This is a genomic window from Gaetbulibacter saemankumensis DSM 17032 (assembly GCF_000425645.1).
GTDB lineage: Bacteria > Bacteroidota > Bacteroidia > Flavobacteriales > Flavobacteriaceae > Gaetbulibacter > Gaetbulibacter saemankumensis.
In genome coordinates this window covers 980,414-1,038,084 of the sequence record NZ_KE384430.1, presented here as the reverse complement: position 1 = coordinate 1,038,084, position 57,671 = coordinate 980,414, and the positions used below count along the sequence as shown (strand labels likewise).

At 34.8% G+C, this 57,671-nt stretch carries 43 protein-coding genes (2 of these 43 running past the window's edge); 24 read left to right on the top strand and 19 right to left on the bottom strand.

Features of this window, described 5'->3' with window-relative positions:
* Positions 1-2,264, bottom strand: partial view of a T9SS type B sorting domain-containing protein gene (locus H611_RS14555; RefSeq protein WP_051238793.1) — the 5' portion only. It extends 487 nt beyond the left edge of the window; only the first 2,264 of its 2,751 coding nucleotides appear in the window; it begins with the start codon at positions 2,262-2,264; the stop codon falls past the left edge of the window.
* A 344-nt stretch (positions 2,265-2,608) separates the two neighbouring features.
* On the opposite strand from H611_RS14555, the gene H611_RS0111310 reads away from it, so the two are divergent.
* From H611_RS0111310 to rlmB, 9 genes are all read left to right on the top strand, one after another.
* Positions 2,609-5,851 (top strand): SusC/RagA family TonB-linked outer membrane protein, encoded by a 3,243-nt coding sequence (locus H611_RS0111310; RefSeq protein WP_027138483.1) that lies wholly within the window; start codon positions 2,609-2,611, stop codon positions 5,849-5,851.
* Between the two features lie 16 nt (positions 5,852-5,867).
* Positions 5,868-7,328, top strand: coding sequence for a SusD/RagB family nutrient-binding outer membrane lipoprotein (locus H611_RS0111305; RefSeq protein ID WP_027138482.1), 1,461 nt, complete (start codon positions 5,868-5,870; stop codon positions 7,326-7,328).
* An 11-nt stretch (positions 7,329-7,339) separates the two neighbouring features.
* Positions 7,340-8,083 carry a BT_2262 family domain-containing protein gene (locus H611_RS0111300; protein ID WP_027138481.1) on the top strand — a complete coding sequence of 248 codons (744 nt, stop codon included), beginning with the start codon at positions 7,340-7,342 and terminating at the stop codon, positions 8,081-8,083.
* A 16-nt stretch (positions 8,084-8,099) separates the two neighbouring features.
* Positions 8,100-8,621 (top strand): lipid-binding protein, encoded by a 522-nt coding sequence (locus H611_RS14550; RefSeq protein ID WP_051238792.1) that lies wholly within the window; start codon positions 8,100-8,102, stop codon positions 8,619-8,621.
* A gap of 413 nt (positions 8,622-9,034) precedes the next feature.
* Entirely contained in the window at positions 9,035-12,160 is a 3,126-nt protein-coding gene (locus H611_RS0111290; RefSeq protein ID WP_027138480.1) for a SusC/RagA family TonB-linked outer membrane protein, read from the top strand.
* Between the two features lie 18 nt (positions 12,161-12,178).
* Positions 12,179-13,642: a RagB/SusD family nutrient uptake outer membrane protein gene (locus H611_RS0111285; protein WP_027138479.1), complete on the top strand. Its 1,464-nt coding sequence runs from the start codon at positions 12,179-12,181 to the stop codon at positions 13,640-13,642.
* Between the two features lie 77 nt (positions 13,643-13,719).
* Positions 13,720-15,660, top strand: a complete 1,941-nt coding sequence (locus tag H611_RS14250; RefSeq protein ID WP_084158179.1) for a S8 family serine peptidase — start codon at positions 13,720-13,722, stop codon at positions 15,658-15,660.
* Positions 15,661-15,677: 17 nt separating this feature from the next.
* The gene (locus H611_RS0111275) at positions 15,678-16,412 is read left to right on the top strand and encodes a hypothetical protein (RefSeq protein WP_027138478.1); all 735 of its coding nucleotides are present in this window, start codon (positions 15,678-15,680) and stop codon (positions 16,410-16,412) included.
* An 87-nt stretch (positions 16,413-16,499) separates the two neighbouring features.
* Entirely contained in the window at positions 16,500-17,234 is a 735-nt protein-coding gene (gene rlmB / locus H611_RS0111270; protein ID WP_027138477.1) for a 23S rRNA (guanosine(2251)-2'-O)-methyltransferase RlmB, read from the top strand.
* Here rlmB and H611_RS0111265 read toward each other — a convergent pair.
* Positions 17,231-17,965, bottom strand: coding sequence for a rhomboid family intramembrane serine protease (locus H611_RS0111265; RefSeq protein WP_027138476.1), 735 nt, complete (start codon positions 17,963-17,965; stop codon positions 17,231-17,233). The genes rlmB and H611_RS0111265 overlap by 4 nt on opposite strands.
* Positions 17,966-18,118: 153 nt before the next feature.
* On the opposite strand from H611_RS0111265, the gene H611_RS0111260 reads away from it, so the two are divergent.
* Positions 18,119-19,396 carry a replication-associated recombination protein A gene (locus H611_RS0111260; protein WP_027138475.1) on the top strand — a complete coding sequence of 426 codons (1,278 nt, stop codon included), beginning with the start codon at positions 18,119-18,121 and terminating at the stop codon, positions 19,394-19,396.
* Positions 19,397-19,403: 7 nt separating this feature from the next.
* Here the strand turns inward: H611_RS0111260 and H611_RS0111255 are convergent, their stop codons facing one another.
* The 4 genes from H611_RS0111255 to radC form a co-directional block, all read right to left on the bottom strand.
* Positions 19,404-20,273 (bottom strand): hypothetical protein, encoded by an 870-nt coding sequence (locus H611_RS0111255; RefSeq protein WP_027138474.1) that lies wholly within the window; start codon positions 20,271-20,273, stop codon positions 19,404-19,406.
* An 85-nt stretch (positions 20,274-20,358) separates the two neighbouring features.
* The gene (locus tag H611_RS0111250) at positions 20,359-21,048 is read right to left on the bottom strand and encodes a YjjG family noncanonical pyrimidine nucleotidase (RefSeq protein WP_027138473.1); all 690 of its coding nucleotides are present in this window, start codon (positions 21,046-21,048) and stop codon (positions 20,359-20,361) included.
* Entirely contained in the window at positions 21,038-22,339 is a 1,302-nt protein-coding gene (locus H611_RS0111245; RefSeq protein WP_027138472.1) for a polysaccharide deacetylase family protein, read from the bottom strand. Before H611_RS0111245 ends, H611_RS0111250 begins: the two co-directional genes overlap by 11 nt.
* Positions 22,340-22,350: 11 nt before the next feature.
* On the bottom strand, positions 22,351-23,049 hold the full coding sequence (gene radC, locus H611_RS0111240; RefSeq protein ID WP_027138471.1) for a RadC family protein: 699 nt from the start codon (positions 23,047-23,049) through the stop codon (positions 22,351-22,353).
* Positions 23,050-23,101: 52 nt separating this feature from the next.
* Here radC and H611_RS0111235 point away from each other — a divergent pair, with 52 nt between their 5' ends.
* Complete coding sequence (locus H611_RS0111235; protein WP_027138470.1) at positions 23,102-23,695, top strand: FMN-binding negative transcriptional regulator; 594 nt, start codon at positions 23,102-23,104, stop codon at positions 23,693-23,695.
* 11 nt (positions 23,696-23,706) lie between these two features.
* Positions 23,707-24,579 (top strand): dienelactone hydrolase family protein, encoded by an 873-nt coding sequence (locus tag H611_RS0111230; protein ID WP_027138469.1) that lies wholly within the window; start codon positions 23,707-23,709, stop codon positions 24,577-24,579.
* Positions 24,580-24,596: 17 nt separating this feature from the next.
* On the opposite strand, the gene H611_RS0111225 is transcribed toward H611_RS0111230, so the two are convergent.
* Positions 24,597-25,952, bottom strand: a complete 1,356-nt coding sequence (locus tag H611_RS0111225; protein WP_027138468.1) for a UDP-N-acetylmuramate--L-alanine ligase — start codon at positions 25,950-25,952, stop codon at positions 24,597-24,599.
* Between the two features lie 125 nt (positions 25,953-26,077).
* Positions 26,078-27,031, bottom strand: coding sequence for a tetratricopeptide repeat protein (locus H611_RS0111220; RefSeq protein ID WP_027138467.1), 954 nt, complete (start codon positions 27,029-27,031; stop codon positions 26,078-26,080).
* 158 nt (positions 27,032-27,189) lie between these two features.
* Here H611_RS0111220 and H611_RS0111215 point away from each other — a divergent pair, with 158 nt between their 5' ends.
* Positions 27,190-33,222, top strand: a complete 6,033-nt coding sequence (locus H611_RS0111215) for an alpha-2-macroglobulin family protein (RefSeq protein ID WP_035483965.1) — start codon at positions 27,190-27,192, stop codon at positions 33,220-33,222.
* A gap of 23 nt (positions 33,223-33,245) precedes the next feature.
* Here H611_RS0111215 and H611_RS0111210 read toward each other — a convergent pair whose 3' ends face one another.
* The 4 genes from H611_RS0111210 to H611_RS14675 form a co-directional block, all read right to left on the bottom strand.
* Entirely contained in the window at positions 33,246-33,971 is a 726-nt protein-coding gene (locus tag H611_RS0111210; protein ID WP_027138465.1) for an SDR family oxidoreductase, read from the bottom strand.
* 84 nt (positions 33,972-34,055) lie between these two features.
* Entirely contained in the window at positions 34,056-34,577 is a 522-nt protein-coding gene (locus tag H611_RS0111205; protein ID WP_027138464.1) for a DUF4136 domain-containing protein, read from the bottom strand.
* Positions 34,578-34,654: 77 nt separating this feature from the next.
* Positions 34,655-35,653: a GTPase ObgE gene (gene obgE, locus H611_RS0111200; RefSeq protein ID WP_027138463.1), complete on the bottom strand. Its 999-nt coding sequence runs from the start codon at positions 35,651-35,653 to the stop codon at positions 34,655-34,657.
* 118 nt (positions 35,654-35,771) lie between these two features.
* Positions 35,772-36,881, bottom strand: a complete 1,110-nt coding sequence (locus tag H611_RS14675; protein WP_084158178.1) for an adenylate kinase — start codon at positions 36,879-36,881, stop codon at positions 35,772-35,774.
* Between the two features lie 149 nt (positions 36,882-37,030).
* Between H611_RS14675 and H611_RS0111190 the strand changes: the two genes are divergently transcribed.
* From H611_RS0111190 to H611_RS0111170, 5 genes are all read left to right on the top strand, one after another.
* A complete protein-coding gene (locus tag H611_RS0111190) occupies positions 37,031-38,185 on the top strand; it encodes a 5-(carboxyamino)imidazole ribonucleotide synthase (protein WP_027138461.1) in 1,155 nt (384 codons plus the stop codon).
* Positions 38,186-38,187: 2 nt separating this feature from the next.
* Positions 38,188-38,670 (top strand): 5-(carboxyamino)imidazole ribonucleotide mutase, encoded by a 483-nt coding sequence (gene purE / locus H611_RS0111185; RefSeq protein ID WP_027138460.1) that lies wholly within the window; start codon positions 38,188-38,190, stop codon positions 38,668-38,670.
* A 144-nt stretch (positions 38,671-38,814) separates the two neighbouring features.
* On the top strand, positions 38,815-40,851 hold the full coding sequence (locus H611_RS0111180; RefSeq protein ID WP_027138459.1) for a M3 family metallopeptidase: 2,037 nt from the start codon (positions 38,815-38,817) through the stop codon (positions 40,849-40,851).
* Positions 40,852-40,907: 56 nt separating this feature from the next.
* Complete coding sequence (locus tag H611_RS0111175; RefSeq protein ID WP_027138458.1) at positions 40,908-41,462, top strand: sigma-70 family RNA polymerase sigma factor; 555 nt, start codon at positions 40,908-40,910, stop codon at positions 41,460-41,462.
* Positions 41,463-41,464: 2 nt separating this feature from the next.
* Complete coding sequence (locus H611_RS0111170) at positions 41,465-41,728, top strand: hypothetical protein (protein WP_027138457.1); 264 nt, start codon at positions 41,465-41,467, stop codon at positions 41,726-41,728.
* On the opposite strand, the gene H611_RS0111165 is transcribed toward H611_RS0111170, so the two are convergent.
* Positions 41,725-42,558 (bottom strand): UbiA prenyltransferase family protein, encoded by an 834-nt coding sequence (locus tag H611_RS0111165; RefSeq protein WP_027138456.1) that lies wholly within the window; start codon positions 42,556-42,558, stop codon positions 41,725-41,727. The two genes, H611_RS0111170 and H611_RS0111165, sit on opposite strands and share 4 nt — an antisense overlap.
* 117 nt (positions 42,559-42,675) lie before the next feature.
* Here H611_RS0111165 and gcvP point away from each other — a divergent pair, with 117 nt between their 5' ends.
* The 4 genes from gcvP to H611_RS0111145 all read left to right on the top strand — a co-directional run bounded on the left by gcvP (position 42,676) and on the right by H611_RS0111145 (position 48,108).
* Positions 42,676-45,525 (top strand): aminomethyl-transferring glycine dehydrogenase, encoded by a 2,850-nt coding sequence (gene gcvP / locus H611_RS0111160; RefSeq protein ID WP_027138455.1) that lies wholly within the window; start codon positions 42,676-42,678, stop codon positions 45,523-45,525.
* A gap of 103 nt (positions 45,526-45,628) precedes the next feature.
* Positions 45,629-46,687 carry a 3-oxoacyl-ACP synthase III family protein gene (locus H611_RS0111155; RefSeq protein WP_027138454.1) on the top strand — a complete coding sequence of 353 codons (1,059 nt, stop codon included), beginning with the start codon at positions 45,629-45,631 and terminating at the stop codon, positions 46,685-46,687.
* 26 nt (positions 46,688-46,713) lie between these two features.
* Positions 46,714-47,238, top strand: coding sequence for a methyltransferase (locus H611_RS0111150; protein ID WP_027138453.1), 525 nt, complete (start codon positions 46,714-46,716; stop codon positions 47,236-47,238).
* Positions 47,239-47,253: 15 nt separating this feature from the next.
* Positions 47,254-48,108, top strand: coding sequence for a glycosyltransferase (locus H611_RS0111145; protein WP_027138452.1), 855 nt, complete (start codon positions 47,254-47,256; stop codon positions 48,106-48,108).
* A 43-nt stretch (positions 48,109-48,151) separates the two neighbouring features.
* Here H611_RS0111145 and H611_RS14545 read toward each other — a convergent pair whose 3' ends face one another.
* The 3 genes from H611_RS14545 to pafA all read right to left on the bottom strand — a co-directional run bounded on the left by H611_RS14545 (position 48,152) and on the right by pafA (position 52,829).
* On the bottom strand, positions 48,152-50,239 hold the full coding sequence (locus tag H611_RS14545; RefSeq protein ID WP_051238790.1) for a T9SS type A sorting domain-containing protein: 2,088 nt from the start codon (positions 50,237-50,239) through the stop codon (positions 48,152-48,154).
* Positions 50,240-50,332: 93 nt separating this feature from the next.
* Positions 50,333-51,142 carry a DNA/RNA non-specific endonuclease gene (locus tag H611_RS0111135; protein ID WP_027138451.1) on the bottom strand — a complete coding sequence of 270 codons (810 nt, stop codon included), beginning with the start codon at positions 51,140-51,142 and terminating at the stop codon, positions 50,333-50,335.
* A 1-nt stretch (position 51,143) separates the two neighbouring features.
* A complete protein-coding gene (pafA, locus tag H611_RS0111130; RefSeq protein ID WP_035483773.1) occupies positions 51,144-52,829 on the bottom strand; it encodes an alkaline phosphatase PafA in 1,686 nt (561 codons plus the stop codon).
* 106 nt (positions 52,830-52,935) lie between these two features.
* Between pafA and H611_RS0111125 the strand changes: the two genes are divergently transcribed.
* Both H611_RS0111125 and H611_RS0111120 read left to right on the top strand, forming a co-directional pair.
* Positions 52,936-53,673: an MlaE family ABC transporter permease gene (locus tag H611_RS0111125; protein WP_027138449.1), complete on the top strand. Its 738-nt coding sequence runs from the start codon at positions 52,936-52,938 to the stop codon at positions 53,671-53,673.
* Positions 53,673-54,440: an ABC transporter ATP-binding protein gene (locus tag H611_RS0111120; RefSeq protein WP_027138448.1), complete on the top strand. Its 768-nt coding sequence runs from the start codon at positions 53,673-53,675 to the stop codon at positions 54,438-54,440. Before H611_RS0111125 ends, H611_RS0111120 begins: the two co-directional genes overlap by 1 nt.
* Positions 54,441-54,442: 2 nt before the next feature.
* On the opposite strand, the gene H611_RS0111115 is transcribed toward H611_RS0111120, so the two are convergent.
* The 3 genes from H611_RS0111115 to H611_RS0111105 all read right to left on the bottom strand — a co-directional run.
* Positions 54,443-55,912: a DUF389 domain-containing protein gene (locus H611_RS0111115; RefSeq protein WP_027138447.1), complete on the bottom strand. Its 1,470-nt coding sequence runs from the start codon at positions 55,910-55,912 to the stop codon at positions 54,443-54,445.
* 110 nt (positions 55,913-56,022) lie between these two features.
* The gene (locus tag H611_RS0111110) at positions 56,023-57,102 is read right to left on the bottom strand and encodes a mannose-1-phosphate guanylyltransferase (protein ID WP_027138446.1); all 1,080 of its coding nucleotides are present in this window, start codon (positions 57,100-57,102) and stop codon (positions 56,023-56,025) included.
* Positions 57,095-57,671, bottom strand: partial view of a SprT-like domain-containing protein gene (locus H611_RS0111105; protein WP_027138445.1) — the 3' portion only. It continues 32 nt past the right edge of the window; only the last 577 of its 609 coding nucleotides appear in the window; the start codon falls outside the window, past its right edge — the gene reads right to left on this strand; its stop codon occupies positions 57,095-57,097. The genes H611_RS0111110 and H611_RS0111105 overlap by 8 nt, the downstream gene beginning before the upstream one ends.

Sequence of the window (57,671 nt, the reverse complement as noted above, 5' to 3'; positions counted from 1 at the left end):
TTTTGCTTTACAGAAACCGTGTAGGTATTTGTACAGCCATACATTAAACTTTTTATTGAAACGGTATATTCTCCAGGTTGATTAACCTGAATATTGTTTGTCGTATCATTGGTACTCCATAAATACTCAAATTCCGCAGAATCTTCCATGCTAATTCCAGATTCTAATTCTATTGGAAAATCATGCGAACACACCTTTAAATTTTGATCCTTTATATCTGGAAAAGGTTTCAAAAACAATTCCATAGTCCCAAATCCATAACATGCATTATCACTTTCTGCACGCACATAAATCACCCTTTCTTTAGACGTATACACATCAGGCAATTCATTCACACCATAATTAGCATCTTCTAAATTTTCAAAAAACCTAATACCAACATTGGTCGTCAGATTTAAATCTGAAATAATCTCATTTCTTTTCAAATCTAAATCAAAATTCCCAATATCGACTCCGAACGAAACACAAGCATTTAATTGATATGTACTCAAGGTTACAGGTTGTGTTGTCATTAATATTAAAGATGCTACATTAAAACAATCGGTATTTGCCTTATAGACTTTAGCATAAAGCACTTCATTAATAACGGTATTTGTATATAAATTAGGGAGTGCACCAATATTAGCTTCATCATTAACCGCATCATAAAATGATTTATAATAATATACCCGTATAGGTTCATCTACAAACAAGGCTAACGGCGAATTGGCATCTTGCAGATTAAATTGCGTGATTCCATCATTGGGATTACCGTCGAACGAGTCACATTGAATAAATTCAAATACATCCGTCATAACCTCTACAGGCTCTGTAATAACCACTTCCTTTACATAGGGTTCCAAGTCAATGCCATTAATGGTTAAGGTTAATGTAACCTTATATTTCCCTGGTTGAGCATAAGTATGCATGGGTGCATCTAAACTTGAAAAACTTCCATCTCCAAAATCCCAATGTACCACTTGATAAGGTTCCTCGGAAGTAATGACAAATTGAGTTGCGTCCCCTAAACAAGTATATCGATAATCGAAGGAAGCTAAAAATATGGATTGAACAAATACTGGAAATCCTATTTGAGCATCTGGTCCTGCCAGGTTAACGGAATTATGGTTATAGTCGCAAAGATTCCCTCTGTTATTTGGTTTATTTATAACTGAAATATCATACCCCTTTTTAAATACCTCGTAGCCGGCCCGATAAATTTTTGCATCCATCGCCAATTGTAGTGCTCCAGCCACATTTCTCGAATCGCTAATAACCATTTTCGAGTCGGCAACATTAGACGCCAATAAATCATATTGATATAATTTACTTTTTAGAAATATATCATCAGAATTAAATTCATTAACGGTTACATATAATAACTTAGAATTTGGAGAAAACTCAACCCCATAAGGGTAATCGTTATTTAATATTAGTTTTTCATTAGACACAATACCTGTTGTATTATCAAAATCGTACAACAATACTTTCCCAGATTGTTTTCTTCCACTTCTTGGACTCCCTAAAGAAGTAGAACTATGTGCTATCGCAATTTTATGACCATTAGGAGAAACCTTTAAATAACCAATCGCGCTGATATTAACATCCTGATCGTTTAACAAAACCCCTACATCTTCAGGTGTTTTGGAAATTACGGGATTTGGGTTAACCCCATTTACATCTACTTTAAATGCGTAAAATTTATTCATAAACTGAGTAATAACCCATACGGAACTAGCATTATTATGAGAAACAGCCGTTATTTTCTCACTTGATTTAAATTCACTTTCCTCCGAATTGTTAACATCATAAGTTATTAAGTGCACATTTTTTATCCCATTTACAACATCACCATAGCCGTTATTTAACGACATGTCAATTTCAGAATAATTTATTCCTTCAATTGGATCTTCAGGTAATGGATTATAACTTGGCCTATCTACCGTAAAGACATAATATCGCAATCTATCTCCAGGCTTAGGAACAATAAGAGCAGATTCTGTACTAGACACATGCCCTTTTAAACCATAACCATTAGGCATAATTTTATGTCTTCTATCCCAAATTTTTAAACCATCAGTATAAAACAATAAATTCCCATTAACATCTGAAATAGTTGCACTACCCTCCTTCGTTACGAGCTGTCCATCCAATAAAGGTGTAGGTGTTCCTGAGTTAAAATTTAAACCTGCAAAATTCCCAAAATACCAATTGGCAGATTCCTTCTGCGCCGCAATAACTCCGGAGATGAGTAAAACATTTAATATTATTAAATATTTTTTCAAACAATTTCTATTTATTAAAAATTTATACTAAAGTTATTAAAGACATAACTTTAAAAATAACATCAACTCGTAATCATTTATTTAAACAAAATACACTCAAAAGGCATAAAAACCTATTTTTTATCTCAAATTTTGTTAAAACAACCTACTTCTTCGAAAAAATATTAAATTATACCTAACCACACCCATTCCTAAGTAAAAAACTAGAGTACAAATAGTTAAAAACAACTTAAGTCAACTCACAACTATTTTCACATTTACCATTCATCTATTATAATTAATTAAGGTTGTTTTTTTAAGATTTTATTAAGATTTTAGTGCCGACTAATTCAAATAAATTTAAAATGAAAACAAAGTTCAGTGGAATGCTAACGCTATTTCTAGCGTTTGTTGTGCAAATAACTTTTGCACAAGAAAAGACAATTTCAGGTGTGGTTTCGGATGATTCCGGACTACCATTACCAGGAGCAACTGTCTTAGTAAAAGGTACGAATACTGGTACCTCAACCGATTTTGATGGTAAATATTTCATTAAAGCTAATCAAGGAGCCACTCTGGTTTTTAGCTTTGTTGGATACTCCTCAAAAGAAGTCCTTGTTGGATCGTCCAACACAATTGATGTTACCCTTGCAGAAGATGCTGCAACTCTTGAAGAAGTTGTTGTAACCGCGTTCGGTAATAGTGACAGAAATGCCAGAGAAGTGGTTTATGCCAACCAGACGGTCAAATCAGAAGACTTACTCTCAACTCCAAACAAAAATGCTTTAGAAGCTTTAAGAGGAAAAACGGCAGGTGTTCGCTTATCAACTGGTTCTGGTTCAGTAGGCGCATCAACTAGAATCGTATTAAGAGGAGAAGGTTCATTAACTGGAAACAACAACGCCTTAATAGTTGTCGATGGTATAGCTATTGATAATAGCGCTACTTCTGGTGGTTCTGGTACATCAAGTGACTCAACCGATGGATATTCTGATTTCGGAAATAGATTCAATGACCTCAATCCAGATGACATCGAATCAGTTACCATATTAAAGGGGCCATCTGCAACTTCCTTATACGGGTCGCGTGGTGCATCCGGTGTTGTTCTTATCACAACGAAAAGAGGTAAAGGAAAAAAAATGCAAATTAATTACAATGGTTCAACCTCTTGGGAAAATGCCATTATTAATCTTCAACGCCAAAGCAAATATGGTCAAGGATATGACAAACTTCATTTAGATTCAGGAGAAAACTGGTCTTGGGGACCAGCTTTAGACGGTGTTGTAAGACCCTGGACGAGTCCTATAGATTCTGACGGTGATGGTTCATTAGAAGCTTTATTAAGGCCTTACAGTGCAGTAAAAGATCAATTAAAAGACTTTTTTAACACTGGGCATACAATTACTAATAATTTTAATATTAGTGGAGCTAATGAAGGATTCTCTTATTATGTTTCTTATGGTAATACAGATCAAAAAGGTACTCTAGATAATACCTATTACAAAAGAAATAACATAACATTTAACGCTTCTGCCAAGTTAAGCGATAAGTTACAATCAGATTTCAAAGTAAGTTACGCTAACGTAAAGCAAAATACCGCCCAAGAAGGTTCACGAGCTTTTGAAGGAAATAATGCATACGCCATGGCTGTACAAACACCTATTAATATACCATTTAACGAATTAAGAGATTACAAAAGTCCATTTCATGATATTGATGGCTATTGGGGTTCTTATTCATCTGTTAACCCTTACTACATTTTAAATGAATATGGTAATGAAGGTAATATTGACAACTTTTTAGGGAATGCCTCATTAACATACAATTTCTTAGATAATTTATCAATAACAGGACGCTTTGGAGGAAACGTAGTTAACACACAAACTGATGTTTGGACTCCTACCTTTACACCGGCAGAACAATTGGTATGGACGGACGATTTACAATTAGCAACCCGTAACACCAAACATAATTCCTTAGGCCAATATACCAACTTTAACAATAAAGTTGAAAACCTTGATGCCACTGTAATGGCTAATTACAACACAGCATTTAATGAAGACTTCAAATTAACCGCTGCTGCAGGTTATAACTTCTTTCAAAGAACCACAAACTCTTTAACAGGTAGTTCTGTAGGAGGACTCGTGGTTCCAGGTGTATACAATTTATCTAACAGTGCTCAAGCCCCTACCTCAAGCATGTTTAGAAGTAGATATAGAATTTATGGTGTTTTAGGAAACGCAACTATTGGATATAAAAATGCTGCATTTTTAGAACTTTCAGCAAGAAATGACTGGTCCTCTACTCTTCCATCGGAAAACAACTCCTTCCTATATGGTGCTGTTGGTGCTTCTGTAATTTTAACAGATCTTTTAAATATCAAAAATGATGTTTTAGATTATGCTAAAGTTAGAGGTAGTTATGGTACATCTGGTAAAGATGCCGGTATATATTTACTAAACTCTTATTTTGAAGGAAATCCTGAAATAGTTAATTTAGGTGATTATTCATTATTTTTCCCGAAAAATGGTGTTCCCGGATTTACAATTGGTAATACGATTGGAAATCCATCACTTAAACCAGAACTAACAACTACCTATGAAGTTGGTACAGATTTAGGTTTATTTGGAAATAGAGTTAATCTTGCTTATACATACTATCATTCCATTCATGACGACCAAATTGTTACCATAAGTCTTCCGCGATCTACAGGATATCTTCAAACAGTAAGTAATATTGGTAGAATGGAAAATAAAGGTCATGAACTTACCTTGACATTAAAACCTCTTGAGGGAATTGTTGACGGTTTGGATTTTGAACTATTTGGAACCTATGCTAAAAACGACAATAAAGTTATTAACATCACAGATGACATAGACGAATTAACTGTAGGTGGACCATTTGGATTTGGAGGTAGTGTTTCTGTTTCGGTCGTTGCAAAAGAAGGATTACCTTTTGGTACTTTTAAAGGTCTTGCGCCAAAAACAAATGATGCCGGACAAACAATAGTTGATCCTAATACTGGTTTCCCACTTTATAGTGATGAAGAGGCTTATCTCGGATCTTATCAACCTGATTATTTAATGAGTTTTGGTGCTAATGCAAGGTATAAAGGATTTGGATTTAGAATTTTATTCGACATGAAACAAGGTGGACAATTTGCTTCTCAAACGAAATTTGGATCTGAATTTAATGGTACGGCTGTTAATACAACAATACATGACAGAGAACCATTTATCTATCCTAATTCTGTAATTGATAATGGTGATGGAACCTTTTCTGAAAATACAGTACAAATTACAGAACAAGATTATTTCACCAATTATGATGCACCAGATTCATCATATTTAATCGATGCAAGTTATTTAAAATTGAGAGAGGTAGAACTTAGTTATACCCTACCTAAAAAGTTTTTAGAAAATGTTTTCTTAACAAATGCTAAATTGGCATTATATGGTCAAAACCTTTGGTTTTGGTTGCCTGAAGAAAACAAATTTGCCGACCCAGAAGTTAATGGTCCTGCTTTAACAGGTAATGCTCAAGGTATCGAGACAACTCAAACACCTTCGTCAAGAAGCTTAGGTATTAACTTACAATTGTCATTTTAATTAAAAAAATAATACGATGAAGAACAAAATAAATATATTTCTTATTCTATTATTAGCCCTAAACTTCTCATGTAATGATGGTTTAGAAGAAGTTAATATAGATCCTAATACGTTCCCTTCTGCCGGTGATGCGCAAGTTTTAAGTTCCGCCATTGGTTTTATGGGATACATAGTTGAACAAGATTTAAATGGTAATGAATCCTTTCTTTGGAGTCAATATTACACATGGGGTATTGGAGTTTCTATTGGTAACGAAGAACGTTTCGTGTCATCTCCTGGTGATTTTAATGGTTACTGGCAGCGTGCATACGCTAACTCCCTTGCCGATTTAAATTATATAACAAAGAATAGTACTTCTCCAGCATACCGAGGTATTGCTAATGTTTTAAAAGGTTATTTATTTCAAGGGTTAGTCGATCACTTTGGAGATATTCCTTTTACAGAGGCTATTTCCGGTGCGATTGAAGATGGCTCGATTTTAACACCTAATTTTGATTCCGCCGAATCAGTTATTTATCCTGGCTTAGTAACAATTCTAGATGAAGCCTTAACAGATTTAGCTTTAGCAGAGCAAGATGAAGTTGGCGAAGATGATTTTATTTTTGAAGGTGATATTACTAAATGGACTAAATTTGCCAATTCATTAAAATTAAGAATTTTAATGAGAACATCTGAAGTAAGCTCTCAAGGTACAGCCATTCAAACACTTATAAATAGTGGTACTTTCATTGAGTCCATTAGTGATATGCCTTTTATTCCTTATTCTGGCAATTCAGGTGACGAAAACCCTATGTTTGCACGGGCTGAAAATGGTGTTGGAATGTTCTACTTTGCAAGTAATGCCACTTTAAATGTATTAGAATCATTAAATGACCCTCGAGCTGAAGTATTATACACAAAAGCTACCACAGGAACTTTTGCTGGAGCTTTACGAGGTATTGACCAAGGAACCATAGATGATGAGCCATTTACAGCTCCAGATTCTGATTACAGTATGGCTTCTGAATATTCATATTCATCTACTAATCCAGTTATTTTGATGAGTCCTTGGGAAGTTTGGTTCCTTAGAGCTGAGGCCGATGCAAGGTATAGCACAAGTGATGATGCCGAGATGGCTTTCTCAAAAGCAATCGAATTAAACTTTGATTACATGGAACTCTCAGGCGCATCATCCTATATTAGTTCACTTGATTTTGCAGGTGCAGCTAATTTAGAAGAACAAATAGACTTGATTGCAGTTCAAAAATGGATTTCTTTAAATGGAACTCAAGAAGACGAAGGATGGATTGAATCACGAAGATTTGATCGACCTGCTAGCAGATTATTTACTAATGGCATTTTTCAAACACCACCGCTTTCAGTTTTACCTAACGGAACATTTCCATCTGCTTGGTTATATCCTGAATCCGAAAGAAGTTTAAATCCAAATGCCTTACCACAAAGAAGTATTACTGATGCAATATTTTGGGATAATTAAAAAAAAAGAATATGAAAAATTATAAATTATTGTTATTTGCACTTTCGATTACCGGATTAGTTTTTACCAGCTGTGATCCAAGTGTAGAAGCGCCTGGCGCCGAAGATACATCTAAAATCACTTACCTACCTAAAATCACATTAAATGGAGAAAGTGAGATAGAATTAGATTGCGACACCTCATCATTTACAGATCCTGGAGCTATAGCTGAGGCTGGAGGTACTGAAATAGAACTTATAACAAAAACGACTGGACTCTATTTCGGGAGCGAAAATATAGATAGCCCTGACTCGTATACCATTACTTACAGCGCTTTCAATGATGATGAAATTCCAGCTGCTGCATTTAGATCTGTACTATGGGCTCCGTGCACCGGAGATTTTGTAACAAGTATCTCTGGAGTTTATACTTCTGCTATAAAAAGAACACCTGGTTATACTACACCTGAAGATGTAGGCCCTATTTATATAAAGGATATGGGAAATGGAGTCTTTGCAATCTCAGATGCCATTGGGGGTTGGTATGAGCATGAATACGGTTACGGGCCAGATTATGCTGCCACCGGAATGACCGTTACTGCTAATAGCATACCTCTTAATGACTGGACCCATGATGACATTATCGGTGTCGGTGCTTTTGGAGGCGCTCTTGAAATGACTGATTTTTCTGTAAATCCAGCTACTAAAACAATTGAATTTACAACAGAGTGGAGTTTCGGTTATGTATTTGAAGTAACATTAACTCAAGTTAACTAACTAAAAATTTGAACAAATGAAATATACTATATTAAATAAAATAATAAAGTCATTGTTTACACTTGTCTTATTATTAACAATAGCTTCTTGTGAGCAGCAAGAATCTGTTCCAGATGACAGTGGCATTATCGTATCCGAAATTGTAGGAGGCTGGTGGGTCATAGCCCTTGAACCGGATGGGACCACTCCTGCTTATGGCGGTGACTATGTAAAGTTCAACACTTACAACTCTTCAATGAATGATTTAACCTTTTGGTTAGACGATAATGGCGAGTGGATGGAACTTAAAGCAAAGGCTACAGTTGATTTGTCATCATTAACTTTTTCGAGTGATGAAGATACCACTGAATACTACACCGATGAAACTGTTACTATAACGAATGGTAAGTTTACCAAAAACAGTTACACTACAACTAGCAATACAGTGGTAGATGAAATAATGTTTGAAGCGGAATTCAGTTGGGATCCAGGTATTGTGTACATATTTAAAGGTCACAAAAACACTGGAATTATAGCTGATCAAAATCCACATTATTAATTATAACTAGTACTCTTTAACAAAAAGCCGTTATTAAAAAATAACGGCTTTTTTTTATACCTCTGTCCTAGTAATAGTAAAATTGAAATTCGTACTATTCTATGGACTTTAAACACTGGCGAAACATAGATGAGTTTATTTGTAAGAAAGGTCTAGAACGCCAATTAGAATAGCTATAAGGTCCCTCTGTGGTAATAACAAATTAAGTTACGTCCCCTGTAAAAGTATATTCAATCAAAAAAGCATATAGTAAGAAAATAACACAAAACAAACTAACATCCAGAGACTTTTACTACCATCTTCTTAAAGTTTTTACCCCTAATCAAAATAATTAACAGATTTTAACTGTTTGATGTTGTATAATTTAGATTTTATTATGATTTTTGGGTTTGACTAATTCAAATAATTATAGTATGAAAACAAAATTCAGTGGAATGCTAACGCTATTCCTAGCGTTTGTCGTGCAACTCTCACTTGCACAGGAAAAAACAATTTCAGGTACCGTTTCTGATGAGAGCGGACTCCCTTTACCTGGAACTACAGTTTTAATCAAGGGAACTACAACAGGTATTTCTACCGATTTTGATGGAAAATACTCTTTAGACGTTAAACCAGGGGCTACTTTGGTTTTCAGTTTTGTAGGTTATATTACTAAAGAAGCTGTTGTTGGTGCTTCTAATACCATTAACGTGGTTATGCAGGAGGATGCAACCTCATTAGAAGAAATTGTTGTTGTTGCTTACGGTACACAAACCAAACAATCTATTGTTGGATCGGTGGGTATAGTTTCTGAGGCTGTAATTGAAACGCAACAAGTAACATCTCCTTTAAGAGCATTACAAGGTGTTGTACCTGGTGTAAGTATTATTACTGCTGGCGGTCAGCCAGGATCAAATCCAGAAATCAGAATTCGTGGATTTGCCAGTGTTAACTTATCACAAGACCCATTAATTGTTGTTGATGGTGCTCCTTTTAATGGTAACTTAAACACCATAAGTCAGGACCAAATTGAATCTGTATCTGTCTTAAAGGATGCTGCGTCATCGGCCTTATATGGTTCTAGAGCTGCAGGAGGTGTGATTTTAATAACCACTAAAAAAGGAACGAAAAACTCAGCGCCTAAAGTAACCATTCGCTCTCAAATTGGTATTTCAAACCCTACTGTTGGTATTCACAATTTAGCAACGCCTGAAGAATTCATGAAACTAACCTGGCAAGCTTTAAGAAATACAAACCAATATATTAATAGTCAAACTCCAGATGTAGCAGCTCAAAATGCTACGGCTGGTCTAATTGATCATTTGGGATACAACCCTTACAGTGTCGCAAATCCAATAGATATCAATGGAAATCTAGTTGCAGGGGCTAACTTATTATGGCAATCGGACTGGGAAAGTAAAGTACTTAGAGAGGATTACTTAAGAACCAATCACAACATTAGTTTATCGGGTGGTAGTGACAAAACCACCTACTTTATGTCTACTGACTATTTAGATGAAGCAGGACCTGTTGTACCTTCAGATTTTGAACGTATCTCAACTAGATTAAACTTAACCACCCAAGTTAATGATTGGTTTAAGGTTGGTTTAAACACTAGTTTCTCAAGATCAACTTCCAATAATCCTGATCAGACATCAGGAAGTACTACACAGGCCATTTCTTGGATTTATGGATTATCAAGTATCTATCCAATTTACGCACGTGATGAAAATGGCGCTTTACACTTAGATGCAGGAGGAAATAAAATTTTCGACACAGGTAACGGGCAGTTTTCTCCACAGCCAATAAACAGCACAAGACCTGTATATGGTGGAGAAAACCTTTTAGCTAGTTTAACTTTAGGGAAAGAAAGACGTGTAAGAACTAATTACTTAGCCAATGCATTCGCCGAAATTAAACTTTTTGAAGGATTAAAATTTAAAACTCAACTGAGTTATGAAAACTATATGTTCGACTCCTTCAGTTTTGATGATGATAAAATTGGTGCAGCCTCAAATGTTAAAGGACGTGTAAGCCAAGAAAGAAATCTAACCACAACATTAAATGCTATTCAGTCATTAAATTATACGAATGACTTTGGAAGACATGGTATCTCTATTGACGCTATTGCAGAAGCCTATACACAGACTCAAGATGACGTACTTTCTCAAGGGACAGGTTTCCTGCCCGGAGTAACCAATTTAGATGGTAGTACCACTCCCGAAGCTGTAGGAGGCAACATTATAAGCGAGCGTATTAATAGTTACTTAGGTCGTGCCAGTTATAATTACGATCAAAAGTACTACGGCGAGTTTTCTGTAAGAACTGACGGGTCTACAAGATTCTCGGAAGACACACGATGGGGTACTTTCTTAGCGGGTGGTGTAAGCTGGATTATTAGCAATGAAAATTTCTTAAGCAGCAGCGAAACCGTTAATTACTTAAAATTAAGAGGCTCCTATGGTGAAGTAGGTAATAACCGTACAGCTAATTTATTCCCGTATCAATCGGTTTTCCAAACTGGTTTTGTTAACGAAGGAAATTCAGGTATTCTTCTAGAAGGGGTTTCAGATCCTAATTTAAGATGGGAAAAAGTGCAGTCTTTAGATGTAGGTGTCGATTTTGAAATGTTTAATGGTTTCTTAACCGGTACCATAGATTACTACAATAAAGAATCTGTAGATTTAATATTAGAAAAACCATTACCACGTTCTGTTGGTACACCAAGAATTGTTACAAACGTAGGTTCTATTAGAAACTATGGTTGGGAATTTGCTTTCAACACAAACAACTTTAATACGGAAGACTTCACATGGACAACCGGTGTAAACTTTTCTTTAGATAACAATAAATTCACAAAATTACCTCAGGAAGAAATTATAAATGGATCTAAATTATGGAAAGTTGGCAATTCAATTTTCGACTATTTTATAAGAGATTGGGCTGGTGTAGACCCAGCAGATGGAAGAGGTATGTGGTTTCAGGATGTGTTGGATGATGACGGTAATGTTATTGATAAAGTAACAACCAAAGAATATGCGGACGCAACTAGATATGAAATAGGAAAAAGCTCACTACCCGACATACAGGGTGGATTTACATCTTTCCTAAGGTATAAACAGTTTGACCTGAACTTATTATTCAACTTTAGTGTTGGTTCTTATTTGTTAGACACTGATTATTCTAGATTGCTGAATCCATTTGAAAGTCCAGGTGAAAATGCCCACCCTGACAACTTTAAAGCTTGGCAAAAACCGGGAGATATAACAAATACCCCATTACTATTAGCTAGTAATAATGACCATTCTTCTAGATCTACAAGATTCTTGTATAAAAATGATTACTTACGCTTAAAAAGTTTAACGTTTGGATACAACTTACCGAATAGAACGATTGATCGTTTCGGAATTTCTAAATTTAGGTTATTCTTGCAAGCAGACAACTTTCTTACATGGCAGTCTCATAAAGGCATCGATCCTGAGCAGTCCTTTAATGGTTTAACAGCCTATAGATCACCATTGTCTAAAACAATCACTACTGGACTTATCTTAGAGTTTTAATAAAAAAAGAAAAGAAAAATGAAACTATATAAAAATATTAATCGAGGCTTTCTAACACTAATTATAGTGGCTTCTGTATCATTCAGCTGCTCGAAAGACTTCTTAAATGAACCAAAAAACACGGCAGGACTTCCTGAAGACGTGGTGTTTTCGGATAAAGAAATTGTTCAATCTTTCGTGTCAGGTGTCTACGACCGTTATAAAGGTCAATGGGATGACAACCTAACTGATGGTGTAAATGCCTCAAACGTAGATACTGGAGGTTTATATGCAATGTATTTTGCTAGAACCGTTAAAGGAAATGATTTAATTCAAGGGCCTTCATGGTTTTTGTTTGACTATGCTCATGAAAACCGTGAACCTGGATTTAGAAGAACCAGCTTTACATGGACTTTCAATTATGAAATCATTAATTACGCCAATGTTTTAATCAGAGGTCTTGAAAATAGTGATTTAGACGAGGCAACTAAAAAGGAATTTACAGCTGTAGGTAAGGCTTTAAGAGCTTTTCACTACTTTCAATTAGCTTTAGAATTTGCTCCTAATTACAACAATGATAGAAATTTAGCTCGAATTCCTATTTATACAGAACCAGCTACAGGAGCTTCTACTGGGAATCCAGCGAGTCCACTTAGTGATGTTTACGATTTGATAATATCCGATTTAAAAGATGCCGTACAAGATTTACCTAATGAAAGATTAGGTAAGAGTTATATCAATAAAGCTGTTGCTCAAGGTATGCTTGCGAGAGTGCTTCTTGTTACTCAAGACGATTGGGCCTTAGCTTCTCAATTAGCAAAAGCAGCCTATGGAGGTAATGCTACTAATGCTGTAGTCTCAAGTAATTGGGGTGCTGGTTTTGATGACCTAACAGATCAAGATTGGTTATGGGGACATTTTCAAAACGGAACTAGTGAAACTAATTATTTCTGGATGTCTCCACATGTAATGATGGATCATTTAACTTTATCATATCAGGCAACCTATGTTAATACTAACTTCAGAGATTTATTTGCAGATAGTGATAAAAGAAAATTATTTGTCGATTATTATGAGGTATCAACGCCTTACCGCGAGTTCATCACAACGAAATTTGAATATACTTTTGCCTGTGATGTTCCTTTAATGAGAAAATCTGAAATGGTATTAGTCGATGCTGAAGCTCAATATCATTTAGGAAATGAACCGGAAGCCAGAAATTTGTTATTTGCTCTACAACAAGATAGAGATCCGAATGCTACAATGACTACTGCTTCTGGACAGGCCTTATTAGATGAAATCCTAATCGAGAGACGTAAAGAATTATATGGAGAACTTGGGGTTGAATGGTTCGATGCTAAGCGTTATAGTTTACCTATCAACCGCGATCCTGAACACCGTGTAGTTGTGAATATTCCTGCGGATAGTGAATTACTATACTTAAAAATTCCGCAATCTGAAATTGATGCCAATCCTAATATTGATGATAGCATCAACAATTAATGCAATATTTTAAGAGTAATTTACCAGCTGAGACAACGAATAAAATTGTCTCAGCTGATAACTAAATATCAGTATTCATGAAAATCTATTTTACATATATATTTTCCTTACTTATGGGGTTAAGCGCCATAAGTCAAACTGATATGGAACGTCAAAAAATCATTGCAACATATAACAAAGAACGTAACGCAGAACTTAAGGCATCATTAAAGCAGAGTTATCTTTTAAAGGAACAAAAAATAGCCGCTTATTTAAAGGAACACAGCAACCTAAAAAGAAATTCAATCATTAATGGTAAAAGGTACTTCATTCATAGTATAGTTAATGGAGAACCAATTTATATTACAACACATAATTTAAACAGTGCAAAGGCTACCAAAACCAATAAACTTTGGACTAATGGTAGTTTAGGCTTAAATTTAAATGGTGAAAATATGATTATTGGCGTTTGGGATGAAGACAATGTAAAATCTACTCATATAGAATTTACTGACGACCAGGTAACACCTGAATCCAGAGTATTCTATCCCGAGTATTTTGCACCTAGTGCGCCTGATGTATTTAGTGACCATGCCACTCATGTGGGAGGCACGTTAATTGCTAAAGGTATTAACCCAGATGCTAAAGGAATGGCTCCTAAGGCCACCCTAAGATCATATGATTGGATTCAAGATGAATTGGAAGCCGAAAATGAAGCCTCTAACGGTTTATTGGTTTCTAATCATTCCTATGGTACACCCATATACAATGATGAAGGCACACAGATAACAAATGCAAATTATATTGGCTCTTATTCGAACGATGCTAAAACGTGGGATAACATTGCCTATAATGCGCCATACTATTTAATGGTTACTTCCGCAGGAAATGAAGGCGACAAAAACTACACAGGTGGATTAGCCAATGGTTATGATAAATTAACGGGAGAAAAAAATTCGAAGAATAATTTAGTTGTAGCTTGGGCAAAACCCTCTACAACTCCTTCTGGAACTCTTATTAATTTTCCGATTAGTGCTAAAAGTAGTCAAGGCCCAACCGATGATTTTAGAATCAAACCTGACATCTCGGCTGATGGTGAAAATGTTTCATCTACAATTATAAGCGCTGATAATGCCTACGGATCATTGTCTGGCACATCTATGGCCTCACCAAATGTTTCTGGCTCCTTATTGTTGTTACAACAATATTACAACCAATTACATGGTAATTACATGAAAGCTGCTACGGTTAAAGCTTTGGTATGCCACACGGCCATCGATGATCCAATTAAACCAGGTCCCGACGCAATATTTGGCTGGGGCCTATTAAATATGGAAGATGCAGCCATAGCTATTACTAACGACATTGCAGGTACTGCTGTAATAAAAGAACTTACTTTAAATGAAAGTGATTCATACACCTATGAATTTACAGCGGGTTCTTCTGGTAAAATTAGTGCCACCATTTGTTGGACTGACCCTTCAGGTCAAGCAGTCTCGGGTCAATTAAACAATTCTACTCCAAGATTGGTTAACGACTTAGATTTACGTATTGAAAATTCAGCTTCAACCGTTTTTACTCCTTGGATGTTAAATAGCAATGACGTTACTTCAAATGCTCTTAAAGGCGATAATATTAGAGATAACATTGAACGAGTAGACATCCCCACTCCGGTTGGTGGTAATTATACTCTTACTGTTAATCATAAAAACAGTCTTACCAATGGATCTCAAGATTTTGCTCTAATCATTACTGGTGCCGATCTTACTTTAAGTTCAAAACAAGCATTAAAAAATGAAATATTGATTTGGCCAAATCCAGTAAGTGAAAACTTAAATATTAATTTCAATTCTATTGAAAATAATTTTCAAGTTTACTTATATGATATACATGGAAGAACAGTTTATAAAGATTTACATGCTTCCAATAATTATAATAATACATACTCTTTAAATGTTAAGAAATTTGTTCCAGGTTTATACTTCCTAAGCATAAAAAATGGAAATAAACAACTTGACAAAAAAATAATTATTCAATAACAAAAAACATTTCTATTATGAAAAAAGCAAATATAATAGTAGCCTTATTCCTTTCTCTATTTGTTTTAAATAGCTGTGAAAAGAACGAAGATTCAGCAGTCATTACTAAACTTAATTATGTCGGGTTTGAATCCGGCTTTATAATTGGGGCAGATCCAACGGGAACCGCTTCTCAGGAAATTCATGTAGCGACATCTAACACGACGTCCAGTGATAGAACCTTTAATATTTCTGTAGACGAATCTTTAACCACTGCCGACCCTAGTGCTTATAATGTACCTAATTCTGTAACAGTACCCGCTAATACAAATATTGGCACTTTTACTGTTGAAGTTATTGGTGAAAATGTTGGTACAGCGGGAGAAGATATTCTTGCATTAGGTTTTGCTTCAGAAGAAGGTCTATTAACTAGTGAGCCTATTAGTTTAAACTTAAAACAAGTTTGTCCTAACCCAGAACTTTATTTAGACATTACCTTTGATGCTTACCCTGAAGAAATTTACTGGGTAATTACAGATTCTGATGATAATACCATTTATGAAAGTGCTCCTGGAGCCTACGGAGCTTATGATGGCTTTGAAGGTTCATTATCTAGACCACTTTGTTTAGCCAGTGGAGATTATACATTCACGGTATATGATCAATACGGAGACGGTGCAGGCCCTCTGTCTTTAACATTTGATGGTACTGTATTATTTTCTACGGATGGTGCTTATGGAGCTGGTACTGCAGCAGAATTTACAATTCCTTAAAAACCTCATATTAACATAACTTATCAATTATATAGAAAAACTTCATTTTGAACAAAATGAAGTTTTTCTTTTCATTAACTTTGCCTCATGCAAGAGCAAACACAAATTTTTGGTATTCGTGCTGTTATAGAAGCTATAAACGCAGGCGAAACAATAGATAAAGTTTTTTTACAAAAAGGCCTGAAAGGGGATTTATTTACCGAACTAGAGTCGGTATTGCGCAAACACTCTATAAACTCTTCGTATGTACCAGTTGAAAAGCTTAATAGACTAACCAAGAATAATCACCAAGGTGTAGTTGCTCAAATCTCACCAGTCGAATTCTACGATTTAGAAACGTTGGTGATGAATGTTACCGAATCAGGCAAAACGCCCCTATTCTTATTATTAGATCAGTTAAGTGATGTTCGCAATTTTGGAGCGATTATCAGGACTGCCGAATGTACGGGAGTAGACGGCATTATAATTCAAAAAAAAGGTGGTGCACCTGTAAATGGCGACACCATTAAAACAAGTGCTGGTGCGGTTTTTAAAATACCAATCTGCAAAGTAGATCATATTAAAGATGCTGTTTTCTACATGCAGGCTTCTGGTATTAAAGTGATAGCAGCTACCGAAAAAACAAACCATACACTCTATGATGTATCCTTTAAAGAACCCTGTGCTATTATTATGGGATCTGAAGATCGTGGTATTAATCCTTCTACCTTAAAAGTAGTCGATGCTAAAGCCAAATTACCGTTATTAGGTGATATTGAGTCCTTAAATGTTTCTGTAGCTTGTGGAGCCTTTTTGTATGAAGCGGTTAGACAGCGCCTTTAATCCTCTTTATTTTCTTTATAGATATAATTAATCTTCGATGGATGTTCATCGTCAGTATTATCTGTTTCTTTAAACTCTATAAAATTACCATCTGCATCGAAATGCTTCAGGAACGGATCGTTATCTTCATTGTATTCCTTTTTTTCCCATTCATATTTTTTGGGTTTAGCAATGGTTTTTTTAAACAAAAAAGCAAAAAGTAATCCTGTAATAAATCCAGACATATGCCCTTCCCAGGATATACCCTTTTCAATGGGAAGTGTATACCAAATCATACTTCCGTATAGAAAAACTACGATTAATGATAAAGCAATCAATCTAAAATGTTTTGCAAAAACACCCTTAAAAAATATAAAACTCACTAAAACATATACAAGTCCACTAGCCCCAATATGGTAAGAAGGACGCCCAATTAACCAGGTTAGTAGACCGGAAATTAAAATACCATAAACTATGACCCTCCATGCAATAGATCGGTAGAAATAAAACAAGGCTGTTAATAGCACTAGCAACGGAAGACTATTATGATACAAATGCTTTATACTACCATGAATAAACGGACTTAACACAACACCTCTTAACCCACTTAATCGTAATGGGTAAATCCCATAATTACTTAAATGAAGCCCAAATCGAACATCACACCAATAAATAATCCAGAGTCCTAATACCATATACAAGGGGTACGCTACAACACCAAGAGAAAATCTAAAATCATTTTGTGCTTCCATTTTCTAAATTTAATTCATTCACAGCAAAAAACTAACCATAATAACCATTTATGCTGAAATGACAGCCTGTTCAATTTCTGATTTTTTTATATGAAACCTAAAATCTTTTTAATCTGGAGAATAGCACATTAATAAAAGTTTTAATTTTACATTATGAATGAACCTTTAGCAGAACGATTAAGACCAACAACTTTAGCTGATTATATTAGTCAAAAACACCTTGTTGGTGAGCACGGTGCTTTAACACAACAACTGAAAAGTGGTTTAATTCCGTCCATGATATTCTGGGGACCACCAGGTACAGGTAAAACCACTCTGGCCAATATAATCTCAAATGAGTCCGATCGTCCGTTTTACACCTTGAGTGCTATTAATTCTGGAGTAAAAGACATTCGTGATGTTATTGAAAAAGCCAAACAAAGTGGCGGCCTATTCACCGTAAAGAACCCCATTTTATTTATTGATGAAATTCATCGATTTAGTAAATCACAACAAGATTCTTTGCTTCAGGCTGTTGAAAAAGGATGGATAACTTTAATAGGGGCCACAACCGAAAATCCGAGTTTCGAAGTAATTCCAGCTCTATTGTCGCGTTGTCAGGTTTATATTTTAAAAGCCTTCGATAAGACCGATTTGGAATCACTTTTAAAACGGGCTATTGAAAATGACTCGAAACTATTAGAGAAAAATATCGTATTAAAAGAAACCAAAGCCCTACTCCGACTGTCGGGTGGTGATGCCAGAAAACTTTTAAACCTTTTCGAATTAATAATTAATTCTGAAAGCTCTAATAACATTGTAATTACTGATGAATTGGTGCTTCAGAAAATTCAAAACAATACAGCCCGTTATGATAAAACAGGAGAACAACATTACGATATTATTTCGGCTTTTATAAAATCTATTCGTGGTAGCGACCCTAATGCAGCTGTGTACTGGTTAGCACGAATGATTGAAGGCGGCGAAGACGTAAAATTCATTGCCCGTCGTTTATTAATTCTCGCTAGTGAAGATATAGGGAATGCTAATCCTACGGCATTAGTGATTGCCAATAATACCTTTCAGGCAGTAACCACTATTGGATATCCTGAATCACGTATTATTTTAAGTCAGTGTGCCACTTACCTAGCCTGTTCTCCAAAAAGTAACGCTGCTTATACAGCAATAGGTAAAGCACAACAACTTGTTAAAGAAACAGGAGATTTGTCGGTACCTCTGGACATAAGAAATGCCCCGACCAAACTTATGAAAGATTTAGGCTATGGAGATAATTATAAATATGCCCATAACTACGAACAAAATTTTGCTCCTCAGGAATTTTTACCAGATGAAATTAAAAACACCAAGCTCTACGACCCCGGAAATAATGCACGGGAACAAGTGCATCGTGATTTTTTAAAACAACGCTGGAAAAATAAATATGATTATTAACTGTGAGTTAGAATTTAATATTTAATTCTTTCTGTTGCAAACCTTCACTGGTATTGTATTCATAAATCCAGGTATCCCCCTTTTTATAAATAATAGCATTTTCACCTTCCACAAAGAAAACATCTGTCTGGCCTGTTTTTTTAACTTTATAGACTACTTTAGGAGTACTATCAACTAACTGGTAACCGCCGGCTATTTCCTGAGCATATAACACGGTCGCCAAAACCTCTTTAACCTCAGCAGCCATAGACTTAACTTCTTCAACCTCTTCTACCTTAGGCTCTACTTTATCATTTACCTCAGCTTCAACTGGCGCTACAGCTACCACTACTTTCTGTTGTTTTAAAGCTTCTATTTCCTGCTTTAATTTCTCAATTTCCGTATTAACTTCTGCTTTAGCCTCTACCGATTGAGAAGCAGCTAGTGAAGTAATACTAGAATCTGGTTCATATCTATAATTTAAAGCTTCAATATCGCTAAAAGCAGCACGTAATGCTTCATTATAAGCTCTGGCATACTCCTTTTCTCTACTCTCTCCCACAGAGGTAGCCATCACTACCTGATCACCACAATCTTTTAGCTCTATGATTAATTTAGTTTTAAATAAACCAGAATCCTTATTGACATCTGATTTTAAACCCAGGCATCGGTTTCTAATTAAATCTTCTGGATATTTTTCCCCTTCCATTAAGGCTTCAAAGCCATATTTTTCAAATAAAAATTTAGTTAAAGAATTCAATTGATATTGATCCTTCTCCTTTAAAAAATCAAACTTTTTTGGAATAATTACATATTTATATTTATTCAGATTAACTTGTGAAAAACCATTAATAGTTATAAATAAGGTTAGTAGTAGTGAAAATATTTTCGTTTTCATATGTTTTAATAATATTTAGCTTTTTTGTAAATATACACTTTAAGAGACATTTTTATTTAAAAAATCACGTTAGATAATTCCTAAATTATAAAAATTGTTTCAATTCTATTAAATGCCGAATCGTTCTTATTTCAGTATCGGTTGCTTGATTAAATTCATCAAAATAAACGACTTCCATACCTATACTCTTGGCTCCTAAAATATCAGCTTCATAACCATCGCCAATCATAACACTTTTATTAACAGTAGTATTTGCCTGCCTAAGCGCATAATGAAATATTTCAGGATTTGGCTTCTTAATACCTACAGACTCCCCATTGGTAACCGTTTTAAAATAATGATGAATATTAGACTTAACCAATTTCTTATGCTGCACTTCATGAAACCCATTCGACAAAATATGTAATTGATACCGCTCACTTAAATACTCTAAAATTTCAATGGTGTTATCATACAAATAATTATTATCGGTTAAATAAGCAATATAATCTTGAGACAATTGCTTTACCACTGTTGGCTCAATATGATAATCTAAAGCCTTAAAAGCATCATTTAATCTTCCTAACCTAAGTGATTCTTTATCGATTTTTTCGTTTCTGTATAATTTCCAGTATTCCAAATTTATAGCCTTGTAATGTTCTAAAAACAAGTCAATATCTACCTGTATTTTACTCAACCTAAAAATCTTTTGAAACGCTAAAGCCGAATTTCTATCAAAGTCCCAAAGGGTATGATCTAAATCGAAAAATACATCTGTAATACCACTAATCTTCATCTACCGAATCTAAAATCATATTAAACAATTCTTTAAACCCATGCCAACGATGTAAATCACTAAAGGTGTAATTATGAAAAACAGGCACAAATTCGCCCTTAACATTTTTCACTTCTTGAATCATTTCTTTTAAATATTTCTTTTTATCTAATAACGAATGGGACTTTAGCAAAGTATAATCCATTACATGATAAGGACAGATTTTTAAAGGAGTTTGTACTTCATAATCTAAATCATAAAACAAAAAGGGGGTACAAGTTCCTGCCCGAAACCCCATATGATTTACATACCCCATAGTATAGTCTTCTTTAACTTCAAGTTCGATAAGATTTCTGTAAGATTCTGGTAAGTTTAGTTTAGAAAAAGAATTTCTTGAAGCTTTTAAAGGGTTATTTAGAATATCTTCCATTTTAAGCTTTTCCTTTTTTAGGACTGCCTGATCTTCTATCGCAAAAAATGAGGTCTTCAGCCCAACTTCACAGTAATCTGCTATATGTTTTATGAGCGACACATATTTTCTCTTGTTCGGATTAATACCCTTATCGTAAGTAGAATACCCTCCAATTAAGAAAAAAAACAGAAATTTATAAGAACTTTGTTTTTGCTTGTTGATAATATATTTAAAAGTATCGTACGGATCATGTTTTAATCCGAAAAGCACCATGTAACGATTGTATAAAGACTTAAATTTGAATTGAATTAAATCCTTTAAAGAACCACCTAAGGTTCGCATAATTCCTTTTAGCTTGAAATGGTAAGCACTGGGTACATCTATTATAGGCTTTATACTATATGTTCTGGTAGGAAACTCGAAATCTGGAAAATATTCTTGTAACGCAGTCTTAAATTTATAGGCCCAAACATCTACCACTGGTTGTCTTAAAAAATTATATTTATAAGCAATACTTTCAGTAGCTACAAAACGACCATAGTCGTCTTTTACATGGGGTAGATATTCTTCATATCGGGATAATAAATAAAATGAAGCCGCAAAAATATCGAAAGGAATGGTACTCTTTTCGCCATTATAAAAAAAGCATTGGGTATCCTCCCAATCGTGTATGTTAATTTCTATATCGCTAAGTCCCTGCTCAAATAAAATATCATGACTTTTAATAAAGAACTCCTTTCCCAATTGCTGTCTGGTATAAGACATTTTTAAGCTATCATGGGCAATGAATACTTCAATTTTATCGGTAAAAGATACTTCTATCCCCAAAATACGCGTACAAATATGTTTAAAAACATATTTCATTCTTGGAGAAATAGCATGTGTATAAACTAAAAGCATGGTATTAATAACTATAAAATGCCTTCATCGGCAAAACTAAAGTATGCATTTTCTGTTATAATTAAATGATCGAGGACTTTAATATCTAAACTTTCTGAAGCTAATTTTAATTTTTGAGTAATTTGCTTATCGGCCTCACTTGGTTTTAAGGCTCCAGATGGGTGATTGTGGACTAAAATTAAACCTGTCGCAACTACAGAAAGCGCCGTTTTTAAAACCAAACGAACATCTACCAAAGTCCCAGTAATACCACCTTTACTTAATTGATCTTTTTGAATAACTTTATTGGAGTTATTAAGGTAAATAATCCAGAATTCCTCGTGCTGTAATTCACCTATTAGCGGTTGCATCACTTCGAACACCGAAACACTCGATGTTATTTTTTTGCGCTCTAGAGCCTCTTCACCTCGACGTCTACGCCCTAATTCTAATGCAGCAACAATAGTTATAGCTTTGGCTTCTCCAATACCCTTAAATTTCATAAGCTGTTGAACCGTTAGCTTACCTAGCTCGCTCAAATTATTATCTACACTTGCTAAAATTCGCTTACAAAGCTCTACGGCACTTTCATCACGATTACCAGAACCTATCAATATTGCAACTAATTCGGCATCACTTAAAGCAGCCTTTCCTTTATAAAGCAATTTCTCTCTAGGTTGGTCGTCTTGAGACCAGTTTTTAATAGTAAATGAATCCGATTTTTCCTTCATTTGATAAATATAATTATTGTAAATTTATAATTCAACATTAATCCAGAATACCTTGAGTTATCCGCCGGTACATGATCAGGAATACGATAAAAACAGAATGATAGAGATAATAAAAGCCTACCCTTTAGCTACAATAATTTCTATAGAAAACAAAGAACCTCTTATCACTCATTTACCTCTTATCTTAAAGAATAACAATACCCTTATTGGCCATATCGATGGGGCTAACCCACAGGCTTACCTCATGAAGGACAACCATCCTATTACGGTAATATTTTCTGGACCACAAAGTTACATTTCCCCCTCAATTTTTAAGACTTCCCAACTACCCACATGGAACTTTGTAAAAGTACACTTAAAAGGAACCGTTAAAGCCATTTCGGATAATGTGGCTCTTAAGAATTCATTAATTACAATGACTACTATTTTAGAGGCACCAGAACACAAGTATGCTTTAACACCCGAAAATAACCAAATGAATGCTGCTTTAAATTATATCAACATGTTTGAAATAACTATTAACAACTGGGAAGGAAAATTTAAACTTTCTCAGGACAAAAATGACGAAGAACGTGAATTAGCTAAACAAGCACTCATGAATGCAGACAATAAAAACCTTAAATATTTACTAGAAAAAATTTATTAAAAACCATAGCCATGAAACCATTAAAGAAAGAAGATATTAGCCAGGAAGTTTTTGATTTATACGATGACTATGCCCATAATAAAATTAATCGGCGTCAATTTGTTGAAAAGCTGTCCTTGTATGCCATTGGCGGTATTACCGTGTCTTCTTTACTCAGCTTTATCTCACCTAACTACAAAGACGCACTAATTATAGAACCTAACCATCCTAATTTAGACTCAAAATACATATATTACAATTCTCCTAAAGGAGGTGGTAAAATTAAAGGCTTATTAAGTCAACATAAAAAGCATGCCGGTAAGCTACCCGGTGTGATTGTTGTTCATGAAAACAGAGGTCTCAATCCATATATTGAAGATGTGGCAAGACGCACCGCTCTAGAAGGATTTATAAGCTTAGCCCCAGATGCACTAAGCCCTTTAGGTGGTTACCCAGGCAATGATGATGACGGAAGAGCTCTCCAAAGTCAACGTAACAGCCACGACATGCTTGAAGATTTCATTGCAGCCTATTATTATCTACAATCCCATGAACAGTGTGACGGTCATATTGGGGTAGTCGGATTTTGTTTTGGTGGATGGATTTCAAATATGATGGCAGTAAACATTCCATCATTAAATGCGGCAGTACCATTTTATGGGACCCAACCAAATCAGGAAGATGTATCTAAAATTAAAGCACCTCTCCTATTACAGTTTGCCGAATTAAATAAACGTGTAAATGCAGGATGGCCCAATTACGAAACCGCTTTAAAAGCTAATAACATTGAATACAAGGCTTACATATATCCAAATGTTAATCATGGATTTCACAATAATACCACCCCCAGATACGACGAAGCAGCTGCCAATGTAGCTTGGCAGCGTACCATTGATTTTTTTTAAAGAAAAACTAAAGTAAATTACTTAATCAGCGCTTTAACGGCATTGAAATCAAGCCCCCCATAATCCCCTGAACTCATTAACAACAAAGCTTTATTATTTATATCCAGTGAAAACAAAAAGTCTTTAAATTCATCCGGATTCGTGTAAATTACTAAATCTTCGCGCTGAAAAGCTTCAGCGATTTGTTCATGCGATACAGCTTCGAGCTTTTTAATCTCTACAGCATGCGGAGAATAAAATACAACAGCCACATCCGCCGCGTCTAAAGCACCTTTATATTCCTTAAGAAAATCGGCATTTAAACTGCTGTAAGTATGTAATTCTAAACATGCTACTAAAGTTCTGTTTTTATATTGCTCTTTTACGGCCTTAGTGGTTGCCTCCACTTTACTAGGTGAATGAGCAAAATCTTTGTAAGCAACACTGGCATGACCTTCGGCAATCTTTTCTAAACGTTTGCTTGCGCCTTTAAAGGTTGAAATTGCTTCGTAAAAATCATCTTCATCAATCCCCATGTGCTGACAAATCCATTTAGCTCCAGTCAAATTATTCAAATTGTGTTTACCAAAAATCTCTATTGGCATTGGTCCGTCGGGAGTTTCCAGTAAGGTCTCTCCATCTTCGACCGTATAATCCGGAGTGTAATAGGCTATCTTTCGAATAGGGTTATTAGTTGTTTCTACAACCCGAGCGACTTCAGCATCTTCGGCATTATAATTAATACTGCCTCCTTCGACAATACTATCTACAAATATTTTGAATTGCTCCACATAATTTTCATAGGTTGGAAACACATTGATATGATCCCAAGCAATGCCACTTAATAAAGCAATATTAGGTTTATAAAGATGAAATTTAGGTCGTCTATCAATAGGAGAACTCAAATACTCATCACCTTCAAGCACAATAAAATCATTTTCATCGGTGAGCTTCACCATAACATCAAAGCCTTCCAGCTGTGCACCAACCATATAATCTACAGGTCTGTCATGATAATTCATAACATGTAGAATCATAGATGTAATAGTGGTTTTACCATGGCTCCCTCCAATAACTACACGGGTTTTATTTTTTGATTGTTCATATAGAAATTCCGGGTACGAATATATTTTTAAACCTAACTCTTGTGCTTTTAATAACTCAGGATTATCGGCTTTAGCATGCATCCCTAAAACTATAGCATCGATATCACTCGTTATTTTTTCCGGATACCAACCGAAGGCTTCAGGCAATAATCCTTTGGCTTCCAATCGAGTTTTAGACGGATTAAAAATCTCATCATCGCTTCCTGTTACTTGATATCCTTTATGATGTAATGCTAAGGCTAAATTATGCATAGCTGCCCCGCCTATAGCTATAAAATGTACTGTCATGAGTTAAATTTAAGTGCCGTAAAGATAATCATTGCTATTGGAAGCACGAAAACAGAATACTTACTTTTTACATTAGATATTGAAGAATGATACATCAAGAGCTCCCCACTGGGTGCCTCCAAATATTACATATTTAGAATCTTTGCTTTGGTTTCCTGAAATGATTTCATTTCAGGGTTTTCTGACAGGGCCAAATCTATATACTCCAAAGCTTTCGATTTGATTTTTTTGTGGATGTAAATCTGAGCTAAGCGGTAATGTGCCCAAGATGGAGGAAACTCATCAGTAGGTGAATAATGTTCTATATACCGATTTAAGCAAATTTCACCCTTTTCCAACTCAATATTGTAACGCGCAGCAACTTTACCTATTCGATAATCCAGAGCATTTCGGTTGTACTTTTCTTTAGTAGCTTCCAAATTATTTATAGCCTTTTGTGGCTTGTTTTCTTTTTCGTAAAATGATGTTAGCTTGTCAAAACAGGTCAGTGAGCCTCCAACTTTTATTGCCTTTTTATAATATGTTTCAGCGAGTTCAGGTTCATCATCATAGTCATAAATATATCCTTTGGCAAGATATCCATCAACCTGAGAAATTGTTTCCAATTCATCCGCAAAATGCAAGGATTTACTCATACTGCCTCCAACAATGCCCGGTAATTGCATGTATAACTCTACTAATGCCCAACGCACATCTATATGATTAGGATCTAACTCCGCAGCTTTTAAAAAAGCCGCCTTCGCATCGCCTATAAGTCCAACAGCCCTTATTTTAAGAATAGATTTTGCCTTCATAGCCATAACACCACCATACTTATATTGGTAATTTGCACTGTTGGGGTTATGCTCTACAAGTTGTTGATATACCTTAATAGCATCATCCCATTTTTCCTGATGACCATAGATATCTCCAAGCAATTCAACAGCTTCTAAATCATCGGCGTGGGAATCCACATAAGATTGAATCGTTTTTTCGGCTTGAGAATATTCTTTATCTTTTATGAAATTTAAAGTAAGATCAATCGCATGCTGTCCACAAACAACAAAAGGAAATAAAAAGGCAATTATAATTTTTTTCATAGCTATAGACCGTAAAATTACAAATTTAAAAATTATGGTTTGGAACATAAAAAGGCTAAATTCACTTTACTAAAAATTATATTTCAATAACTTATGAATTTGGAATGGCTTTTGAATACTCTTTATCACATCTGTACCCAGAATTAATATTTAATCCTATGAAAAAAGCGTTGCTTCTAATATCAATTGTGTTTTTGACTATGCCAACTCAAGCCCAAATCTCAGATTATAACAAGCAGTGGACTTTAGTTGAAACCTATGAAAAAGAAGGCCTTCCTAAATCTGCCCTATCGATTGTAGATGCTATTTATAGAAAAGCAAAAAAAGAACAAAATAACCAAGAACTCATCAAAAGCATGTTGTTCAAAGGTAAATATGCGATTATTTTAGAAGAACATGCACAGCTGAAAATTATCGATCATTTTAATTCTGAAATAGCCGAAAGCACCTTACCTACAAAAAACATCCTTCAAAGTCTTCTCGCTAACATGTATTGGCAATATTTTAAAAGCAACCGATATAAAATATACAACCGCACTAAAACACAAGAAAAAGTCAATGTCGAAGATTTTAGAACTTGGGATTTAGAAACCCTATTCAATGAAATAAAACGCGCTTATAAAAATTCTTTAAGTCAAAGTAAGCGTTTACAACAAATCCCTTTAGAACAATTTAATTCACAGCTTGAAACCGAAAAAGATTCAAAAATATACAGACCTACCTTATACGATTTTTTAAGCCATGAAGCGCTCTCCTTTTTTAAAACGACCGAAAATTCTATTACAAAACCAGCCAACAAATTTGTACTTGACAACCCTGCATTATTAAGTAAAGCTAAAACTTTCGTAGAACTAAATTTAGTAAATACAGACAGTACTTCATTACAATTTGATGCTTTAAAACTATTCCAAAACCTCATTCAATTTCATTTAAACGATTCTGATCCTTCCGCTCTAACCGATATAAATATTGAACGCTTACAATTTGTATCACAACACGGAAATTTAAACAATAAAACTGAGCTAATAATAAAAACCTTTGAGGCGGATAAAAGAGTGATTTCTACACATGAAGCATCAGGCCTATACGATTTCCAAATAGCCAAAATCTATTACCAACAGAGTAAGCAATATCAACCTAATACTAATGAAACGCATCGATGGAAGGCTAAAGAAGCTGTGGCCTATTGTGCATCAGTCGTTAAAAAATTTCCGAAAAGCCATGCTTCAAAACTATGTAAAAACTTAAAAAACACTATTGAAGATAACAGCTACCAAATTAAAACTGAAAGTCACCTACCTATACAGCAACACGCCCGCTTATTGGTTAAATATAAAAATGTAGATTTTCTAAAATTTGATATTTTAAAATTGTCCAGAAACGACCTTGAAACATTTCGCAATATTCACAGAAAAGATGAGCAGTTAGCTTTCATAAAAAAACTCCGCTCAATTGAAAAATGGAATAGCCCCCTAAAAAACGAACACGATTATCAAAACCACAGTACTGAAATTTTAATTCCAAAATTAAACAATGGCAACTACCTCATCTATGCAAGTCAAAATGATGATGACTCTACTTTCGCTTTTTGTACCATACAGGTAACGAATCTAGCCCTTATTGAGACCAATGATACAAATTACAAGACCTTACAAGTAATTGACAGAAATAATGGTGCTCCCATATCGAATGCCAAACTTGAAATAAAATACCTAAAACATCCGAATAAAAAAGACATCTCAGAAACCTACCTAACCAATAACTTAGGCCAAATCCATTTAGAAAAAACAGATGAAAATTATAAAAATTTCTCCGTTAAATTAAGCCATGGCAACGATTTAGCTTATTTTGGCAACTACTACCTTGGTAGAAAGCATGAAACTGAAACTGAAAAGACACAGTACAAAGGCTTCATTTTTACCGATAAAAGTATTTACAGACCTAGACAAATAGTCTATTTCAAGGCCATCGCAATAAAAACAGACCAGATTAAATCAATTGTTCAACCTAATCTCAAAGTTCTTGCTTCCCTTTATAATGTGAATAATGAGTTGATTAAAAAATTAGAATTAACAACTAATGAATACGGCTCTGTTTCAGGTGAATTTATACTCCCTAATAATGGTTTAAATGGACAATATCATATCGTTTTTGATGGTGAAAAAGAAGATTTGTATACCGAGCAGTATTTTTCAGTTGAAGAATACAAACGCCCAAAATTTAAAGCCAAATTTAACCCAGTAACAAAAACTTATAAAGTAGAAGACTCGATACGTGTGTCTGGATTTGCTAAATCCTATTCAGGCAGCCCTATTACCCATGCTAAAGTTGTATACCACGTACAGAGAAAAGTACAATTCCCTGACTGGTATTATTGGCACCGTCCATACTTTTACAGTGAATCTCAAGAAATAACTCATGGAGAAACCAACACCAACAGCAAGGGCGAATTTATCATTAACTTCAAGGCTATTCCAGACCAAAATGCAGATAAAAAGGACCTTCCCGTTTTCCACTATGAACTTACGGCTTATGTGACCGATATTAATGGGGAAACCCGAAGCACTACAACTTTTGTTAACGTGGGATACCATGCTTTAACAGCAAACATGGAAGTGAATCAGGAACTTGACAAAAACAAAAAAGATCATGTAATAAAAATAGACATTAAAAATTTAAACAACGAAATTGTAAACACTACAGGAAGCATTAAAATATACAAGCTAAATGCTCCTGATTTTGTATTAAGACCACGCCCATGGTCGGCACCAGATTACCAATTGTTTGATAAGGATGAATTTAAAACATTATTCCCACATGAGGCCTTCCATAATGAAGATAACCCAAACAACTGGAGTCAAGGAAATTTGATTTTTAATAAGACGTTCGACACGAAAAAATCAAAACAGCTAGCTTTAGGCAATATAAAGCGATGGGAATCCGGAGATTATGTCATCATATTAGAAAGTAAAGATAAGTTTAATCAGATTATTACGGATAAAGTAAGAACCACCTTATATAGTTCGAGTGATAAAATTATTGCCGACCACCAATTATTTCAGATTTCAGCCGATAAATCAGCTTATAATATTGGTGATACGGTGGAGCTTAGTGTAGGTTCTGCTTCCGAAAACTGTTATGTGACAATTAATGTAGAAAAAAACAACAAACTGGTTAGTTCAGAAATCATTCAACTCAACAATAACAAAAAGACTATTCAGATTCCCGTTAACCAAAATGATTTAGGAGGCTTTGCCCTTCACTATAGCTATGCAGCCTATAATAGTTACCATTCGGGAACAAAAACTATAAAAGTTCCCTACCCTAAGACGGAATTACAAATTGAAACGAATACCTTTCGTGATAATCTGGAACCAGGAACATCAGAAACCTGGTCGTTTACCTTAAAAGGTCCAAAAGGTGAAAAAGTAAGTGCTGAGATTTTAGCCAGCATGTACGATGCTTCTTTAGACCATTTTAGACCTTACAACTGGAGTTTCAACCCCTTAACAAAGTCTATCTATCATTCTAAACATTATAGTAATTCTGGACGAAGTTTTGGAATTAGAAATTTTAGAGTATATCAAAAACATCCTGATTTAAGTTATTATAATCAACTATACGATCAGTTTAACTGGTTCGGTTTCAATTTTAGCAGTCATCCTATTATGATACGAGGCATAGCTAGCAAATCAAATATGTTAACCGGAGCTGCTCCGGCTTCAGAAGATCAAAACATAACGGTTATGGATTCGGAAGAAGTGAACGGTCTTGAAGAAGAGATAACTGTAGGTTATGCCATAAAAAAAACAGAAGTCAATAATACGAAAGAGTTAAATTTTGAAGACATTTCAATTAGAACAAATTTACAAGAAACCGCCTTTTTCTTTCCACATTTAAGCACTAATGACAAAGGTCAAGTCAATTTCAGTTTTACTTCGCCAGAAGCTTTAACGCAATGGAAATTACAACTTCTCGCGCATACGAAAAATCTGGAAAGCTCAGTAAAAGCAATGAAAATCATTACTCAAAAAAAGCTCATGGTTACTCCAAATACACCACGATTTTTACGGGTAGGTGATAATATTACTATTAGCTCAAAAATTTCAAATTTGACCAAAAATAACTTAACAGGGCAAGCTTCTCTAATCCTAACAGATGCCATTACAGGACATAATATTAATAAAGCATTGATGCTTATAAACACCACAAAAACATTTCATGTTAACGCTAATGGAAATACTCAAGTATCATGGCAATTACAAATTCCGGAAACCGTTAATGCTATGGAGTACAAAATCGTTGCAAAATCTGATGCTTATAGTGATGGTGAACAAAATATATTACCCGTATTAAGTAACCGCATGTTAGTTACCGAAACCTTACCTATGTGGGTTAAAAGTGGAGAAACTAAAAATTTCACTCTAAACAAACTTAAATCGAATACCTCGAAAACAATAAAAAATCACCAGCTTACCCTTGAAATAACATCCAACCCGGCGTGGTACGCAGTACAGGCGCTTCCTTATTTAATGGAATACCCTCACAGCTGTAACGAGCAGATTTTTAGTCGTTATTATGCTAATGCTCTAGCAAGCCATATTGTAAGAAGTAACCCTAAAATTCAGGCAGTTTTCAATCAGTGGGCTTCGGCAAATATTTTAATAAGTAATCTTGAAAAGAATTCAGAATTAAAATCTATACTAATCCAAGAAACACCCTGGCTGCGCGATGCTCAAAGCGAAACCGAACAAAAAAAGCGCATCGCCCTATTATTCAACTTAAATAAAATGCAAAATGAATTACAGGCAGCTCTTAATAAACTTAAAAATAACCAAATGTATTCTGGTGCTTGGTCTTGGTTTCAGGGCGGCTACGAAAATAGATATATTACACAACATATAATCGCAGGGCTGGGACACTTAAAACATTTAAATGTGTCTATTGATACTTCAAATGAGATGATTGTTAATGCCATTGATTATCTAGACAACCAGTTTGTAAAAGAATATAATAACATCCATAAGTTTGATAAAACCATCGATTTAAGCGAAGATCACCTAACCTACACACAACTCCATTATTTATACATGCGCAGCTTTTATCCTGAGATTAAAAAATCGGAGGAAGTTGATAAAATCACCTTATATTACCAAAATCAAATTCGAAAATATTGGTTATCACACTCCCTTTACGCCAAAGGATTAATGGCTTTAATTTCACATCGAAATAATGATAATGTTACTTCTGAAAAAATTTTAAAATCTTTAAAAGAGACAAGTATCTCTTCCGAAACGCTTGGCATGTATTGGAAAACCAATTCCAACTCGTGGTTTTGGCATCAAGCACCTATTGAAACTCAGGCTTTATTAATAGAAGCTTTTTCAGAAATTGAAAATGATATTACCACAGTAGATAACTTAAAAATGTGGCTCCTTCAAAACAAACAGACCAACAGATGGAAAACCACTAAAGCAACTACCGAAGCTATATACGCGCTTTTACTTCAAGGAAGTGACTGGTTAAGTGTTGATGATTCGGTTGAAGTTGAATTAGCTGGTAGACCAATTGCCATTTCTAAACTTGACAATATAAAAACTGAAGCTGGCACGGGATATTACCAAATAGCTTGGCCTGCCAATGAGATAACCTCAGGCATGGCAGATATTACATTAACTAAAAATGACAAGGGCATAGCATGGGGTGGATTATATTGGCAATATTTTGAAGATTTAGACAAAATAACTACAGCAAAAACACCGCTTCAACTAAACAAAAAACTATTTAAAAAAAGCTACTCGAATACAGGAGAAATACTTTCTGAAATCACACCTGCTACAACTTTAAACGTTGGAGATCTTATCCGAGTTCGAATTGAATTAAAATGTGACAGAACCATGGAGTTTATCCATATGAAAGACATGCGCGCCTCAGGACTGGAACCTGCAAATGTATTTTCAACATACAAATGGCAAGACGGACTTGGGTATTACCAATCAACTAAAGACGCTTCAACAAATTTCTTTTTCGATGTACTCCCAAAAGGCATCTATGTTTTCGAATACGACTTAAGAGTGAATAACGCCGGAGACATGAGTAATGGCATCACCACCATTCAAAGTATGTATGCACCAGAATTTAGCAGCCACAGTAAAGGAACCCGAATTGAAGTATTAGATAGTTCGAATTAATTTTATCTTATAAAAAAACTATTTTATTTACTCGGCGGTGTAGTTGGGCGAACTTCAATCTTACTTGGTAGGGTACGCGGATTTATTTTAAGCAAATCAACAACTAACTCTCCCAGATCTTCAATTTGGATCTTCCAGGCGTCACTTTCATTAGGAGTATTACCATTAAAATAGGTAGAAACGGAACCTGGCATAATGGTACTTACCTTAATACCGTATTGTCTTAGATCTAACATAACGGATTGCGTAAATCCGGTAAGTCCAAATTTACTCGCATTATAAGCGGAACCCTTTGCAAAAAAATTGGTGCCCGCCAAACTGGAAATAGTGATAAAATATCCTTTAGATTGCTTAAGTGCGTCAACCGAAGACTTAATGGTATAAAAAACGCCTGTTAAATTAGTATCTATAGTTTCCTGCCATTGATCAGGGGTTAAATCTTCAATACTAGCAAAATGGCCTAAACCGGCGTTAGCAATAACAACGTCAAGCTGATTGAAATTTTCTAAAACCTCCTTTACTGCGGCCTGCTGACTATCATAATTTCGAACATCAGCCTGAATCCCTATAGCCTTAGCACCGGTATTTAAGTTTGAAGTTAATTGATTTGCAGCTTCAACAGCTGCCATTTTATTTCTACTGGTAATCGCCACATGTACTCCCTCTTTTAAAAGAGCTTCAGCAATTCCATAACCAATACCTTTAGTGCCTCCTGTAATTAAGGCAACTTTATTTTTTAATGATTTCATAGATAATTACTTTTTAGTAAAACTACAAAATGAGAAAGACAATAGAGAATTTATACTTTTAAAATCCTTATAAAGCAGTACGCACTACTTTGGAGGATAACCAGAGAGTACTTTTAACACAATAGCCTCAAAAAGAGTTTCTCGTTGTTCTGGTGTTGCATTCGGACCATAACTTGCTTCGGAAATAGCTTGCCAAAAAAGTTGTTTAATGTTTTCATCAACAAACTCAAAAGTGATCATCCTGTTTATATTGGATTGACCTACTGGCACCCCAATTGACACACCTCCACCAAGGTTTCTTCCGCTACCACCAAGACCAACATTCATTCTGCTTCTGGGAGACTCCTTATATTCATGACTTTTAATATCTATAAAAAAGTCTGGTGTACTGGATATTAAAAATCCCTGATTAGCCAAAGTTTTATCTAGTGCATCAAGCAAGCGTTTTGTATCTAACTCGCTCAATCCGGTACTCATATCACTGTAGTAGTTATAGGTCTTATATTTAGAAAAATCGGCTTCCCGGTCGTAATCGTAAGTCACACGAATTGGGGCACATGAATAACTAACCAAAAACAAGAGAGCTACGAATTGATAATATTTCATTTTTAGATATTTAGCTACCTAAATTTACCAAAAAATATTTCAAAACACTAATTAACAGAAGATGGATTCTAAAAGACTTAGTGGTTTAGCATTTTCCAAAGTTCGTCTTTTAATTCAGTTATACCTTGTTGTGCTACCGATGAAATAAATCGGTATGGAATAGGCAACTCTTTATCTAATTCCTGCTTTAATTCAGCTTTTAATTCATCATCCAGCATATCACATTTAGATATGGCTATCATACGCTCCTTATCAAGCATCTCAGGATTATAACGACGTAATTCATCTAAAAGAATATCGTATTGCTTTTTAATATCAGGAGCATCTGCAGGAATTAAAAATAACAATATGGAATTGCGTTCAATATGCCTTAAGAAATAATACCCTAAACCTTTACCTTCAGCAGCGCCTTCAATAATTCCAGGTATATCGGCCATAACAAAGGTTTGAAAATCGCGATATTTTACAATCCCCAAATTCGGTTTTAATGTAGTAAACTCATAATCAGCAATTTTAGGTTTTGCCGACGTTATAACAGACAACAATGTCGATTTACCTGCATTAGGAAAACCAACCAAGCCAACATCTGCCAAGACTTTTAATTCTAAAGTTATGTACTTTTCTTCTAGTGGTAATCCTGGTTGTGCATATCTTGGTGTTTGATTTGTTGCTGTCTTAAAATGCCAGTTTCCCAAACCGCCTTTACCTCCTTTGGCAATGATTTCTTCTTGTCCGTCTTCCGTTATTTCAAAAAGAATATTATTAGTTTCTGTATCACGGACAACAGTACCTAATGGCACATCAACATAGGCATCTTCACCATCAGATCCAAAACTTCTACCGCTACTACCATGTTCCCCATGGCCAGCACGTACATGCCTTTTAAATTTCAGATGAAATAAAGTCCATAAATTGGAATTTCCTCGAATAATCACATGGCCTCCTCGACCACCATCACCACCATCCGGTCCGCCCTTAGCAACATATTTTTCCCGATGCAAATGCGCAGAGCCTTTACCCCCGTTACCGGAACTCACATACATTTTCACATAATCTACAAAATTGCCTTCTGTCATTGTTCAAGAATTAAATTAATACTGTTAACCCAGTAATATACTTTTTAATTTATAAAAACCATACCTAATATGTTAATTAGATATGGTTTTAAGAATGTTTTTCTGCTATTGCAGGATATTATAAACTATCTATTACACTACTTAAACGCACCGTAATATCTTCAATACTACCTACACCATCTACACCGTGGTATTTATTCTGTGCTGAGTAGTAATCCTTTAAAACAGCTGTTTTATTGTAGTATTCCGTAATACGGTTTCTTATAATGGATTCATCAGCATCGTCTGCACGACCACTGGTTTTTCCTCTACCTAATAAACGCTCCACTAAAATTTCGTCATCTACTTCTAATGCTATCATAGCATTTATTTGTGAATCCTTACTAGTCATCAACTTATCTAATGCTTCGGCTTGGGCATTAGTACGTGGAAATCCATCAAATATAAATCCGTTAGCATCTGTATTCTTTTCAACCTCAGCTTCTAGCATATCTATGGTTACTTGATCTGGCACTAATTCGCCTTTATCCATGTAAGATTTCGCTAAAACTCCTAAAGCTGTTTCGTTTTTAATATTGTATCTAAAAACATCGCCTGTAGAGATATGTACTAAATTATATTTTTCTTTTAAAAATTCTGCCTGGGTTCCCTTTCCTGCTCCTGGAGGGCCGAAAAGCACTAAATTTGTCATGTATTCTGTTTGTTTTATTTGATAAATTTCTGGTAAGTTTCGTCCTAATCCGTCATAATCCAATCCGTAGCCCACAATAAATTTGTTAGGGATCTCAATCCCTACGTAGTGCAGCTTAAAATCTTTCTTATAAGCAGCAGGCTTATAAAACAAGGTGGCAATTTTTAACGACTTTACATTTTCGTTTCTAAAAATACGGTGTACCTCTGCCAGTGTATTTCCTGTGTCGATTATATCTTCTAAAATAACTACCGTACGCCCAGTTAAATCTTGTGTTAACCCAATTAATCGTTGAATATCCTCTGTTGACTTAACACCTTCGTAAGATGCTAATTTTATAAAGGTTACTTCACAAGGTTTTGGGTACTTTTTTACGAAATCGCTTACTACCATAAACGACCCGTTTAATATACCTACAAATACAGGAATTTCATCTCCTACTTCATTAGCAATTTCAATTGCCATACGTGTCAAAGCCTGATCTATCTCTTCTGCAGAAATAAACGGCTTAAAATATTTGTCATGTAGCTTTATCACGGTAATTAAATTTATAAAGTTGCAAAGATAATCAATAGATTAAGTAATCACCATTTTTTGAATTACGATTTAGGTACTAATTAATATTTAAGTGTATTTTTGCGTCATATTTCTCGATATATCGAGTTAAATTCTATTAAAAATTAACAATGAACTATTTTTCTTCAGATTTCAAATTAGGAATTCTTGGTGGTGGTCAATTAGGTAAAATGCTTTTAAACGACACCCGTAAATTCGATATTTATACTTGTGTTTTAGATGCGAGCAACGAAGCACCTTGTAAAATTGCAAGTAACGAATTCCATTTAGGAGATCTTATGGATTACGATGCCGTTTACAACTTTGGAAAACAAGTAGACGTTTTAACTATTGAAATTGAAAATGTTAATGTAGATGCACTCGAAGCTCTTGAACATGAAGGCATAAAAGTTTACCCAGCCTCAAAAACACTTCGAACCATACAAAATAAAGCCAAACAAAAACTATTTTATGTAGACCATAATTTACCAACATCTGCATTTACCAGATTTGCCTATACTTCGGAAATTAAAGATGCTATTAGTAATGGAGGCCTTTGTTTACCTTTTGTATGGAAATCAGCACAATTTGGATATGATGGTACAGGTGTGAAGATTGTGAAATCTATTAGCGATCTTGAAGGCTTACCTAACGTGGAATGTATTGCAGAAAATTTAGTTACATTTAAAAACGAACTGGCAGTAATTGTAGCCAGAAATGCCTCAGGAGAAACTAAAACGTTTCCTGTTGTAGAAATGGAATTTCACCCAGAAGCTAATCAGGTAGAATATGTGATTTGCCCTGCAAGAATTTCTGAAGACGTTGCAAAAAAAGCTACTGAGGTTGCTTTAAACACCTCAAAAGCTTTCAATCATGTAGGCTTATTGGCTGTTGAAATGTTTCAGACTCAAAATGATGAAATTTTAATAAACGAAGTGGCACCTCGTCCTCATAATTCAGGACATCAATCTATAGAAGCAAGTTACACCTCACAATTCGAACAACATTTAAGAGCTATTCTAGATTTACCACTAGGTCGTACCGACAGTAAAGCAGGAGGCGTCATGGTAAATTTAGTAGGTGCTGAAGGTTATTCAGGAAATGTCGTTTACGAAAACATTGAAAACATTATGGCTCTGGATGGGGTAACCCCACATGTTTATGGTAAACGTCAAACCAGACCTTTTAGAAAGATGGGACATGTCACTATAGTGAATGAAGACCTCAATGAAGCTAGAAAAATAGCGGAACAAGTAAAAAAATCAATAAAAGTAATAAGCGAATAAAGATGCAAAAAGTAGGAGTAATCATGGGAAGTAAAAGCGATTTGCCAGTAATGCAAGACGCTATAGATATTTTAAGAGATTTTAATATTGAAGTAGAAGTAGATATTGTATCTGCACATCGAACCCCTGAAAAATTATTCGATTATAGTAAAAATGCTCATAATCGTGGAATTGCAGTTATTATTGCAGGTGCCGGTGGTGCTGCTCACTTACCAGGTATGGTTGCTTCTTTATCACCGCTTCCTGTAATTGGTGTTCCTGTAAAAAGCAGCAATTCTATAGATGGTTGGGATTCTGTATTATCAATTCTACAAATGCCAGGCGGTGTTCCTGTCGCGACCGTAGCTTTAAACGGAGCAAAAAATGCCGGTATTTTGGCCGCTCAAATTTTAGGCGCTAGTAATCCTGAAGTATTAAATAAAATAGTTGACTATAAAGAGAGTCTAAAAGCAAAAGTTTACGAGTCGGCTAAAGATTTAAACTAAAAAACCCCGAACGAATTCGAGGTTTAATATATTAAGAATAATTTAATTCGAGTTAGTCACTCCTTAAATTGATCAATTCAAATGTATAAAATTTTTATTATGTACGCATAATAAAAATTTTGTTTTAACACATTTATTACTAAAATGGCAAATATTCTTTTAAAAAAATTTCAAACCCCTTATAACACCGCACCTTTTTCAGAAATCGATAATAACGATTTTTTGCCAGCCTTTAAACAGGCAATTAAAGATGCTAAAAGTGAAATCGATGCCATAACAAATAATCCTGAAGCCTCTACTTTCGAAAACACTATTGAAGCTTTAGAATATTCCGGGGAACAATTAGATCGTATTTCGAGCATATTTTTTAATTTGAATTCTGCCGAAACCAATGATACTATTCAAAAAATAGCTCAGGAAGTTTCACCATTATTATCGGAGTTTAGTAATGATGTAACTCTGAATAAACGTTTATTCGAACGCGTTAAAGCAGTCTATAAAACTAAAGATTCCTTAAACCTAACAACCGAACAGTCTACATTATTAGACAAAAAATACAAAGGATTTTCAAGAAACGGTGCCAACCTTTCGGACGACAAAAAAGAAATCCTAAGGGATATTGACAAAAAACTTAGCAAACTATCTTTAAAATTTGGAGAAAATGTTCTGGCTGAAACCAACAAGTACGAAATGCTTATCACCGATGAGGCTGAACTATCTGGTTTACCCGAAGGTGCTGTTGAAGCAGCTAAACAATTAGCAGAAAGTAAAGACAAGGAAGGCTGGTTATTTACTTTAGATTACCCAAGTTACATTCCTTTTATTACCTATGCCGACAAAAGAGAACTTCGCAAGAAGTTAGCATTAGCTGCTGGTAGTAAAGGTTTTCATGGTGATAATTTAGACAATCAACAAATTGTATTAGATATCGTCAATCTACGATATGAGCGTGCACAATTATTGGGATACAAAACTCACGCCCACTTTGTTTTAGAACAACGCATGTCGAAATCGCCAGAAAAGGTAGAGCATTTTCTAAACGAATTACTCGAAAAAGCCAAACCTGCCGCTCTAAACGAATTTGAAAATCTTCAAAATTTCGCAAAAGAATTGGACGGTATAGAGCATTTAGAAAAATGGGATGGCGCTTATTATTCTGAAAAATTAAAACAAAAACTTTATAATTTAGATGATGAGCTATTAAAACCATATTTCAAATTAGAAAATGTAATTGAAGGAGCTTTTACCGTAGCTAATAAATTATTTGACTTACATTTTGAAGAAATTCATAATATAGATAAATATCATGACGATGTTTTAACTTATAAAGTTACCAATAGCCAAGGTGAATTAATATCAATTTTCTATGCCGATTTCTTCCCAAGATCAGGCAAAAGAAATGGGGCCTGGATGACAAGTTATAAATCCCAATCTAAGAAAGATGGTATTAACGACAGACCTCATGTTTCTATTGTTTGTAATTTCACGAAACCAACAAAAAGTAAACCTTCATTATTAACATTTAACGAAGTAACAACCTTATTCCACGAATTTGGTCATGCCTTACATGGAATGCTTGCTAATACTACTTACCCTAGTTTATCTGGAACCAGTGTTTTTTGGGATTTTGTGGAATTACCAAGTCAGGTGATGGAAAACTGGTGTTTTGAAAAAGAAGCTTTAGAACTTTTTGCAAGACACTATGAAACATATGAGGTTATCCCGATGGATTTAGTAAATAAAATTAAAGCATCAGCTACTTTCCATGAAGGTATGCAAACCTTACGCCAGATTAGTTTTGGATTACTGGATATGAGCTGGCATGCTATTGAAAATCCAGGAAGTATCACTTCGGTTAAACAACATGAAAAAGAGGCTTTTGAGAACACAAAACTATATCCTGATGTTGAAGATAATTGCATGAGCACCTCATTCTCTCATATATTCCAAGGTGGTTATTCTTCCGGATATTATAGCTACAAATGGGCGGAAGTTTTAGATGCTGATGCTTTTGAATATTTTCTTGAAGCCGGTATATTTAATAAAGAAGTTGCAAATAAATTTAAAGACAATGTTTTATCGCAGGGTGGTATTGAAGACCCTATGATACTTTATAAGAGATTCCGAGGAAAAGAACCTCAACCAGAAGCGTTGTTAAGACGTGCAGGATTAATTAAGTAATAACAAATAAAATCTGACATTTTTCCATTATTTTTGATAAAGAAAATAATGGAAAAATGTCTAAACACACAATTAATCCAAATAAATGGGTCGACTTATATGCCGATTATCTTTATAATTATACCATTGCGAGGATTAATGATAAAGATGTTGCGCAAGATTTGGTACAAGACACCTTTCTAGCTGGACTAAAGTCGATGAAAAATTTTAAGGGTGAAGCCAGTGAGCGCACGTGGTTAATATCCATTTTAAAACGAAAAATAATAGACTACTACCGTAAGATAAATTCCAATAAAGGAAAAGCGGAAGTACGTATAAATTATAGTGAAGATAGCGAAAGTGACGGCGATTGGCTTGAGGAACGGGTTGCAGATGCTTTTGACAAAACAGCTCAGGACACAATGGAAAATGAAGAGCTTGGTCAAGCCATTCATAATTGCTTAAGTAAGTTACCCAAAAAACAAGCGGAAGTATTTCGATTAAAAACTATTGAAGGTCACGAAACCGAAGTTATATGTAATGAACTAAATATTACACCGTCTAATCTTTGGGTAATCATTCACAGAGCCCGTACCGCCATGGCGAACTGCCTTAAAGAAAATTGGTTTTAATTATGAGTGATAAAAACAAAACTGCAACACGTTGCGATAAGGCCACACATGTTTGTGATAAAGCGCAATATAAGGAAGCTACCATTTGGGAAAAACTAAAATTAAATATTCATTTGATTTTTTGCGGCACATGTCGAGATTACTCAAAAAACAACGCTTGTTTAACTTCTGTAATCGAAAAATCTAAAATCTGCTGTTTAGACAAAGCATGTAAAGAATCCATGAAAAAACAAATCGACCAGGCTATAAAAGAAAACGACCTTTAATTAAATAATACATAAATTAAAAACCATAAAATAGGAATCCCTTCCACCCAAAAAGAACAGTAATAAGCCGACTGTTCCACTTTACTAAACTTTAGAAACATCCAAGTTGTTAAAGCTACAAAACTTAGCACTAATAAATGCTTAGACTGAAAATCTCCTCTAAAAAATTCTAAAATAATTACTAAAATCAATAGTAAACCTCCCATAATCTTAGTTCGACGTATTCCCATTGTTTGAGGTATGGTGGCCAGTTTTAAACTATCATATTTTAAATCACGAATTTCGAAGGGCAGCATTAAAACAATTATAAAAGCATAGCGTTGTATAACAGTTAGTAACACACCCACGCTAATTTCAAAATCATTATTAACCAATGGCAATAACACGGTAACACCTGCCCATACCAAAGCTATTAAATACACTTTTAATCCGCCTATATTTCTTAAATTTTGTCTGTTATCTAAAAACAAGTTTCTCGGTAAAAATGGAACTGCATAAAAAAAAGTTACCACAGCAAAAACAGAAATACAAATCAAGGTCTTAAACTGTAACCTAAAACCAAAATAACACATAGCGATAAAACAGAACATGGAAAAAATCTGTATGTTTTTAAGTCTATTTGCAAGGCTCCGATGATGAAATTTAGCCAGCCCAAAGTATTTGACGAAATTATACCCCGTAATTGCAGAAAACATTACAAACATTAGTATTGTAACATCTAAAGAAATATTGTAATCTAGCAGCGTAATCCAAGTTAAAGACACTACGGCTAAGGCAACATGAATACTGCTGTTAATGTAAAAATTAAAGACCTGGTAAAATAACTTCATTACACAAATGTAATTAAAGAATTAAAACCAATTTATTTGGTTAAAAGTTTCTAAGTATTGCACAAAACACATAATTAATTATGTATTTTTGCAAATTATTTAATAAATCATACCTCGATGAATACAAACGCTTTCGCATTGCGTCATATTGGACCTCAAGAAGACCAACAAGAACAAATGTTGAAAACTATTGGTGTTGACTCTTTAGACCAATTAATTTACGAAACTATCCCTGATGATATTCGTTTAGAAAACGGTCTAAATTTAGACGCTCCATTAACAGAACATGAGTATTTACTTCATATTCATGAATTATCTAAAAAGAACAAGCCATATCCAACATACATTGGATTAGGATACCACCCGAATATCATGCCGGCGGTTATTCAAAGAAATGTCTTAGAAAACCCAGGATGGTATACGGCATATACGCCATATCAAGCTGAAATAGCTCAAGGTCGTTTAGAAGCCCTTTTAAACTTCCAAACGATGGTTGCCGATCTTACCGGAATGGAACTTGCTAATGCTTCTCTTTTAGATGAAAGTACAGCGGTTGCAGAGGCTATGAGTTTGTTGTTTGCGGTTCGTGATCGTGCTCAGAAAAAGGCAGGGGTTAATAAATTCTTTGTTTCAGATGCCATTTTACCACAATCGCTTTCATTGTTAAAAACACGTGCACTTCCTATTGGTATTGAATTAGTAATTGGTAACGAAGCTGATTTCGATTTTTCAAATGAATTCTTTGGTGCTATTTTACAATACCCTGGGAAAGATGGACAAATAACCGATATTAAATCCTTTATTTCTAAAGCAAACGACGCTCAAATTAAAGTGGCTGTTGCTGCCGACATTTTAAGTTTAGTTAAACTTGAAGCTCCAGGTAAATTTGGTGCTGATGTTGTTGTTGGAACTACGCAACGTTTTGGTATACCAATGGGCTTCGGCGGACCTCATGCTGCCTATTTTGCAACTAAAGAAGCTTACAAACGTGACCTTCCTGGGCGAATTATCGGTGTTACTAAAGATAAAAATGGGAACCGTGCTTTACGCATGGCGCTTCAAACTCGCGAACAACATATAAAGCGCGATAAAGCAACATCAAACATCTGTACAGCACAAGTATTATTAGCTGTAATGGCTGGTATGTATGCTGTTTACCATGGACCTAAGGGCTTAAAGTTTATCGCCAACCAAGTTCACAATAAAACTGTTGCTTTAGCCAATGCTTTGGAGCAATTAGGATACGAACAAGTTAATTCTTCGTATTTCGATACGCTTCAAATTAATACAAAAGCGAAAAAAGTAAAAAAGGTTGCTACAGCTAAAAAAGTAAACCTTTACTACCCAGATAACGATACAGTTACAGTTTCTCTTAACGAGACTACTTCCCTAAATGATTTAAATTACTTAATTTCTGTATTTGCAAAAGCAGCAGATAAAGAAACTATCGAAGTGACTTCTCTTGAAACTGCTAATAATATTCAGGAGTCATTACAAAGATCATCGGACTTCTTAACAGACAATGTATTTAACGCTTACCATTCTGAAACAGAATTAATGCGTTACATCAAATCTTTAGAACGTAAAGATTTGGCTTTAAATCACTCCATGATTTCTCTTGGTTCTTGCACAATGAAACTTAATGCTGCATCTGAAATGCTTCCGTTAAGTAATCCGCAATGGGGAAATATTCACCCGTTTGCACCATTAAAACAAGCCAAAGGATACTTAAAAGTTTTAAAAGCTTTAGAAGATCAATTAACGGAAATAACAGGTTTTGCTGCAACATCATTACAACCAAACTCAGGTGCTCAAGGTGAATTTGCTGGACTTATGGTTATTAAAGCATACCACGAATCTCGCAACGAAGGCCACAGAAACATATGTTTAATCCCATCATCTGCACACGGAACAAACCCTGCAAGTGCTGTTATGGCGGGAATGAAAGTAGTTGTAACTAAATCTACCGACGAAGGAAATATTGATGTTGAAGATTTGCGCGAGAAAGCCATCCTACATAAAGACAACCTTTCTTGTTTAATGGTTACTTACCCATCAACACATGGTGTTTACGAATCGGCTATTAAAGAAATCACTAAAATTATCCACGATAATGGTGGTCAGGTTTATATGGACGGTGCTAACATGAATGCTCAGGTTGGCTTAACCAATCCAGGACAAATTGGTGCCGACGTTTGTCACTTAAACCTACACAAAACATTCGCCATTCCTCATGGTGGTGGTGGACCAGGTGTTGGACCAATCTGTGTTGCAAAACAACTTGTTCCTTTCTTACCTGGCAGCCCATTAGTTAAAGTGGGAGGAGAAAAAGCTATTACTGCTATATCCGCTGCGCCTTATGGCTCTGCTTTAGCTTGTTTAATTTCTTACGGCTACATTAAAATGTTAGGTGCTGAAGGTTTACAGCAATCTACTAAAATAGCCATATTAAACGCAAACTATATAAAAACGCGCTTACAAGGAAGTTTCGATACTTTATATTCTGGTGAATGCGGTCGCGCCGCTCATGAAATGATTGTTGACTGTCGTCCATTTAAAGCCAACGGTATTGAAGTAACCGATATTGCTAAACGTTTAATGGATTACGGTTTCCATGCACCAACAGTATCTTTCCCAGTAGCCGGCACTCTGATGATTGAGCCTACTGAGAGTGAAAGCAAAGCTGAAATAGATCGTTTTTGTGATGCTATGATTTCAATTAAAAATGAAATTGACAGCGTAACTAAAGAAGATGAAAATAATGTATTAAAAAATGCACCTCATACTTTAGAAATGATCACCGCCGATGAATGGTATTTACCATACAGCAGAGAAAAAGCAGCTTTCCCATTAGACTATGTGAGAGAAAACAAATTCTGGCCAAGTGTAAGACGTGTTGATGACGCTTATGGAGACAGAAATCTAGTATGTTCTTGTACGCCGATTGAAGCTTATGCTGAAGCATAAATAATCGGTTGAACATCGTAAAATAATTCAATTTAAAATTTGCCTTTTATTTAAAGCATGTATATTAGTGTACTGCCAAAAATAAAAGGCAAATTCTTTTTTTATGAATATTAAAATTACTGGTTCTGGAAGCTACATTCCTGATACTATAGAAAAAAACGATGCTTTCTTTCAGCATCAATTTTTAAACACTGATGGCACAGTTATTAATAATCCAAATGAGGTTATTATTGAAAAATTTCAAGCCATAACAGGTATTGCTGAACGTCGTTATGCAAAGCCCCATTTAACCTCTTCTGACTTAGGTTTTTTTGCTGCAGAAAAAGCTATTGAGGACGCTAAAATAGACCCTGAAACATTAGACTACATTATTGTTGCTCACAACTTTGGAGATGTAAAACACAACACGATTCAAACTGATGTTCTTCCGTCTTTAGCCGCAAGAATCAAGCATAGCTTGCGCATAAAAAACCCTAAATGTATAGCCTACGATATCCTATTTGGCTGCCCTGGCTGGATAGAAGGTGTTATTCAGGCACAAGCATTTATTAAAGCTGGCATGGCTAAACGTTGTCTTGTTATTGGTTCCGAAACCTTATCACGCGTTGTAGATAAACACGACCGAGACTCTATGATTTTTTCAGATGGCGCCGGTGCAACTATTATTGAAGCTACCGATGAAGAAGGTGGTATTTTAGCCCATGAAACGGCAAGTTACACCTATGATGAGGCCTATTATTTATATTTTGGAAACTCCAATAATCCCAACTTAAATAATGACACCCGATACATTAAAATGGATGGTCGTAAAATTTACGAATTCGCCTTAATGAATGTACCTCAAGCTATGAAAACCTGTTTAGACAGCAGTGGAGTGGACATAAAAGATGTAAAGAAAATATTAATTCATCAGGCCAATGAAAAAATGGACGAAGCCATACTAAAGCGTTTCTACAGACTTTACAGAGCCGAAATCCCTGAAAACGTGATGCCCATGAGCATTCAGAAATTGGGAAACAGTTCAGTAGCTACCGTACCAACATTATTCGATTTAGTTAAAAATAATAAATTAGAAAATCATCAGTTAAGCAAAGGAGATGTTATTATATTTGCAAGTGTAGGTGCAGGCATGCACATTAATGCTATCGTGTATAAATATTAATAATACCGCCGTTGCGGATATGCAAAATGTACGAAAAAACATTTCCTAATAAACGCTTTAAACATACTATTGAATTTTTAGAAAAGCACATTTCTACAGAGCAATCTATTTTAGATTTAGGAGTTGAAAATCCATTTTCGGAAATCATGAAACAACATGGTTATGTAGTTGAAAACACCTTGGGTGAAGATTTAGATGAAGACACCTCAACCATTGAATCATCCAAGGCAACAGTAACTACGGCTTTTGAAATTTTTGAACATTTATTATCACCTTATACGGTTTTAAAATCTATAACTTCAGATAAATTAGTCACTAGTATTCCACTCAAACTTTGGTTTTCATCAGCTTATAGAAGTAAGACCGATATGCTCGATCGTCATTATCATGAATTTGAAGATTGGCAGTTCGACTGGTTATTAGAAAAATCTGGATGGAAAATTATCGACCGTGAGAAGTGGACTAACCCTACGAAAAAAATCGGTATTAGACCTATTTTACGTTGGTTTACACCGAGATACTATATTGTATACGCCGAAAGAATTAAATAACGAAAGCTTCCTTCTTTGAATATCTATATTGTCATACCAGCTCATAACGAAGAAAGTTCTATTGGCCTCACTCTAGACTCTTTGGCAAAACAAACCTTGCCTCCAAAAAAAGTTGTTGTAGTTAATGATAATTCAACCGACAATACGGAAGATATTGTTGAGGCTCTGGCTGAAAAACACCATTGGATAACACTATTAAATTCAAAGTCATCCAATCAACACCTGCCAGGTTCAAAAATTATTAATGCGTTTTATAAAGGCTATAATTTACTAGATGAGGATTACGACGTTATATGCAAATTTGACGCTGACTTAATTTTCCCTCCTAATTATTTAGAACAAATTGCCCAACATTTCAAACAAAACCAAAGACTGGGTATGGCAGCCGGATTTTGTTATATAGAAAAAAATGGCAATTGGATATTGGAAAATCTTACTCGAAAAGACCACATTCGCGGAGCTTTAAAGGCATACAAAAAAGATTGTTTTACCCAAATTGGCAAGTTAAAACCATCTATGGGCTGGGACACCGTAGATGAATTATTAGCAAAATATTACGGCTGGGAGATTTTAACAGATGAAAATTTGCATGTAAAACACCTGAAGCCAACCGGAATAAGTTACAATAAGGCTTCAAAACATCTTCAAGGTGAAGCTATGTATAAAATGCGCTATGGCTTAATAATCACCCTTATTTCTGCAGCGAAATTAGCTTATAAAAAAGGGCGGTTTTCACTTTTTAAGGATTATATGGCTGGGTATTTTAAAGCTAAGAAGAACAACATGGCTTATTTAGTATCTGAGGCTGAAGGCCAGTTTATAAGAAACTTACGCTGGAACGGCATGTTAAATAAAAAAGGAGCTAAATAAAATAGCTCCTTATATCTTTCTACAATTTTAATACTTATTCCTATTAATTTACTATTAATCTTTTCACTGCACTAATACCAGTTTTAGTACTTGTTACTTTTATAAAATAAATACCGCTATTATAATCGCTCACATCCAAAAGTATTTCTTTGTTCTGAATACCATTTTCATTTAATAATTTAGAATTCTGAAGACTCAAAACACTTAAATTAATCGGTTCTTTAGAAAATTCAGACACATCTATCGTAACATAACTCTTAGATGGATTAGGATATAACGCAACTTTCCCTGAAGCTTCTGGAGCGGTTCTTAAAATAGTTATGGCATTCGACAAACTAAAACATCCAGATAAATTGGCCACTAAATGCCCCTCGCCTTCCACAGGTTCCAAACCTTCTAAGCCATCTTGATAACTTAAATGCCATAACAGACAGGTACCTGGTTCGGCTTCATCAAAATTGGGTTCCGTATAACTATCGGCAACCCCCATTATTATAGTGCCATCCGCATTCGTTACTAACCATTTTGAATTGGGACCAATATTCTCTTCTAAGGTAATAGCTCCTTCAGTAATATGATCAGCTGTATCATCGCCAACCGTGAAAGAAAAGGTATTTTCTTCGCCTCCCGTTATCACGCCTCCATTCACGCCATTTCTGGTCACTGTTATAGCATTTGATAAATTAAAGCACCCCATTAAACCTCCTGCATTTTGACCTATTTCAGCTCCCGTAAGACCATCTTCAAAGGCAATTCGCCATATTAAACATACACCATCACCAGCTCCTTCTAGATCGAAGGACATTGTTTCTGGTGCCTGAATATCTAAAATATCCAGAGTTTCATTAGTTATGACCCAGGCAAAATTAGCCCCTTCGGTGTCTCCAACAATATTAACATCGAAAGCATCGCTTTCGCCATCACCAGCACAAATTTCTATAGCGGTTTCTCCACCCGCAATTTCAATAGCTCCGGCATTAACGCCATGTCTGGTAACTGTAATCGCATTCGATAAATTAAAACAGCCCATTAAATCTGCTGCATTTTGGCCTATTTCTGCTCCCGTAAGACCATCTTCAAAGGCAATTCGCCATATTAAACATACACCATCACCAGCTCCTTCTAGATCGAAGGACATTGTTTCTGGTGCCTGAATATCTAAAATATCCAAAGCTTCATTAGTGATTACCCATGCAAAATTGGAACCTTCCGTGTCTCCAATAATATTCACATCGAAAGCATCGCTTTCGCCATCGCCTGCACAAATTTCTATAGCGGTTTCCCCTCCTGCAATTTCAATAGCTCCGGCATTTACTCCTATCTTATTTACGGTAATTGGGTTTGACAAGTCGAAACACCCCATGAGCTCATTCGCATTTTCAACCCCTTCTAAACTCACATTCTCAGCATAACTTAAATGCCAAATTAAACAAACTCCTCCTGCTTCACCCTCAAAATCGAATATTGGCTCGGTTGAAGTTTTTATAATATTCGCTTCGGTATCTGTGACAACCCATAACATATTTGGTCCTTCGGCTCCTTCTAATACAACTTGGAATTCATCTGAAACGCCGTCACCTGAGCAAATTTCTATTTCCGTAGAACCATCCTCCAAAGCTATTTCTCCACCTCTAGGTTGCTGAATCCTGGTTACCTCAATATAATTTGACAAATCGAACTTTCCTTTAATATCGGAAAGATTAACAACATGTTTATGCCAAAATGGATCGACCAATGGTTTAATACCATTATAGGATAAATGCCAAATACGACAATTTCCAGGTTCGCCACCATCAAAATCGAATGGTGGGTTTTCAGGTAATGCTAAAATATTATTTTCATCATCTGTAATAACCCATTGCTTTAATCTGCCTGCGGCATCTTCAACGATTACATCTATTAAATCGGGTACACCATCCCCCACACAAACTTCAGTGTTATCCATAGTAGAGATAACGCCACCATAAACCGTCGCATTTTCATTTGCATGATCGGTTCCATTAGAATTTGCATTTGAATTTTGGGCGGAAACAATAGTTAGACCAACGACCAAAAATGCTAAAATTAAAATGAAATTTTTGGTGGTTTTTAAAATCAGATTTGGGGACCAATTAGGTAATTTATCTTTCATAACTATCTGACTTTATTTTAATTAAAAGTCTAATAAATTACAAAAAACTATTGAAATTTATACCATAATATCTTTTAATAACCTAGATACTCGTTAATTAACAAACCGCCAATTTTGATAGTTTATCCTTGCTTCCAATTTATTCTCTAAAGAATCCTTTAAATTAGGAAAAAAGTCAATTCCAGTGAGTTCTTCAATAGCATCAACAGAAACAACATATTTCTTTAAAGATTTGTTTGAAGTTTCATGAGGTATTAAAAAGGCTATCATTTTAGCGCCTTCTGTTCTATCAAAAATCACTTTATAAAAATACTCAGGAACCGAAACCGACTCACTTCCAATAGACTTTAAGTGATCCTTTAAAACCCCTCCGGTTACAACATAAACACCATCATATATTTTAGCCCAATACCGAACCTGTTGTTCCAACTGATTCCAGATACCTGAATTAAAGTCATGATCTTGTGGTGTAATATTACTGGTTAAAAATGTCTCATTGAAAACTTCTTTATTATACTGCCTATCAGCAGCCGGACATAAATGACCACGATCGTATCCAGAATTTTTATAATTACGCCAATGTGCTGCCCCTGTCGCAACGGCTTCATCAATTTCAAAGTATGGACGCTTAAAATGGCTTTTCGATAAATCTGCTTTTTTTAATTCATAGGCTACCCACTCAGCTTGTTCGTGAGGTTCGTTATAAGAAAGAGAATAACCTTTATGATGAACCACTTGCCCGGTAGTACTTGTTGGTAAATAATAGGCATTAGTGTTTTCCTTAATTTCAGTACCTGCCGTTACAATTAACTCTTTATCTTGAATCTTTAAATAATGTTCATAACCATAAATTGCCGTAACCAGAGCTACAGCAATTATGGAATATATATGTTTCCTATTCAATCTATTCAAATATAAAATCTAATGGTTCTCCAATATTAGCATTAGGAAAACTAATTCCTAATAAGGCCGACATCGTTGGAGCGACATCGGTAATTTCAGTTTTTTTATAGGTCTCACCATGTTTTATACCTTTTCCAAAAAATAATAATGGTACGTGAGTATCATAATTGAATCCAGAGTGATGGTCTGTTCCTGTTGCATTCCATGCTGTATACTTAAACACAGCAGGATTGTAAACAAACAATAAATCCCCAGAACGCTTTTGGCTATGTCCCTTATTTAACATATTTTCTAAATAGCCATTTGATGCTTCAAATTGATTGATTTGTGATGTCACATATACTTTATCAATAAGCTGGTATTTCAATAATTCTTTAGATAAAGTTTCCTTTATTATTTTTAAATCAAAATTATTACTTTCTATTTTATCATGATTAAGATAAATTTGACTATTAATTCTACTCAAAATTAAATCTGAAACCTGATATTTTTTTTCTAAAAAAGAATTCATTTCTTCAAACATCTTGCTTTCATCAAAAAATCCCGCCGGTATTTTTTCAGATTTTAAATAATTAATTACGTTTGGTGCTCCGTGATCTGAAGTTAAAAACACTGTGTAATCACCTTTACCTACTTTCTCATCAAGAGCATTAAACAACCGTTCCAGATCCAAATCCAATCGTAAATAAGTATCTTCAATTTCTTTTGAATTAGGCCCAAAATCATGCCCAACTTTATCTGTACTAGAAAAACTAATAGCGAGTATATCTGTAATAGCGTCTTCCCCCAAATTCTCAGCCTCTAAAGCTTCAATTGCAAAATCTGTCAACAAACTATTACCAAATGGACTTTCAGCTATAATTTTATAATTACCATTTTTGTTTTTAAGCTCCCTTAGATCGTATGGAAACGTTGCGGTATTCTTTCCTTTAAAAATTCTTTCAAATGTATTTAAATCACTTCCACTCTCTTCATAAGTATCAATATCATATAAAGTGTTCCATTCTTTGAAATAGGATTCAGTTCGACCTGATGCATTAAAGTCTTTTACCCACTTTGGTAAATCATCCATATAAAACGAGCTTGTAATCCAATTTCCAGTACCATCATGCTCATAATCCAACCAATAAGCACCATTAGCAGTATGCCCGGCCGGTAAAATGGCACTTCTATGCTTTATAGAAACACCTATAGTCTTACCTCGCATTTGAGTAAACAACCTATTCTCATCTGCAAATGTAGTTGCCAACATCCTTTTAGGTGATCGTTTGCCATCATTAACTTCTTTATTTAACGCTCCAATTGCAAGAACTTCATAGTCCTCCACGCAATTCACATTTTTAATTAATGACCTATCAAACCAATCATTACCAATTATGCCATGATATTTGGGAGTTGTGCCTGTATAAACAGAAGCGTGCCCCGGACCCGTTTTAGTGGGAATATAATTAAAGTGATTATTTCTGCAATTAAACCCTTCTCTCATCATACGTTTAAATCCCCCCTCCCCATAGCGATTATAAAAACGAGTTAAATAATCAAAACGCATTTGATCTACAATTATACCTACAACCAATTTTGGGTTTGTTTGGTTGTCAGCTGTTTCTACCTTATAATTACCACTTTGAGCATTTGTTATTGCGCTAACAAACAGCAGAATTATTGAAAAGCTAAATCTTTTTAACATAAGACTAATATATTTTTTCAAAAATACAGATTTTGATTTGTCTTAATTTAAATTTAAGGTTAAATACCTATAAGTTTTTTTTACTTTAGCACTATTAAAATATAATATGACTTATCTTCAAAATATTGGCACATATTTCATGATGATTGGAGAAATGTTTCGTAAACCAACCCGATGGTCGGTTATGAAAACATTAATACTTAAAGATATTGACGATCTAATTGTTAGTTCTTTAGGAATCATTGCTTTTATTTCATTTTTTGTTGGAGGTGTAATTACCATTCAAACAGCACTTAATATTGACAATCCTTTAATACCAAAATACCTTATTGGTTTTGCAACGAGACAATCTGTTATTTTGGAATTTGCTCCGACATTTACTTCCATAATTATGGCAGGAAAAGTTGGTTCTTTTATAACTTCAAGTATAGGAACCATGCGAGTTACTGAACAAATCGATGCGCTAGAGGTTATGGGAATAAATTCATTAAACTATTTAGTGTTTCCAAAAACCATCGCATTAACACTCTATCCGTTTGCCATTGCTATAGGGATGTTTTTAGGTATTTTAGGAGGCATGGTGGCCTGTTCCATTGGTGGTTACGCTACCGTAGATGATTACATCTTAGGCATTCAAACAGATTTTGATAGCTTCCATGTGTTTTATGCTTTTGTAAAGACCTTTGTATTTGCTATGGTACTGGCTACGGTTCCAGCTTATTACGGTTATTATATGAAAGGTGGCGCACTCGAAGTTGGAAAGGCAAGTACCTCATCATTTGTATGGACTTCCGTGGTCATTATTTTACTAAATTATATATTAACCGATATGATGCTAAGCTAATGATAGAAGTTAAAAATTTACATAAGTCTTTTAACGGTATAGAAGTTTTAAAAGGCATCACCACATCATTTGAAAAAGGAAAAACCAATTTAATTATTGGACAAAGTGGGTCCGGCAAAACGGTATTCTTAAAATGCTTGTTGGGGTTATTTAATTACGAAGAAGGCTCTATTGCTTATGAAGGGAGAATATTTTCTCAATTATCTGAAGATCAAAAACGTAATTTACGTGCAGAAATAGGAATGGTTTTTCAGGGAAGCGCTCTGTTTGATTCTTTAACAATTGCTCAGAACGTAATGTTTCCTCTAAAAATGTTCACAAAAATGAGCCAGAGTGAAATGGAGGACCGTGCAGATTTGGTTTTAAAACGGGTAAATCTTCCGGATGCTCACAAAAAAATGCCTAGTGAAGCTTCTGGGGGGATGCAAAAACGTGTTGCTATTGCTCGTGCTATTGTTAATAAGCCAAAATATCTTTTTTGTGACGAACCCAACTCCGGATTAGACCCCAAAACAGCTATTGTTATAGACAATTTGATTCAGGAAATTACAGAAGAATATCAAATAACTACAGTTATTAACTCTCATGACATGAACTCTGTTATGGAAATAGGTGAGAAAATCGTTTTCCTTAAAGATGGCCTTAAAGCCTGGGAAGGCTCTAAAGAAACTATTTTTAGAACAGATAATGAATCGGTTACAAATTTCGTTTACTCTTCTAATTTATTCAAGAAAGTACGAAAAATGTATATCGAGGAAAACGAATAAAATTAATGTCTTATAATTAAGCTATCTAATTTAAGTTCACTTTTCAACCAAACCGAAAATTCCTGCTCCCTGGCAATTAATAAACTATCTTTCAGCATGGCGGGCCACTTAGCCGTTGCAATATGTAAGGTGTCTATTTTTGTAAAATCTTTAGATTCTAACACATTAGCATAGCTAAAATATTGTAAATCCGAGAATTTCTGCTTAGCCTTATGGCTTAAACTTGAAAAAGGAATAGCTTTTAGGCTTCCCTTTTCGATTTGTTTATTTAAATCGATGATTTCGCTTTTTAATTCTTCTATTTCCTTGTGCAAGCCAGAAATTACATTTTTACTATTCTTCAACTCATCACGTGCATCCATATATGCATTAGAAATAAGCTCATAACTTTTAGTATCACTTCCCTTGATTTTAACCGCTGCCTCCTTTATACTTTCATATTCTGTGTTACTTTTCAAACTATTTAACAGAGCTTGTTTCGTAGATTCTGAAACTTCATTAAAGAAATTAAGTTCTATGATTCTATCTTCAAAACTGCTGTCATAATTCATAAGTTGCAAAGCATCGTTCGATCTAATTTCATTCTCTAAAAACTTTCTTATTCCAACTTCAAATTTCGTTTTATTATATACTTTCCAGAAGGTAAAACTCGCTGGAATCATAACCACGATTGCAATTAAGGTAGCAAAACGAGAAATTAAACGTCGCCGCTTTGAATTGGCATACTTAATCATTGGAAACCTTAATATCTTAAGCACAACAAAAGTTGACAAAGCAATGAATATGGTATTGATAGTAAATAAGTAAGTGGCTCCAAAAAAGAATTTTAAATTACCTACTGCCAATCCATATCCCGCTGTACATAAAGGAGGCATTAAGGCCGTAGCAATCGCAACACCAAAAATCACTGAGGCAATAGTTCCTCGTTTTGTTTTCGCTACAATAAGAGCTAAACCACCAAATATAGCTACAAAAACATCTAATATGGTGGGTTGTGTACGCGCTTCAAGTTCGGGCGTAAGTTCGGTTAACGGCGACAACTTAAAATATAAAAAGGCTGTTACCACACTTAAAGACACCATAACTAATAAATTAATTAGTGAGCGTTTTAAAGTATCAATATCATTAATGGCTAAAGACATACCGACCCCTAAAATCGGTCCCATAAGTGGTGAAATTAACATGGCTCCAATTACAACCGCTGTAGAACTCACATTTAACCCAATAGAGGCAACAAAAATTGCAAATATTAAAATCCAAGCCGTGGCCCCTTTAAAAGGAATATCCCTTTTTATGGACTCGATGGTTTCATCACGATCGGTATCTTCCCGAAAATCCAAAAGTTCTTCAAAAAACCGCTTGACACTTTTAAATAAACCTTTAGCGTCTGATTTAAGCGCTTCACGAGATTCTTCGACGGCTTGTGCTTTCTTCTCTTCGTCTTCCGAAAAGTTAAATTTACTTTCTTGCATTTAATAATGATTAACCATTAGTCTAAATATAGAAATTATTTGAAAGGTTTTTATTTAAAAAAATCGGAATACTAAGAAAATCCAATTTTATTTTAAAAACCAGCGTGATTTTAACCGTATTGTTCGCCAAACTTATCTTTGACACTTTTAAGGACCTTTTTAATATCTTGTTCTTTTGCCTTGGGATAAATAAGCAAAACATCTTCTTTATCTACAATAATATAATCTGACAGCCCATCTACAACAACAATTTTGTTGCCTTTGGTTCTGATCATATTTCCAGTCGCATCATCAACTAAGGTTCTTGCATTCACGACAGCATTATCATTGACATCTTTTCCTAACTTATCGTATAAACTCCCCCAGGTCCCCAGATCATTCCAATCGAATTCCGCGGCAATAACAAATACGTTTTTTGAGGTTTCCATAATAGCATAATCCACAGATACATTTTCTGCTTTTGGATAATTTTCCTTGATAAAGTCAGCCTCACTTTCAGTATTATAACTAGAAATTCCAGATTCGAACAACTTATATAATGCGGGTTGGTTACTCTGAAAAGCTTCCACAACCGATTTTACGCTCCACATAAAAATACCGGCATTCCAAAGGAAATTCCCCTGTTTTATAAAAGACTTAGCCGTTTCATAATCTGGCTTTTCTCTAAATTGATTAACCGATTTAATGTCTTGAGTTGATGTCTTATCAAACTCAATATACCCATAGCCTGTATTAGGAAATGTAGGTTGAACACCTAAAGTCATCAGGGCATTATTGTTTTCGCAAAAATTAAAGGCTTGTTGTACATTCTTTGAGAATGTTTTTTCATCTTCAATCCAGTGATCACTAGGAGCTACAATCATTACGGCATCCGGATTTTCCTTCTGAATTTTTAACGAAGCATATAAAATACAAGGTGCTGTATTTCGCATAGCTGGTTCTAAAACCACTTGGCGTTCTGTTAATTCAGGTAATTGCTCAAATACCAAATCATTATAACGTTCGTTAGTTAAAATAAAGATATTTTCCTTTGGAATTACATGTGATAAACGTTGAAATGTTTTTTGTATTAAAGTATCTCCAGTCCCCAACATATCGTGAAATTGCTTAGGAAATTCCTCTGTACTTACTGGCCAAAATCTCGATCCTACTCCTCCTGCCATCAATATGGCGTAATAATTTTTATTCATTGGTTATTTTTAATAATTCAACTTCTGCATTCGGGTTAAAAAGATATATCCTACCGGTATTCTCTTCAACACACTCAAAACGCGTTCTTCTTTTATGTCCTTTTATAAAGGTTTTATTATTGTATAATTTAAAAGTTGCCCCTAAAGGTACTTCAAAAATATAAGATTTATCGCTCGGAGGATCATACTGTTTTAAAGCAAAGGCCAATTCAATATCGGTATCACTCGAAGCCCTAGGATTTTTAAAATGCCTAGCTAACAGCGGCAAAAGTGTTTCTGGAAAAATGTCAGGATTTAAAAATGGTAACATTAAATGCTGAAACGTATGCTTCCACTCTATACCATGTGGCTTAATTAACTTCCCATAAGTTCGATAGGCTTCAAAATGAGCAATCTCATGAATTAAGGTAATTAAAAAACGATACTGATTGAGATTAGAATTAACAGTTATCTGATGATTTCCATTAGATAAACGCATATAATCACCATGCCTAGTTTTGCGCTCCTTTTTTACTTTTACCAGTAAACGATCGTGTTCTAATAATTTTAAAACCTTTGGAATGGCATTA

Bases quoted from the DNA above. Each gene is read 5' to 3' on its own strand.
- H611_RS0111260 (WP_027138475.1), top strand. From the start codon at position 18,119: ATGAATGAACCTTTAGCAGAACGATTAAGACCAACAACTTTAGCTGAT.
- purE (WP_027138460.1), top strand. From the start codon at position 38,188: ATGCAAAAAGTAGGAGTAATCATGGGAAGTAAAAGCGATTTGCCAGTA.
- H611_RS0111170 (WP_027138457.1), top strand. From the start codon at position 41,465: ATGAGTGATAAAAACAAAACTGCAACACGTTGCGATAAGGCCACACAT.
- H611_RS0111285 (WP_027138479.1), top strand. From the start codon at position 12,179: ATGAAACTATATAAAAATATTAATCGAGGCTTTCTAACACTAATTATA.
- H611_RS14545 (WP_051238790.1), bottom strand. From the start codon at position 50,239: ATGAAAGATAAATTACCTAATTGGTCCCCAAATCTGATTTTAAAAACC.
- H611_RS0111115 (WP_027138447.1), bottom strand. From the start codon at position 55,912: ATGCAAGAAAGTAAATTTAACTTTTCGGAAGACGAAGAGAAGAAAGCA.
- rlmB (WP_027138477.1), top strand. From the start codon at position 16,500: ATGCAAGAGCAAACACAAATTTTTGGTATTCGTGCTGTTATAGAAGCT.
- H611_RS0111310 (WP_027138483.1), top strand. From the start codon at position 2,609: ATGAAAACAAAGTTCAGTGGAATGCTAACGCTATTTCTAGCGTTTGTT.
- H611_RS0111220 (WP_027138467.1), bottom strand. From the start codon at position 27,031: ATGAAAAAAATTATAATTGCCTTTTTATTTCCTTTTGTTGTTTGTGGA.
- H611_RS0111250 (WP_027138473.1), bottom strand. From the start codon at position 21,048: ATGAAGATTAGTGGTATTACAGATGTATTTTTCGATTTAGATCATACC.
- gcvP (WP_027138455.1), top strand. From the start codon at position 42,676: ATGAATACAAACGCTTTCGCATTGCGTCATATTGGACCTCAAGAAGAC.
- H611_RS0111165 (WP_027138456.1), bottom strand. From the start codon at position 42,558: ATGAAGTTATTTTACCAGGTCTTTAATTTTTACATTAACAGCAGTATT.
- H611_RS0111205 (WP_027138464.1), bottom strand. From the start codon at position 34,577: ATGAAATATTATCAATTCGTAGCTCTCTTGTTTTTGGTTAGTTATTCA.
- H611_RS0111175 (WP_027138458.1), top strand. From the start codon at position 40,908: ATGTCTAAACACACAATTAATCCAAATAAATGGGTCGACTTATATGCC.
- H611_RS0111230 (WP_027138469.1), top strand. From the start codon at position 23,707: ATGAAACCATTAAAGAAAGAAGATATTAGCCAGGAAGTTTTTGATTTA.
- H611_RS0111290 (WP_027138480.1), top strand. From the start codon at position 9,035: ATGAAAACAAAATTCAGTGGAATGCTAACGCTATTCCTAGCGTTTGTC.
- H611_RS0111120 (WP_027138448.1), top strand. From the start codon at position 53,673: ATGATAGAAGTTAAAAATTTACATAAGTCTTTTAACGGTATAGAAGTT.
- H611_RS0111275 (WP_027138478.1), top strand. From the start codon at position 15,678: ATGAAAAAAGCAAATATAATAGTAGCCTTATTCCTTTCTCTATTTGTT.
- H611_RS0111225 (WP_027138468.1), bottom strand. From the start codon at position 25,952: ATGACAGTACATTTTATAGCTATAGGCGGGGCAGCTATGCATAATTTA.
- obgE (WP_027138463.1), bottom strand. From the start codon at position 35,653: ATGACAGAAGGCAATTTTGTAGATTATGTGAAAATGTATGTGAGTTCC.
- H611_RS0111110 (WP_027138446.1), bottom strand. From the start codon at position 57,102: ATGAATAAAAATTATTACGCCATATTGATGGCAGGAGGAGTAGGATCG.
- H611_RS0111265 (WP_027138476.1), bottom strand. From the start codon at position 17,965: ATGGAAGCACAAAATGATTTTAGATTTTCTCTTGGTGTTGTAGCGTAC.
- H611_RS0111245 (WP_027138472.1), bottom strand. From the start codon at position 22,339: ATGCTTTTAGTTTATACACATGCTATTTCTCCAAGAATGAAATATGTT.
- H611_RS14250 (WP_084158179.1), top strand. From the start codon at position 13,720: ATGAAAATCTATTTTACATATATATTTTCCTTACTTATGGGGTTAAGC.
- H611_RS0111210 (WP_027138465.1), bottom strand. From the start codon at position 33,971: ATGAAATCATTAAAAAATAAAGTTGCCTTAATTACAGGAGGCACTAAA.
- radC (WP_027138471.1), bottom strand. From the start codon at position 23,049: ATGAAGGAAAAATCGGATTCATTTACTATTAAAAACTGGTCTCAAGAC.
- H611_RS0111150 (WP_027138453.1), top strand. From the start codon at position 46,714: ATGTACGAAAAAACATTTCCTAATAAACGCTTTAAACATACTATTGAA.
- H611_RS0111190 (WP_027138461.1), top strand. From the start codon at position 37,031: ATGAACTATTTTTCTTCAGATTTCAAATTAGGAATTCTTGGTGGTGGT.
- H611_RS0111305 (WP_027138482.1), top strand. From the start codon at position 5,868: ATGAAGAACAAAATAAATATATTTCTTATTCTATTATTAGCCCTAAAC.
- H611_RS14550 (WP_051238792.1), top strand. From the start codon at position 8,100: ATGAAATATACTATATTAAATAAAATAATAAAGTCATTGTTTACACTT.
- H611_RS0111125 (WP_027138449.1), top strand. From the start codon at position 52,936: ATGACTTATCTTCAAAATATTGGCACATATTTCATGATGATTGGAGAA.
- H611_RS0111300 (WP_027138481.1), top strand. From the start codon at position 7,340: ATGAAAAATTATAAATTATTGTTATTTGCACTTTCGATTACCGGATTA.
- pafA (WP_035483773.1), bottom strand. From the start codon at position 52,829: ATGTTAAAAAGATTTAGCTTTTCAATAATTCTGCTGTTTGTTAGCGCA.
- H611_RS0111215 (WP_035483965.1), top strand. From the start codon at position 27,190: ATGAAAAAAGCGTTGCTTCTAATATCAATTGTGTTTTTGACTATGCCA.
- H611_RS0111255 (WP_027138474.1), bottom strand. From the start codon at position 20,273: ATGAAAACGAAAATATTTTCACTACTACTAACCTTATTTATAACTATT.
- H611_RS0111155 (WP_027138454.1), top strand. From the start codon at position 45,629: ATGAATATTAAAATTACTGGTTCTGGAAGCTACATTCCTGATACTATA.
- H611_RS0111180 (WP_027138459.1), top strand. From the start codon at position 38,815: ATGGCAAATATTCTTTTAAAAAAATTTCAAACCCCTTATAACACCGCA.